Source organism: Extibacter sp. GGCC_0201, from assembly GCF_017566055.1.
In the GTDB taxonomy this organism is placed as follows: Bacteria; Bacillota; Clostridia; order Lachnospirales; family Lachnospiraceae; genus Extibacter.
The window spans coordinates 115,344-167,296 of the sequence record NZ_JABFCH010000007.1 but is presented as its reverse complement, the minus strand read 5'-3'; the positions used below and the strand labels follow the sequence as shown (position 1 = coordinate 167,296).

Annotated in this window: 43 protein-coding genes and 3 pseudogenes (1 of these 46 only partly in view); 41 read left to right on the top strand and 5 right to left on the bottom strand. The window is 45.6% G+C overall.

Going from position 1 to position 51,953, the window contains the following annotated elements; all coding sequences use genetic code 11:
* The 20 genes from HJV72_RS07025 to HJV72_RS06930 form a co-directional block, all read left to right on the top strand.
* The coding region (locus HJV72_RS07025) for a GH25 family lysozyme (RefSeq protein ID WP_305798495.1) at positions 1-1,836 on the top strand (1,836 nt) is incomplete at its 5' end.
* A 220-nt stretch (positions 1,837-2,056) separates the two neighbouring features.
* On the top strand, positions 2,057-4,003 hold the full coding sequence (locus tag HJV72_RS07020) for a polysaccharide biosynthesis protein (protein WP_243765561.1): 1,947 nt from the start codon (positions 2,057-2,059) through the stop codon (positions 4,001-4,003).
* Between the two features lie 70 nt (positions 4,004-4,073).
* Positions 4,074-5,339, top strand: a complete 1,266-nt coding sequence (locus tag HJV72_RS07015) for a glycosyltransferase (RefSeq protein WP_208069795.1) — start codon at positions 4,074-4,076, stop codon at positions 5,337-5,339.
* Positions 5,340-5,341: 2 nt separating this feature from the next.
* Positions 5,342-6,514 carry an aminotransferase class I/II-fold pyridoxal phosphate-dependent enzyme gene (locus HJV72_RS07010; protein ID WP_208069793.1) on the top strand — a complete coding sequence of 391 codons (1,173 nt, stop codon included), beginning with the start codon at positions 5,342-5,344 and terminating at the stop codon, positions 6,512-6,514.
* A gap of 26 nt (positions 6,515-6,540) precedes the next feature.
* On the top strand, positions 6,541-7,224 hold the full coding sequence (locus HJV72_RS07005; RefSeq protein WP_208069792.1) for a sugar transferase: 684 nt from the start codon (positions 6,541-6,543) through the stop codon (positions 7,222-7,224).
* 45 nt (positions 7,225-7,269) lie between these two features.
* Entirely contained in the window at positions 7,270-8,466 is a 1,197-nt protein-coding gene (locus HJV72_RS07000) for a DegT/DnrJ/EryC1/StrS family aminotransferase (protein WP_208069821.1), read from the top strand.
* 135 nt (positions 8,467-8,601) lie between these two features.
* Positions 8,602-9,822 (top strand): glycosyltransferase family 4 protein, encoded by a 1,221-nt coding sequence (locus HJV72_RS06995; RefSeq protein ID WP_208069790.1) that lies wholly within the window; start codon positions 8,602-8,604, stop codon positions 9,820-9,822.
* Between the two features lie 7 nt (positions 9,823-9,829).
* Positions 9,830-10,693 (top strand): LicD family protein, encoded by an 864-nt coding sequence (locus HJV72_RS06990; RefSeq protein WP_208069819.1) that lies wholly within the window; start codon positions 9,830-9,832, stop codon positions 10,691-10,693.
* Between the two features lie 168 nt (positions 10,694-10,861).
* Positions 10,862-12,151 carry an LCP family protein gene (locus tag HJV72_RS06985; protein WP_243765560.1) on the top strand — a complete coding sequence of 430 codons (1,290 nt, stop codon included), beginning with the start codon at positions 10,862-10,864 and terminating at the stop codon, positions 12,149-12,151.
* A 169-nt stretch (positions 12,152-12,320) separates the two neighbouring features.
* The gene (gene glmS, locus HJV72_RS06980) at positions 12,321-14,147 is read left to right on the top strand and encodes a glutamine--fructose-6-phosphate transaminase (isomerizing) (protein ID WP_208069785.1); all 1,827 of its coding nucleotides are present in this window, start codon (positions 12,321-12,323) and stop codon (positions 14,145-14,147) included.
* Between the two features lie 96 nt (positions 14,148-14,243).
* Positions 14,244-14,654, top strand: a complete 411-nt coding sequence (locus tag HJV72_RS06975) for a transposase (RefSeq protein ID WP_243765559.1) — start codon at positions 14,244-14,246, stop codon at positions 14,652-14,654.
* A 248-nt stretch (positions 14,655-14,902) separates the two neighbouring features.
* The gene (locus tag HJV72_RS06970; RefSeq protein WP_208069783.1) at positions 14,903-15,919 is read left to right on the top strand and encodes a LacI family DNA-binding transcriptional regulator; all 1,017 of its coding nucleotides are present in this window, start codon (positions 14,903-14,905) and stop codon (positions 15,917-15,919) included.
* Between the two features lie 49 nt (positions 15,920-15,968).
* On the top strand, positions 15,969-16,985 hold the full coding sequence (iolG, locus tag HJV72_RS06965; protein ID WP_208069781.1) for an inositol 2-dehydrogenase: 1,017 nt from the start codon (positions 15,969-15,971) through the stop codon (positions 16,983-16,985).
* Positions 16,986-17,614: 629 nt separating this feature from the next.
* Entirely contained in the window at positions 17,615-19,546 is a 1,932-nt protein-coding gene (iolD, locus tag HJV72_RS06960; protein ID WP_208069778.1) for a 3D-(3,5/4)-trihydroxycyclohexane-1,2-dione acylhydrolase (decyclizing), read from the top strand.
* An 18-nt stretch (positions 19,547-19,564) separates the two neighbouring features.
* Positions 19,565-20,350, top strand: a complete 786-nt coding sequence (locus tag HJV72_RS06955) for a 5-deoxy-glucuronate isomerase (protein WP_208069776.1) — start codon at positions 19,565-19,567, stop codon at positions 20,348-20,350.
* Positions 20,351-20,487: 137 nt separating this feature from the next.
* Positions 20,488-21,930, top strand: coding sequence for an IS110 family transposase (locus HJV72_RS06950; protein ID WP_208069775.1), 1,443 nt, complete (start codon positions 20,488-20,490; stop codon positions 21,928-21,930).
* 544 nt (positions 21,931-22,474) lie between these two features.
* A complete protein-coding gene (locus HJV72_RS06945; protein ID WP_208069774.1) occupies positions 22,475-23,503 on the top strand; it encodes a type II glyceraldehyde-3-phosphate dehydrogenase in 1,029 nt (342 codons plus the stop codon).
* Positions 23,504-23,535: 32 nt separating this feature from the next.
* Positions 23,536-24,780 (top strand): phosphoglycerate kinase, encoded by a 1,245-nt coding sequence (locus HJV72_RS06940; RefSeq protein WP_208069773.1) that lies wholly within the window; start codon positions 23,536-23,538, stop codon positions 24,778-24,780.
* Positions 24,781-24,795: 15 nt separating this feature from the next.
* On the top strand, positions 24,796-26,046 hold the full coding sequence (gene larA, locus HJV72_RS06935; RefSeq protein WP_208069772.1) for a nickel-dependent lactate racemase: 1,251 nt from the start codon (positions 24,796-24,798) through the stop codon (positions 26,044-26,046).
* A 16-nt stretch (positions 26,047-26,062) separates the two neighbouring features.
* Positions 26,063-27,238 (top strand): NAD(P)-dependent malic enzyme, encoded by a 1,176-nt coding sequence (locus HJV72_RS06930; RefSeq protein WP_208069771.1) that lies wholly within the window; start codon positions 26,063-26,065, stop codon positions 27,236-27,238.
* Between the two features lie 114 nt (positions 27,239-27,352).
* Here the strand turns inward: HJV72_RS06930 and HJV72_RS06925 are convergent, their stop codons facing one another.
* Positions 27,353-28,639: an IS110 family transposase gene (locus HJV72_RS06925; RefSeq protein WP_208069770.1), complete on the bottom strand. Its 1,287-nt coding sequence runs from the start codon at positions 28,637-28,639 to the stop codon at positions 27,353-27,355.
* 418 nt (positions 28,640-29,057) lie between these two features.
* On the opposite strand from HJV72_RS06925, the gene HJV72_RS06920 reads away from it, so the two are divergent.
* From HJV72_RS06920 to HJV72_RS06875, 11 genes are all read left to right on the top strand, one after another.
* A complete protein-coding gene (locus HJV72_RS06920) occupies positions 29,058-29,897 on the top strand; it encodes a transketolase (RefSeq protein WP_208069769.1) in 840 nt (279 codons plus the stop codon).
* Between the two features lie 17 nt (positions 29,898-29,914).
* Positions 29,915-30,880, top strand: a complete 966-nt coding sequence (locus HJV72_RS06915; RefSeq protein ID WP_208069767.1) for a transketolase family protein — start codon at positions 29,915-29,917, stop codon at positions 30,878-30,880.
* A gap of 25 nt (positions 30,881-30,905) precedes the next feature.
* Positions 30,906-31,802 carry a myo-inosose-2 dehydratase gene (gene iolE, locus HJV72_RS06910; RefSeq protein WP_208069765.1) on the top strand — a complete coding sequence of 299 codons (897 nt, stop codon included), beginning with the start codon at positions 30,906-30,908 and terminating at the stop codon, positions 31,800-31,802.
* A gap of 93 nt (positions 31,803-31,895) precedes the next feature.
* On the top strand, positions 31,896-32,921 hold the full coding sequence (locus HJV72_RS06905) for a sugar ABC transporter substrate-binding protein (RefSeq protein ID WP_208069763.1): 1,026 nt from the start codon (positions 31,896-31,898) through the stop codon (positions 32,919-32,921).
* A 578-nt stretch (positions 32,922-33,499) separates the two neighbouring features.
* The gene (locus HJV72_RS06900; RefSeq protein ID WP_208069757.1) at positions 33,500-33,907 is read left to right on the top strand and encodes an IS110 family transposase; all 408 of its coding nucleotides are present in this window, start codon (positions 33,500-33,502) and stop codon (positions 33,905-33,907) included.
* A 336-nt stretch (positions 33,908-34,243) separates the two neighbouring features.
* Positions 34,244-35,140, top strand: coding sequence for a reverse transcriptase domain-containing protein (locus HJV72_RS06895; RefSeq protein WP_330618862.1), 897 nt, complete (start codon positions 34,244-34,246; stop codon positions 35,138-35,140).
* 158 nt (positions 35,141-35,298) lie between these two features.
* Positions 35,299-36,792 (top strand): sugar ABC transporter ATP-binding protein, encoded by a 1,494-nt coding sequence (locus HJV72_RS06890; protein ID WP_208069756.1) that lies wholly within the window; start codon positions 35,299-35,301, stop codon positions 36,790-36,792.
* Between the two features lie 12 nt (positions 36,793-36,804).
* A complete protein-coding gene (locus HJV72_RS06885; RefSeq protein ID WP_208069755.1) occupies positions 36,805-37,785 on the top strand; it encodes an ABC transporter permease in 981 nt (326 codons plus the stop codon).
* Positions 37,786-37,824: 39 nt separating this feature from the next.
* Positions 37,825-38,838 carry a Gfo/Idh/MocA family protein gene (locus HJV72_RS06880; protein ID WP_208069754.1) on the top strand — a complete coding sequence of 338 codons (1,014 nt, stop codon included), beginning with the start codon at positions 37,825-37,827 and terminating at the stop codon, positions 38,836-38,838.
* A 127-nt stretch (positions 38,839-38,965) separates the two neighbouring features.
* Positions 38,966-39,154, top strand: coding sequence for an HD domain-containing protein (locus tag HJV72_RS19750; protein ID WP_243765558.1), 189 nt, complete (start codon positions 38,966-38,968; stop codon positions 39,152-39,154).
* Between the two features lie 6 nt (positions 39,155-39,160).
* Complete coding sequence (locus HJV72_RS06875; RefSeq protein WP_243765557.1) at positions 39,161-39,532, top strand: hypothetical protein; 372 nt, start codon at positions 39,161-39,163, stop codon at positions 39,530-39,532.
* 112 nt (positions 39,533-39,644) lie between these two features.
* Here HJV72_RS06875 and HJV72_RS06870 read toward each other — a convergent pair.
* A pseudogene (locus tag HJV72_RS06870) lies at positions 39,645-40,529 on the bottom strand (IS3 family transposase); the annotation flags it as partial.
* Positions 40,530-41,106: 577 nt separating this feature from the next.
* On the opposite strand from HJV72_RS06870, the gene HJV72_RS19970 reads away from it, so the two are divergent.
* Both HJV72_RS19970 and HJV72_RS06860 read left to right on the top strand, forming a co-directional pair.
* Positions 41,107-41,229, top strand: coding sequence for a hypothetical protein (locus tag HJV72_RS19970; protein WP_256435915.1), 123 nt, complete (start codon positions 41,107-41,109; stop codon positions 41,227-41,229).
* Positions 41,230-41,436: 207 nt separating this feature from the next.
* Positions 41,437-42,345, top strand: a pseudogene (locus tag HJV72_RS06860) (IS3 family transposase).
* Between the two features lie 26 nt (positions 42,346-42,371).
* Here the strand turns inward: HJV72_RS06860 and HJV72_RS06855 are convergent.
* From HJV72_RS06855 to HJV72_RS20485, 3 genes and pseudogenes are all read right to left on the bottom strand, one after another.
* A complete protein-coding gene (locus HJV72_RS06855) occupies positions 42,372-43,088 on the bottom strand; it encodes an IS3 family transposase (protein ID WP_330618860.1) in 717 nt (238 codons plus the stop codon).
* A complete protein-coding gene (locus HJV72_RS19740; protein ID WP_243765554.1) occupies positions 43,088-43,417 on the bottom strand; it encodes a helix-turn-helix domain-containing protein in 330 nt (109 codons plus the stop codon). The genes HJV72_RS06855 and HJV72_RS19740 overlap by 1 nt, the downstream gene beginning before the upstream one ends.
* Positions 43,418-43,453: 36 nt before the next feature.
* Positions 43,454-43,774, bottom strand: a pseudogene (locus tag HJV72_RS20485) (helix-turn-helix domain-containing protein); the annotation flags it as partial.
* A gap of 197 nt (positions 43,775-43,971) precedes the next feature.
* Between HJV72_RS20485 and HJV72_RS06845 the strand changes: the two are divergent.
* From HJV72_RS06845 to HJV72_RS06810, 8 genes are all read left to right on the top strand, one after another.
* Complete coding sequence (locus HJV72_RS06845; RefSeq protein ID WP_208069752.1) at positions 43,972-44,688, top strand: IspD/TarI family cytidylyltransferase; 717 nt, start codon at positions 43,972-43,974, stop codon at positions 44,686-44,688.
* Entirely contained in the window at positions 44,681-45,694 is a 1,014-nt protein-coding gene (locus tag HJV72_RS06840; RefSeq protein ID WP_208069750.1) for an alcohol dehydrogenase catalytic domain-containing protein, read from the top strand. Before HJV72_RS06845 ends, HJV72_RS06840 begins: the two co-directional genes overlap by 8 nt.
* A gap of 15 nt (positions 45,695-45,709) precedes the next feature.
* Positions 45,710-46,690: a glycosyltransferase family 2 protein gene (locus HJV72_RS06835; RefSeq protein ID WP_208069748.1), complete on the top strand. Its 981-nt coding sequence runs from the start codon at positions 45,710-45,712 to the stop codon at positions 46,688-46,690.
* A 9-nt stretch (positions 46,691-46,699) separates the two neighbouring features.
* A complete protein-coding gene (locus HJV72_RS06830; protein WP_208069746.1) occupies positions 46,700-47,776 on the top strand; it encodes a glycosyltransferase in 1,077 nt (358 codons plus the stop codon).
* A 2-nt stretch (positions 47,777-47,778) separates the two neighbouring features.
* Complete coding sequence (locus HJV72_RS06825; protein WP_208069744.1) at positions 47,779-49,299, top strand: lipopolysaccharide biosynthesis protein; 1,521 nt, start codon at positions 47,779-47,781, stop codon at positions 49,297-49,299.
* 7 nt (positions 49,300-49,306) lie between these two features.
* The gene (gene glf, locus HJV72_RS06820) at positions 49,307-50,401 is read left to right on the top strand and encodes a UDP-galactopyranose mutase (RefSeq protein ID WP_208069742.1); all 1,095 of its coding nucleotides are present in this window, start codon (positions 49,307-49,309) and stop codon (positions 50,399-50,401) included.
* Between the two features lie 104 nt (positions 50,402-50,505).
* On the top strand, positions 50,506-51,738 hold the full coding sequence (locus HJV72_RS06815; RefSeq protein WP_243765553.1) for an LCP family protein: 1,233 nt from the start codon (positions 50,506-50,508) through the stop codon (positions 51,736-51,738).
* Positions 51,739-51,823: 85 nt separating this feature from the next.
* On the top strand, positions 51,824-51,953 hold the 5' portion of the coding sequence (locus HJV72_RS06810) for a cohesin domain-containing protein (protein ID WP_208069740.1). It continues 1,337 nt past the right edge of the window; 130 of the gene's 1,467 nt are visible here — the first part of the coding sequence; the start codon lies at positions 51,824-51,826; its stop codon lies off the right edge, out of view.

Below are 51,953 nucleotides of genomic sequence, written 5' to 3'. Positions count from 1 at the left end.
ACGTATACATTCACGGCATCCGGGAACGGGCTGCACCGATTCACGGTAGCGGTGAGAGATAAAAGCGGGAACGTAACCTCCGGGATCCGTGATGTGACGGTAAAGGAGGAAGCGCTGAAGCTGTCCGTGAGCAGTGACAAAAACAATGCAAATTCCGGAGAGAAGGTGACGCTGACGGCAAAGGGAAGCGGCGGCTCAGGAGGCTATGAGTACCGTTTTACGGAGACGTACAACGGAACGGTGACGACGGTGCAGGCATACAGTTCGACACCGACGTATACATTCACGGCATCCGGGAACGGGCTGCACCGATTCACGGTAGCGGTGAACGACAGTAGTGGCAATGTAGCTTCAAGCAACTGTGACGTTATCATAAAAGAGACGCCCATATCATTAACAGTTACAAGCAATAAAAGCACTACAGAAACAGAAGGAACAGATATAGTATTGACTGCCAAAGGAAACGGTGGAAGCGGTGATTATGAATATCGGTTTACCGAAACTTATGGGGAAGATGTCACTACAGTACAGGCATACAGCAATAAGGCAGCATATTCGTTTAAAGCGGCTAAAGCGGGCGTACATAGATATACAGTTGCAGTGAGAGACAGTGCGGGAAATACAACTTCCATTATATATACGTTGACAGTGACACCAAAGCCTCTTTCGATATCTGTTACCAGCAACAACTCTGCAAGCGAGGTATTAGGTACAGAGATAACTCTGGCAGCCAAAGCTGATGATGGCATTGAGCCATATGAATACCGCTTTACAGATACATACGCGGGGATTTCGACGACGGTACAGTCATACAGTACCAAGTCTACATATACCACTGTACTTCAGGGAGTAGGCGAGCATAAATATACGGTTGCAGTAAGAGATGCGGATGGAAGGATAGGTTCAACTGTATATTCGGTGACAGTTAGGCCGGAGGCGGGATATGAGATTTCTGTCTCAATGAAAAGCAGTCAGCCACAGAGGGTCAAGACTGGTACGGGGGTGACTTTAACTGCAACGGCAACGGGCGGATACGGGGAGACGCAGTATCGATTTACTGAGACATATCAGGGGGCTGCCATTACAAGGCAGTCATACAGCGCCAAAAACACGTATACATTTACAGCTACAGGAATAGGGGAGCATACCTATACGATAGCTGTAAAAGATAAAGAAGGCCAGACAACATCTGTAGCATATACAATGATGGTGTATGACGATACGTTAAGAGGCATTGATGTATCAGCATATCAAGGAAATATCGACTGGAAGAGCGTGAAAAACAGTGGAATCAATTTTGCGATGCTGAGAGTTCTGTCGGGAACAATGTCAAACCTGACAGTTGATTCAAAATTCAATGCTAACATTTCAGGTGCTTCTAAAAATGGCGTCGCAGTAGGTGCATATAGGTACGGCTATGCTATGACAGTAGCTGAGGCGCAGCGTGAAGCGAAAGAGACGATAAATGCTATTAAAGCCAGCGGATATAACATCACTTATCCAATAGCGTATGATGTGGAAGATGCAAATACTCAAGGAAAGCTGAGTAAATCACAACTGACGGCTATAATAAAAGCTTATAAGGGAGTTATTGAAAATAATGGTTATAAGTTTATGATATATGCAAATACAGATTGGCTTAGAAATAAAATTGACATGAGCAGCTTTGCAGATGTTGATGTATGGGTAGCAAGCTGGTTTTTAGATGGAACCCCGAATCACGATCATGGATATAACGGACCGGGAACGGTTACGATATGGCAGTATTCTAGTCAGGGAAGAGTCCCTGGAATCAGCGGTGATGTCGATATGAATATAGGATATAAATCATATTAATAAAATACGGCAGTATCACTCAATGATACTGCCGTATTTTATTTGCTGACAGCTGAATTACTTTAAATAAAGTGAAAATACTAAAGCTAACGTTAATGTACAGCATATTTCAATCGTTAGCGTCACTAAGTAATATATAAACATTGTAATTTGTACCAAAATTTGATATCATAATTAAGTGTAAAAAATTTGTAACATTTTGAAATAAAGAGGTCATATTATGAAAAATATCATAAATTTAAAAAGTTCTAAAACGAGGATGTTCTTACTTTGTATAGTAGATATTGGCACCATACTGCTAAATTCATATCTTTCTCTTTTGATTCGCTATGAAGGCCACCATGAGTGGATATTGCCGGAATATCTTGACAGTATCAAAAAGTACGCTCTGATTAATGTTGTCATCACTATAATTGTCTTTTTACTATTAAATCTATATAAAAGTATCTGGACATATGCAGGCGTACATGAAGTCGCATCCATCATAGCAGCATGTATTTTATCTACAGCTTTCCAGGCTTTGGGATTTTTAATTTTTAATCTGATTGTACCGAGAAGCTATTACATCATCTATTTCTTTTTACTGACTATGACGACAACGTCCACCAGATTCTCCTATCGACTGCTGAGGACGTTGCAAAGTAAGGTTAAGCGTTCAGGTGGCAGGCTAATAAATACTATGGTCATTGGGGCAGGGGAAGCGGGAAGCGTCATTATACACGAGCTGAAAACGAGCCGCCACCTTAACCGTAATGTAGTCTGTATTATTGATGACAACCCTTCAAAAAGGGGAAAGTATCTGCAAGGAATCAGAATTGCCGGAGGCCGGGATGATATTATCGCCGCGGTTAAGAGATACAGTATTGAAGAGATAATTCTGGCCATACCTTCAGCAGGTCCTAAGACTACGAAAGAGATATTACGTATCTGCAACGAGACGAACTGTAAGTTGAAAGTACTGCCAGGAATGTATCAGCTCATTAACGAAGAGGTGAGTGTCTCCAAGCTTAGAGAAGTATCGATTGAGGACTTGCTTGGGAGGGACAGTATTAACATTGACTTGGACAGTGTGGCAGGGTATGTTAATAACAAAACAGTATTAATAACAGGCGGCGGCGGATCGATTGGCAGTGAACTGTGCCGTCAGATTGCCAATTATTGCCCTAAATGCCTGATTATATTTGATATTTATGAGAATAATGCTTACGATATACAGCAGGAATTGAAAAAGAAGTATCCACATCTTCGTCTGGAAGTGCTGATTGGCTCTGTCCGTAATACAAAAAGGATAGAATGGGTGATGGAACGTTATCGGCCCGATGTGGTATATCATGCTGCAGCACATAAACATGTCCCCCTGATGGAGGATAGCCCAAACGAGGCGATTAAAAATAATGTATTTGGTACCTATAAGACTGCAAGAGCTGCCGATAAATTTGGTGTAAAAAGGTTTGTCCTAATTTCAACGGATAAAGCGGTGAATCCTACTAATATCATGGGAGCATCTAAACGTTTGTGTGAAATGGTCATTCAGACATTTAATAAATATTCGGCAACCGAATATGTCGCGGTCCGGTTTGGCAACGTCCTGGGCAGTAATGGCAGTGTAATTCCATTATTTAGAAAGCAGATGGAAGAGGGCGGACCTGTTACGGTTACCCATCCGGACATTATCCGGTATTTTATGACGATACCAGAAGCTGTATCCCTTGTCCTGCAGGCTGGTGCTTATGCAAAAGGCGGAGAGATATTTGTTCTGGACATGGGGGAACCTGTAAAGATTGCAGATTTAGCAAAAAATCTGATTCGTTTGTCCGGATATACTTTAGGGGTGGATATGGAAATTGAATATACCGGGCTCAGACCAGGAGAGAAGCTATATGAGGAACTTCTCATAGCAGACGAAGGTCTGCAGAAAACACAAAATGATCTGATATATATTGGGGAGCCATTAGAGTTTGATGAAGTTCATTTTCTAAGTGAGTTAAAAAAATTAGAAGAGGCTGCCATTAATGAGGATATAGAAGTAAAAAATATAGTTGCCGGTATTGTGACGACTTACCATATCAAACCGGAAGATAAAGCCAGGGATGAGAAAAACTACAGAGTCCTCAACAGCCTTGGAGCTATCAGCCACGAAGGAGCTGTAGTGGAGGAGCGGAAATAACCCGAGCCAGCTAATATACTGATGTTTAACGAGAAACAGGTATAAGAATCTAAGAAGAAAGAGGAATGTAATGAGCATAAACAATCGGCCGATTTTGATTCATGAGGTACATGATTTATGGCCAAAAACATTAACTGATATTGGCGGGATGAAAAAAAGCAGCCCCTTTGTATGTCTAATGCAGCGAGGAGAAAATGAGTCATACAAATCTGCTGACTATGTCGCAAGCACATTGGAATTTGCCGAACCGCACATGGCAAAGCATGGATTAGAGCGTGGGAAATTTGTGTATATCCCTAACGGCATTTCTAAAGCGGACTGGGAATTAACCGAATGTATTCCAGAAAATCATAAAGAGGTCTTAGACAAAATTAAGGGGGAAAATAAATTTATTGTAGGCTATTTTGGCGGCTTTGCGATATCGAATGCTTTGGACAGACTATTAGATGCAGCCGAGCTTATTAAGAATAAAGACATTGTTTTTATCCTGGTAGGCAAGGGGGCAGAAAAAAAACGCCTGTGCGGGCGAGTAAAAGAAGAAGGCATTCAAAATGTGATTTTTTTAGAGCCTATACCAAAAAAAAGCATACCGGACTTACTAAAGTATTTTGACTGTGTATATATGGGAATAGAAAAAGAGTTAGAAATATATAAGTATGGCATCAGCTTTACTAAAATGTATGATTCCATGATGGGATGCTGCCCGATTATTATCAGCATGTCAGATGTGGCAACACCTGTAGAGACTTTTCAGTGTGGCATAAAGACATCGGTGGATAAGTATAAGCTGAAAGACTGTATCGAAAAGATGTATGCCATGCCTGAAGAAGATAGGGCGATAATGGGCAAGAACGGGAAAGAGGCAGTCTTGGAGAATTATGAATATGGCAAGCTGGCTGAAAAATATGAGGCGTTATTTCCCAAGAATAAGGCAACAATATTACTGATAAACCATTATGCAGGAAGCAGCAGCATGGGGATGGACTTCAGACCTTACTACTTAGCGAAAGAATGGGTTCGCAAAGGCCATAAAGTAAAGATTATAGCAGCAGATTATTCACATCTGCGGAGGGAAAATCCATGCGTTGCCAAGGATTTTCAAAGGCAGATGATAGATGGAGTTGAATATTACTGGATAAAAACAAGAAAATATGAAGGAAACGGAGTCAAGAGAGCATTGACAATGTTTCAATTTGTCAGCAAACTATGTATTGGGGCAAAAAGAATAGCACAGGTTATGAATCCAGATGTCGTTATAACAGCTTCTACATATCCTCTGGATATATATGCGGCTAAATTGATTAGAAAGCATGTTTTTAAGAAGAGAAAGGGTTAAAAATGAGTAAGAGCAGGATTGAAAAATTCGAAAACAGAGTCTTTATGTCCAGTCCAACTATGCATGGAGATGAACAAATATATATAAAGGAAGCATTTGACACTAATTGGATTGCACCTCTGGGAACAAATGTAGACGCATTTGAGAAGGATATGGCAGAATTTATCGGGTGTGTTGGTGCAACCGCTTTATCATCCGGAACTGCTGCAATACATCTGGCGGTAAAACTTGCAGGAATTGAAGCAGATGATACGGTGTTTTGCTCAGACCTCACTTTTGCCGCGACGGTAAATCCTATATCTTATGAAGGAGGAAATGCTGTTTTTATTGATGCAGAAAGGGATACCTGGAATATGGATCCCGTGGCATTAAGAAAAGCGTTTCAAAAATATGATGATAAAGTACATGAAGATGGTAAATTGTACAAGAAACCAAAAGCGGTGATTGTGGCAAATCTCTATGGTACTCCGGCCAAGCTGGATGAAATCAGGGATATCTGTAATGAATATGAGACATTGCTGATTGAGGATGCGGCAGAGTCATTAGGGGCCACATATAAAGGAATGCAGACAGGACGCTTTGGAGTGTATAATGCGATAAGCTTCAACGGAAACAAGATTATTACGACATCGGGCGGAGGCATGCTGCTGTCAGATGATACAGATGCATTAAAAAAAGCTAAGTTCTGGGCAACACAGGCCCGGGAGGATCTGCCTTATTATTACCACAAGGAAATAGGATATAACTATAGAATGAGCAATATCATCGCAGGAATAGGAAGAGGTCAGCTCCTTCATTTGGACCAGCATTGCAAGAAAAAAAGAGAAATATATGAAAATTATAAAGAAGGCTTTAGCGATCTGCCTTTATCAATGAATCCTTATGAGACATGCAGCATGCCTAATTTTTGGCTAAGCTGTATCCTTCTGGACAGAGGGTGTAAGACGACACCTGATGAAATAAGGAGAAAGCTGGAAAGCTATAATGTAGAGTCGAGATTGATATGGAGGCCGATGCATATGCAGCCTGTTTATGAAAGTAATGATTTTATTGCATCAGGTGATGAATATGTGGGTAAAGACATTTTTGAACGTGGATTATGTCTTCCGAGTGACCTTAAGATGACTGAAGATATACAAAATTCAGTAATAGAAATTATAAAAACAATGTTTTAATTAAAAAAAGGATAATTATTTGAAATATGAATTTATATGCACACTTTATAAAAAGGGTACAAGATTTTGCTATAGCGCTGGCAGTAAGTATAATTTTAAGCCCTGTATTGATTATAGTATCGCTGCTGGTAAAAATAAAACTAGGAAGTCCGGTAATTTTTAAGCAGAAACGTCCCGGATTGAATAATAAAATATTTACGTTATATAAATTTAGGACGATGACCGATAAGAAAGATAAACATGGAGAATTGCTGCCGGATAAAGACAGGATGACCAGTTTTGGAGAGTGGCTGAGAGGAACAAGCCTCGATGAGCTTCCTGAATTGTTTAATATACTGAATGGAAGCCTGGCCATTGTCGGTCCACGTCCGCAGCTAGTTAAAGATTTGGTATTCATGGACAAGGAACAAAGGAAACGGCACAGGGTCAGACCAGGTTTGACAGGCCTTGCACAAGTAAATGGCAGAAATAATATTAATTGGGACGAAAAATTCAAATTTGATTTAAAATATATAAGAAATATAACTTTCTATAATGATTGGAAGATTATGTTTCAGACTGTGCAAAAGGTTTTCTGTAAAGAAGGAATCAATACGGAGGGATTGGCTACTTCGGAGGATTTGGGAGATTATCTGCTGCGGCTAGGCAGAATAACGGAAGAAGAATATAGAGCGGGATTGGAAAAAAGTAAATTACTGATAAACAGTTAAAATAAGTATCGGAATCGGAGGAAAGAAATGAAAAGAAATCAGGAAATGCAGATTCCCTTTTTAGTGCCGGATATTACAGAAGCTGAAATTGATGAGGTGGTTGATACATTAAAAAGTGGTTGGCTTACCACGGGTCCGAAAACCAAAAAGCTGGAAAGAGAGCTGGCAGATTTTTGTAATACGAAAAGATTAATTTGCCTTAATTCTTCTACAGCATGTACAGAAATGGCATTACGCATACTGGGTATCGGCCCTGGGGATGAAGTTATAACTACTGCGTATACTTATACAGCATCAGCCAGCGTCATCTGCCATGTAGGCGCAACGCCGGTACTGGTTGATACCGCTAAAGATTCATTTGAAATGGATTATAATCAGATGGAAAAAGCGATAACGGAAAAAACCAAGGCCATCATACCTGTAGATTTGGGTGGAGTAATGTGTGACTATGACCGTATATTTAGTATAGTGACGGGAAAGAAGCATTTATATACGGCCGGAAATAAGATACAGTCTGCTATAGGACGTATTGTCGTGTTAGCTGATGCGGCACACGCTTTGGGAGCTACCCGAAAGGGGAAGAAATGTGGAGAAGTAGCAGATTTTACAAGCTTTTCCTTCCATGCAGTTAAAAATTTCACTACTTCAGAGGGAGGAGGTCTTACATGGAAGCCAATTCAAGGGATAGATGATGAAGAAATTTATAAACGACTGAACCTGCTGTCTCTTCACGGACAGTCAAAAGATGCATTAGAAAAAACAAAGCTGGGTGAGTGGGAATATGATGTGGTTGGTACCTACTATAAATGTAATATGACAGATGTCTTGGCAGCTTTGGGTATAGCTCAGCTAAAGCGGTATCCAGATATGCTTGACAGGAGAAAAGAAATTATAATGACTTATGACAATACATTTAAAGAACTTCCAGTGCAAGTTTTAAAACATTACGGGAGAGACTTTTCCTCAAGTGGACATTTATATTGTGTACGAATATTAGGAAAAAACAGAAAAGAATGTAACGTTATAATGAATCAAATGGCAGAACGTGGTATAGCTACAAACGTACACTATAAACCGCTACCGATGCTGACAGCATATAAAAATATTGGTTTTAATATTGAAGAGTTTCCAAATGCATTCGATATTTTTTCTAACGAAATTACCTTACCGCTGTATTCTAAACTGACAGATGAGGATGTAACATATATCGTAGAAAACTTAAAGGCATGTATCGGCAGTTAATAATCGTATGTCTCTTGGAAAAGATGTAATAAGAGAGCATTATAGCCAGATTGACAAATGCCTGGGTAACATGTATACTAATAGCGATAAATTTGGAAATCCTTGTCATATGTCTTGGATTGTAAAGGAAATGTTATGAAAAGAATAGCTGTTATAACAATGGGTGTAAAGTTAGACGATGAGAACGGATATACAAGATTTCGTTTTCTTCCTGAGTTTTTAGTAGAAAAAGGATACGAGGTGGATCTTATCACCTCGTCATTTCAGCACTGGGCAAAAGAGCAGCGTAATATTAAAGATATTAATAAAGGAAATTATCCATTCAGGCTTAGATTTATAGAGGAGCCAGGTTATAAAAAGAATATAGATCTTCGAAGAATACGCAGTCACAGGATTGCTGCAAAAAACCTTAGAAAAATGCTGGAGCTGGATGGGAACTATGATTTGATTTACTGTGAGATACCTCCAAACGACGTGGCGTTGTCGGCCGCAGAATATGCACATGAACGTGGCATTCCTTTTGTGGTTGACGTAAATGATTTGTGGCCGGAAGCGATGCAGATGGTTATTGATATACCAGTAATAAGCAATTTATTATTCTATCCATTGTTGAGAGATGCTGAAAAGGTTTATAAGCTTTGCTCGGGCGTAATAGGAACCTCAGACGAATATGCGGGCAGGCCATTCCAGAGAAATTCGAGAGATATACCCAAAGAAACAGTTTATGTAGGAAATGAAATCAGTGCATTTGATGATGGTGCGAAAGCGAATATGCAGGAAGTTAATAAAGGCTCTGATGAATTTTGGGTGACTTATGCGGGGACAATAGGGACTAGCTATGATATAAGGACAATGGTACAGGCAGCTGATGAATTGAAAAAGAGAGGCTATTCAGATATTTATTTTAAAATTCTAGGAGGAGGCCCGCTTAAAGATGAGCTTGAAGACTATGCAAAGTCGCTGACTGGAAATGTAGAATTTGCAGGGTATGTACCGTATGAGAAGATGGCCGCTTATTTGAAAAAATCTGATATACTTGTTAATTCTTTTGTAAAGAAAGCTCCTCAAAGCATTGTGAATAAGATTGGGGATTATCTTGCGGCGGGAAAGCCTATGATTAATACTTGCAGCAGTGACGAGTTTAAGAATAAAGTTTTAAGTGATGGTTTTGGCATTAATATTGAGGCAGAGGATAAGAAAGCTCTAGCTGATGCAATTTTGGGACTCTATAATAATCAAGAAGAACGGGAATTGATGGGACGAAAGGCCAGGGAAGTTGCAGAAGAACAGTTTGACAGGCCTAATTCTTACAATAAAATAATAAAATTAATTAGTGAGCTGATAAAGAAGGACTAGTTTGGGAATGGAGTACAGTAAAGAAGAGATACGCGAAATACAAGAAAAAAGTCTGGAGATGGCGCTTTATTTCAAGAAGATATGTGATGAAAATAATCTTTTGTTTTATTTTTGCGGAGGGTGCTGTATTGGCACAGTACGCCATAAAGGTTTTATTCCATGGGATGATGATGTCGACGTATTTATGCCAAGAAGAGATTATGAATTATTAAAAAGAATATGGAAAATGAAAGCCGACACTTCCAGATATACATTAGAGAATTCTGATGAATTTCATATAGATTATAATTTGTTTTTAAATATAAGAGACAATTCAACTACTTTTATCAGACCATATCAACAAGAGTTAGATATAAGCCATGGTTTGATACTTGATGTACTTCCTTTAGATGGATGTCCATCAAATAAATTCAAACGTAAAATACAGCTGATGTGGGCTATGGTATATTCACTGTACCGTTCACAAATGGTGCCCTCAAACCACGGCAGATTTATGGAAATGGCTGGAAAATCAGCCCTTGCCCTGATACCTTCTAAAAAGATGCGGTATAAAATATGGCGCTTTGCAGAGAAAAAGATGACGAAATATAACATAGAAGACTGCAGATTTGTGACAGAGTTATGTGCAGGTCCCCATTATATGAAGAATGAGTACCCCAAAGAAGCGTTTGACGCAGCAGTATATAAAGAGTTCGAAGGTCACATGATGCCGATACCGCAAGGATATGATGATTATCTTAGAATTGCCTTTGGTGATTATATGAAGCTGCCACCTAAAGAGAAGCAGGTAGCGCATCATGACGTGATAAAATGTGATTTGAAGACAGGTTATAAACAATATAAAGGCAAGCTATATTGTGTTAACAGATAATCCTGTTCAATTACTGTAGTAATTCTATATTATATGTAGAAAATAGAACAAAAGAGGTGTTATATGGCAAGAAGAAGGAGAAGGGGCAGAAGAACCAGGAAGTCTGGCAATTGGTTTACAAGGTTGAGCACGACTAAAAAGGCAGGAGTCTGTCTGGGAGGAGTTTTTATGGCCCTAGCGGCATCTGGCGTAATATATGTAGCTGCCAAGCTGGGTAAAATAGATACTCAGGATATACCTCAGGAAGATATCGTAATCAATGCAGAGGCGGAAGAAGCCGGCGAAGGTTTTACGAATGTTGCATTATTCGGTGTGGATTCCAGAGAGGGCGACCTGGCAGAAGGAACTCGTACAGACTGTATAATTGTGGGCAGTTTAAATAACAAGACGAAAGAGATAAAGATGGTTTCAGTCTACAGGGATACTTTGCTGGATATAAAAGACGGAGAACTGCAGAAATGTAATGCGGCATATAGCTTTGGAGGCCCTGAACAGGCCATAAACATGCTGAATAAGAATCTGGATTTGGATATCCAGAAGTATGTGACTGTGGATTTCAGCGTTGTAGCTGAAGCAATCGATTTGCTCGGGGGCATTGATATCGATGTCAAGGAAGAGGAAATACAGTATCTGAACGAGTTTGTGTATGAGACAGGGCAGGTCGCGGGAAAAGAAGCGTACTTTGTCCACGAAGCTGGTGTACAGACGCTTGATGGTGTACAGGCCACAACATACGCACGTATCCGGTCGACGGCAGGCGGCGACTTTACTAGAACGGAAAGACAGCGGATCGTAATTGAAAAGATGGTTGAGAAGATAAAGAAGAGCGACCTGGGCACGATTAATAAGATTATTGATAAAGTACTGCCAAGCATATCTACTAATTTTACATCTGCAGAAATAATAAGCTATGCCAAGGACTTTGCAAAGTACACCTTAGGAGATAGTACAGGGTTCCCAATCGATAAGACTACAGATACGTTATCAGGGCTCGGCAGCATCGTAATTCCGGTAACGCTGGCAGATAACGTACAGAAGCTGCATGAGTTCTTATATGGTACAACAGGTTATACAGTTTCCACTACAGTTCAGAATATAAGCGGTAGTATTGTCAGCAGAATAGGTCAGCGTGAGGCTACCGACGATGAAACGCTGAACAGCCAGACATATACTACGGCGCCTGAGGACGCAGCTCAGGAAAGCGGAAATAATTATGGTGGAGGCGGGACTGGTAATTATACACCGCCAAGCACTACGGGCGGACAGGAAACTGAAAATGAAGGAAATGGCACGACAGGCGGAGGTTCAGGCGGTTCCGGAAACGGAAATGGTGGCGGAAGCGGTGATGGTAATTCTGGAAATTCGGGAAATACAGAACAGCCGGATCCAGGAGGAGACTCCGGGGGAACGACACCTCCGACGCCAGATACACCTCCAGAAGGCGGGGCAACAGAATAGACATCATAATTTATCAATCGGGATACTCTGCGTATCCCGATTGATTTCGTTATATAGAATATATGGTTTACAAATTGTTAAGAATTTGTTACAATACTTCCTGATAGTGCAAAAAAAATGGCGTTTTGTACAAAGATAAAAGCAGATTATGTAAAACGGAGGTACAAATATGTGTGGAATAGTAGGTTATATCGGCAATCAGCAGGCGGCCCCGATTCTTCTCGACGGTCTTTCCAAGCTGGAATACAGGGGCTATGACTCTGCCGGTATCGCAGTTTACAACGGTGAAAAGATTGATATGATAAAGTCCAAAGGGAGACTCAAGGTTTTAAGTGAACTGACCCACGATGGAGAGACGCTGCCCGGGACGTCGGGTATCGGACATACGCGATGGGCCACGCATGGTTCGCCTTCTGATATCAATGCACATCCTCATTTTAACAAGGATGAGAGCATCGTAGTCGTACATAACGGTATTATTGAGAATTACCTGAAATTGAAGAAGAAGCTTGAGAAACACGGATATGAGTTCGTGTCCGAGACGGACACGGAGGTCATCGCTCATCTGTTAGACTACTATTATAATGGGAACCCGCTTCAGGCAGTAACGAAGATCATGCACCGTATGGAAGGTTCTTATGCCCTTGGAATCGTATTCCAGGATCATCCTGATGAGCTGTATGCAGTCAGGAAGGACAGCCCGCTCATCGTAGGACATACCAATGGCGGTAATATCATCGCATCCGATGTACCGGCTGTGCTGAAGTATACGAGAGACGTGTTCTTCATCGAAAATGAAGAGATTGTCCGTATGACGGACGCTACGATGGAGTTCTTTAATGTAGATGAGGAGCCGATTGAGAAAGAGTCCGTACGGATTGAATGGGATGTAAACGCAGCCGAAAAAGGCGGTTATGAACATTTTATGCTGAAGGAGATGTATGAGCAGCCAAAAGCGATTACAGACACGTTTTCCCCAAGAATCAAGGATGGCAGAATCGTTATCGATGAACTGAACATGACGGATGAGGAGATAAAAGCAATCAATAAGATCATGATTGTCGCCTGTGGCTCTGCCTACCATGCGGGCGTTACTAGCAAATATGTGTTTGAAGGGCTGTCGCGTATCCCGGTAGAAGTAGACGTGGCTTCTGAATTCAGGTACCGCAATCCGATTCTGGAAGAAGGAACGCTCGTCGTTGTCATAAGCCAGTCCGGAGAGACGGCAGATACGCTTGCAGCTTTGAGAGAATCTAAGGCAAGGGGAGCTAAAGTGCTCGGCATTGTCAACGTGGTCGGCAGTTCGATAGCCAGAGAGGCAGATAATGTCATGTACACGTGGGCCGGACCAGAGATAGCCGTAGCGACGACCAAGGCCTACTCGGCACAGCTCATATCGCTGTATCTTCTGGCCATGAAGTTCGCTTACGTAAAAGGCGAGATGGATGACACGGTACTGTCCGATATGCTGGAGGATTTGAAAAGCCTGCCGGCACAGGTGGAGATGCTGCTCAACAATAAGCAGAAGATACAGCGCTTTGCAAACCGTTATCTGGCAGCCAGAGATATATTCTTCATCGGACGCGGTATAGATTATGCGATATCGATGGAAGGCTCTCTTAAGCTGAAGGAAATCTCCTATATCCATTCGGAGGCATATGCCGCGGGTGAGCTCAAGCATGGGACGATATCGCTTGTGGAAGAGGGAACGCTTGTGGCTTCTGTCCTGACCCAGAAAGAACTGTATAAGAAAATGATTAGCAATATGGTCGAAGTGAGGACGAGGGGCGCGTTTGTAATGGCCGTGACGATGGAGGGGAACACGGAAGTAGAACGGGCGGCAGATTATGTAATCTATATTCCGGAGACGAATAAATACTTCACCAACTCTCTGGCAATCATACCGCTTCAGCTCTTTGGCTATTATGTATCTGTCGGACGGGGCTGTGATGTCGACAAGCCACGTAACCTAGCGAAGTCGGTTACAGTTGAATAAAGTCAGTTTAAGGCATGGGTATCCCATGCCTCAGACTGTCAAAAAAGGTCAGCAAAAGCTGGTTTTTTTTGGTATAATAAAGCCAGAGGTGATGTTATGCTGGCAAAAGAAAAATCAGAAAGAAATATACTGGAAATGGTGAGTGTGGAAGGACTTGTTCCTCGGAATCATTTACTCCGCAAGATTGATTCTGCGGTGGATTTTACCCGTATTTATGATTTTGTGGAAGACCTGTACTCCCCTGATAACGGACGTCCAAGTGTTGATCCGGTTGTCCTGTTTAAGATGGTACTCATCCAGCATCTTTATGGAATTCCTTCCCTGCGCAGAATGGTAGAGGAGATTCATGTAAATGTTGCTTACCGCTGGTTTCTTGGGTATATGCTGAATGAACCGGTCCCGCATTTTGCCACCGTCAGTTATAACTTCAGGCACCGCTTTTCAGAGGATACCGTTGAGAAGATATTTACATGGATCCTTTTTATACCACACCAGTATTTGATGTAAAATTAGTCATAAGGAATCCCTTTCTTTTTTGTTTAGTGAGATTATGTTGTGGTGATTTAATTTTACATCAAAAGGAAAGAAGAATCCTTATTTTTGGGCAATTTTGCAAAGTTGTTCATAAGAAGCAGCTGAAATTAAAGTTTTGTGGATAGAACTACGGAAACTCAAGAAGACGCATTTTTATTGCGTGCTTTTTTCTTTTGTGATATGATGCTTGTATGAGATAGACGACATGGAGGAGACGGACGGTGGCAGTGACAATACAGCAGATTGCCGAGCAGGCAGGTGTGTCCAGGGGGACTGTGGATCGGGCGCTGAACCACAGAGGACGCATTAATCCCGAAGTTGAAAAGCAGATTTGCAGCATAGCGGAAGAAATGGGGTATGTGAAGAAGGAGAGGAAGAAAAAGCAAAAAAAAATGAAGTTAGGAGTTGTTACACAGCTGGCAAAATCTTCTTTCATGCTGGAGGTAAACCGCGGGATACAGCAGGCAAAGTCTGAGCTTGTGGGTCGTGGAATTGAAGTGATTGTCAAGGAAGGGGTCTCAGTCAATGAGGAGGAGCAGATATGTGCAATTGACGCGATTGTCAAAGAAGGCATCCAGGGACTTGCGGTCATGCCTACGGACAGTGGGCGCCTGCGCGGAAAGCTCAACGAGCTGATTGAAGCAAAGCACATTCCGGTCGTGACGTTTAATTCAGATATCGTGGGGACGAAGCGAAGCTGCTTTGTGGGTATGGATAACCAGAAAAGCGGACGGACTGCCGCAGGCCTCATGGGGATGCTGACAGGCGGGATTGGGAAGGTCCTGATTATCACTGGTTTTTTTTGCAATACGGTAAACAGTTACCGGGTGGAAGGGTTTGTGGAGGAGATGAAAAGGTCTTTTCCTGAATTGGAGATGGTAGGTGTCTATGGCAGTTTTGATGACGCCGGGGAAGTAGAGAAAATTATTGTAAATGCTTTGACGGGCATTCAGGGAATTACAGGAATCTTTGTGGCGTCGTCAGGCCAGAAGGGAATTCTGAAAGCTTTTGAGCAATTGCAGCTTAAGAGAAGGCCCTATATAATTATCTATGATAATACGCCCATTAACCGAAAACTTCTTTCGGATGGTGTGGTCGATTTTCTGCTTGACCAGGAGGCGTATATACAGGGTTATGAGCCGCCCTTTATTCTGGCGAATATACTGCGGGAGGACAGATACCCTGACAAGGAATACCGGTATACGGATGTCAATATAAAGACAAAATATAACATCTGAGATAAGCCCTTCTTACCCAATATTTGATGGAGTAAAGGAGACGAAATTTATGATAACAGTAGGGATTATCGGAGCAGGAAGAATTGGAAAAGTGCATGCGGAGAGCATTAGCACAAAAGTTAAAAATGCAAGGGTCAAGATTCTTGCGGACCCGTACCTGAGTGAGGAGACAAAGAAGTGGGCCAAGGAAATGAGCGTGGAGAAAACCACCAAAGAATACAGGGAAGTGATTGACGATCCGCAGATTGACGCAGTGCTGATCTGCTCGTCTACCAACACCCATTCTCCGATTTCTATCGAGGCGATTCAGGCAGGGAAGCATGTTTTCTGCGAGAAGCCAATTGACCTGGACATAGGAAAAATTCAGGAGGTCATGGATGCATTGAAGAAAAATCCGGTAAAATACCAGGTGGGGTTTAACCGGCGGTTTGACCACAATTTTGCTGCTGTGCAGGCGGCTGTGAAAGCGGGCAAAGTCGGGGACGTTCATGTGGTGAAAATAACATCCAGGGACCCGGAGCCGCCAAGTATGGATTATGTGAAGATATCCGGCGGGATCTTCCTGGATATGGCGATTCATGATTTTGACATGGCCCGTTTTCTGGCCGGGTGCAATGCGACAGAGGTATATGCGCAGGGCAGTGTGCTGGTGGATCCCGGCTTTTCTGAGGCAGAGGATGTAGATACTGCGGTGATCACCCTGAAGATGGAAAACGGTGCGATTGTAGTCATTGATAACTCAAGAAAGGCTGTATACGGATATGACCAGAGGGCGGAAGTGTTTGGCTCTGAGGGCATGGTGGCGTCTGCCAATGACAGCGCCTCTACAGCGGTAATCAGCAATGCACAGGGTGTGACAGGAGAGAAGCCGTTGTTCTTCTTTCTTGAGCGTTATATGGATGCATATGCAACTGAAATCAAATGCTTCATTGACGCGATTGAGAACAATACGGATACCCCCCTGGGAATCGAAGATGGGCTGGAACCAGTATTGATGGGTCTCGCTGCTAAAAAATCACTGAAAGAACACCGCCCGGTGAAGATTTCGGAGATTTTGGAAAAATAAATTTGTAAAAGAGTAAAGGCTGCGCCATACGGTTTTGCCGGGGTGCAAAAGTGGGCGGGTCTCCTCGTATGCGAAGGAGCCTGCCCACTTTGTATATCTATGCCCTTTGGGTATGTTGAATGTAACAGCGTGTAAGTGCGTGCAAAATTTAACAATGTTTGCGTGCAAATATGAAAAACCATAGTACATAATATATAAAATATGTGATAAATAATTGTGCGAATTGTGCAAAATGCAAAAAAAGATTGTGATTTGTGTGAAATGATGATATTATAAAAAAATAATAGAACATTATGATTGAAAAGCACGCAATTAACATAAGAAGCACGCAGAGAATCGAGGGTATATATATCTACAGGGTATACCGCATTACATGCCCCTATCGGGGCAGGCGGACTTCGTCCGACAAGGTATATCTTATGGTCTCCAAAATGCCGCGTAGAAAAGGTATACCCCCTAAATGCCTTGAAATCGCGCAGCCTATCTCGTGGCCGACGGTTTTCTGACGGTTTGGCTTTATTCCCGCGGGCAACGAACCAGGCGGACGTGCTTGCATGTCCATTTGGCGAGCACCGCGAGGTTTTTGATTCTATACCCACAGGGTATTTGTGAAAGGAGATTAAAAAGTTGTGACAAAAACAATGAGAATGACCGTGGCACAGGCAATCGTGAAATTTTTCGACAATCAGTATGTCTCTATGGATGGAGTGGAAACGAAGTTTGTAGAAGGTTTTTTTACCATTTTTGGGCACGGGATTGCCGTGGGGCTGGGGGAGGCGCTGGATACCAATCCCGGCAGTCTGCGGGTGATGCAGGGCAGAAATGAACAGGGGATGTGCCATGCCGCGATTGCATTTGCAAAGCAGAGTGGACGTAAGAAAATTATCCCCTGTGCGTCTTCGGTGGGTCCGGGGGCTGCGAATATGGTGACAGCATGTGCCACAGCGACGGTCAATAATATTCCACTTTTGGTATTCCCGGCAGATACGTTCGCATCCAGGCAGCCGGATCCGGTACTTCAGCAGTTGGAGCAAAGCAGCAGTTTGGCTGTGACTACCAACGACGCCTTTAAGCCGGTCTGCAAATACTGGGATCGAATTACCCGGCCGGAGATGATTATGACTGCGCTTATTCATGCCATGCGGGTTCTTACGGATCCGGCAGAGACAGGGGCCTGCTGTATCGCTCTGTGTCAGGATGTGGAGGGCGAGTCCTACGATTATCCGGAATACTTTTTTGAGAGGCGGGTACACCGGATTACCAGACCGACTGCTGTGGATGAGGAGCTTGAGGATGTCGCAGAGATTATAGCAGGGGCAAAAAAGCCGCTGCTGATTGTGGGCGGAGGGGTGCATTATTCAGAGGCGGGAGAAGTTGTTGAGGAATTCTGTGAGGAATTTAACATCCCCTTTGGAGAAAGCCAGGCAGGCAAGAGCGCATGCAAATCCAGCCATCCCTATTGCCTGGGCGGCATCGGTGTTACAGGTACATACGCTTCCAACATCATCGCAAAGGATGCGGATGTGGTGATTGCAGTTGGCTCCCGCATGTCTGATTTTACCACAGGGTCCAAGAGGCTCTTTCAAAACGAGGATGTCCGGTTTGTATCCATCAATAATTGCAGGTTCCATGCCTATAAGATGGATGCGGTAAAAGCAGTGGGAGACGCCAAGGCAACCCTGAAGGCTTTAGCCGGGAAACTGAGGGCAAGAGGCTATCAGTCCGCCTACACGGACGAGATTGAGACAGCGAAAGATGCGTGGGAGAAGGAGATGGCGCGCTTGGCGGATATTGCGTATACGGGAGAGGATTTTGAGCCCTTAATCAAAGCCAGAGACCCGCGGACGATTCCTGAGTTTGTCAGGATGACAAAAGGAGAGATTACGCAGACTGCGGCGCTTGCGGCTATCCGCAGAGTGATTGACGAAGACGCTGTTGTCATTACCGCAGGCGGTTCCCTTCCCAGCTGCATGCAGAGAATGTGGACGACGGATAAGCGGGGCGGCTATCATGCAGAATATGGTTATTCCTGCATGGGCTATGAGATAGGGGCAACCCTGGGCGTAAAGTTTGCGGAACCGGACAGTGAAGTGTACACCGTGGTTGGGGATTCCAGTTTCCAGATGTTAAACAGCGAGCTTGGGACCATCATGCAGGAGCGAAAGAAGGTCAATATCCTGGTGTTTGATAACTGTGGTTTTGGGTGTATTAATAATCTGGAGATGAACCACGGCATTGGCAGTCTTGCCACGGAGTTCCGCTATACGGACGGCAAAAAACCATGCCAGGACCTGATTTCTATGGACTATGCAAAGATAGCCGAAGGGTACGGCATGAAGTCTTACACGTGCAGAACAATCGCTGAGTTGGAAGATGCGTTAAAGGATGCAAAAAAGCAGGAGATTGCCTGTCTCTTTGATTTAAAGGTGATTCCCAAGACCATGACGGACGGGTATGAATCCTGGTGGAACGTAGGCATTGCCACAACCTCGGTGAAAGAATCGGTCATGGCTGCATGCGAGTCGGTGATGCAGGGGAGAAAAGAGGCAAGAGACTATTGATATTTAGGGAGGATTTTCATGGGTAAGGCTTTTGGTTATCCCCAGTTTGACGACAGCGGGGAGATGATTCTTACGACTTACGAGAACGAATACAGTGCTATGATGATGGACATCCGTCTGTATCGTATGAAAGCGGGAGAGATTAGAAAATTCGCCAGAGCAGGCGAGGAGACGGCCGTTTTGCTGCTGTCCGGGAAAATCACCTATATTTGGGATGGAGGCGAGAAGACAGCCAGCAGGAAAAGTGTGTTTACAGAAGGGCCTTGGTGTCTGCATGTGTGTAAAGGGCATGAGGTGATTGTGGAGGCGGTGGAAGACTCCGAGATACTGATGCAATGCACGCACAATGAAAAGGAATTTGCAAGCCGCCTATATGCCCCAAAGGATGCGCCTTTTCAATATTCCAGCAAAGGGAAGTTTGGCAATGTGGCGAATCGGCGGGTCAATGCCATTTTCGACCATGCTATTTCGCCGGCGTCCAATATGGTGCTGGGGGAGGTACTCAATGACAGGGGCAATTGGTCTGGATACCTGCCTCACAGGCATCCGCAGCCAGAGACATATCTGTTCAAATTTGACCGGCCGGAAGGCTTTGGCGCAAGCTTCGTAGGCGACCAGGTTTTCAAAAGTGTTGACAACAGTTTCTCGGCAATACCGGGAGGGGAGCTTCATCCTCAGGCAGTCGCGCCTGGATTTGAGATGTATACCTGCTGGATGATTCGCCACCTTAAGGGAAATCCGTGGCTTCAGACGGACCGCTGTGAGGATGAGCGGTATACTTGGCTGCATGACGCACAGTTTTAAAGGTTTATAATAGATAAAGGAGCTTCCTGTATACTTTAAAAAGTAAAAGGAATTGACCAAAAAGAATACCTCAAGTAAATTTAGATTATTACTGACTGGGCAGTTGGTAAAAATCTAAAACACAAGAGGTATCTACAATGAATATTAAAGCAAAAAGGGAAAAAGTACAATCATTATCAAAGAAATCCGTTATAAATGTTTTATCACAGGATGAATTCAGTAAGAAAGTGCAGGTGATTGAACAGGAACTGAAGGCTTCTACATGGCGTGGGCTGGAAACGAATGGCAAATTTGAGAAAAACGACAAACTCTCCTTCATCTCGGATGAGATGCTTATTGTTGGATGCGATATAGGCAGTGAAACTCATTATATCAGAGCAATTGATACCAGAGGAAGGGAACTTAGCAGAGGAGCTTTTGAATTCAGCAATTCATCAGAAGGTTTTGCCAGTGCAAAGGCGTGGGTGCTGAACCTTGCAGCAGAGAATGATAAAAAACAGATTGTGCTGGGTCTTGAACCAACAGGTCACTACTGGTTTGCAATCGCTGCATGGATGGTTTCGAATGGAATCAGCGTTGTTCAGGTAAATCCATATGCTGTTAAGCAGAGCAAAGAGATTGAAGATAACAGCCAACTTAAGGATGACAGAAAAGATCCTAAAATAATTGTGAACCTTGTAAAAGATGGAAACTATGGAATGCCGTATCTTCCGGAGGCTATTTATGCAGATATGAGAAGACTCTCTATGTTCCGGGATCAGCTTACTGAGGACAGAATCAGAAATATCAACCGTCTCCACCGTGAAATGAAGATATACTTTCCAGAATATATGGACGCTTTTGGGAAGATTGATGGTGCATTTGCGCTGGAGGTACTGAAGGTGGCTCCGATTCCTTCCGATATCGTTGCACTGGAAGCAGAGGGAGTGAAAAGTCTCTGGCATGAAGCAAAACTTCGTGGACGTGGTTACAGCAGAGCCGGAGCAATCGTGGACTATGCAAAAAGAAGTGTAGGACTGACCGATGGAACAGATGCCGGAAGGGAAGCAATCAGGTGGTTTGCAGAGCAGATCATAAAACTGGATGAACAACTGGCTGAGGTAGAAAATGTGCTGCATCAGAAATGCATGGAAATACCGCATGCAGAGAACATCCTTGAAATCAATGGAGTTGGGGAAAACATCCTTGCAGGAATTCTTGCGGAGATGGGAGACATCAGCAGATTCGATGATGTAAAGGAAATCCAGAAGCTAAGTGGAATGGGACTGGTAGCCTGCAGTTCCGGCAAGCATAAAGGGCAGACAAAAATCAGTCACAGAGGACGCAAACGACTGAGATACTGGCTGTTTCAGGCTGCCAAATCAGCAGTGTCACATGCCCCTGAATTTAAAGAGCTGCATGTGTACTATACAACAAGAAGCGTCAATCCGCTTAAAAAGATGCAGTCACTCATTGTGATAGCCTGCAAAATACTGAGAATTATTTATACGATTCTGAATACCGGAACCAGGTATGATCCGGAGAAGATGCTGAAAGATATCCGACATCCACAGAGAGTCACAGTAGAGGCAGCTGCATAGAAAAGAAAGTATTACATTTCCAGAGCCTTGCCGAGTTTCCGGCATGACGGGAGCTGGGCAGGGTTCTGGATAAGGAACCTGTAAATGATGGAGTTTGAGACAGAACTGCATCTGCATCAAGGCCAACAGAGGTATGCAACGGTATCGCGTCCACTGAGTTAATCAGTACTGCTGTAAACGAAGTTAGGTCAGTAACTAATCAAACAAAAACAAGAGCTGTAGCTGGTAACGGTTTTTTCCGTGGGGCAAGACCCCGTCTAGGAGCTTGGCTGGCACTCGGTGTATGAATAGATGGGACGAAGGAAGTTGGGAGACGATCCCCATAGACACGGAAGGTTCATCATCATAGTTTAACAGAGGGAAAATAGTCTTTATAAAGCAAACAGAATGGATGCTTTAAAAGCTATACCCAATTTTAAGCTATTCGGTACTTGATACTACGACATTCATCACCATCGGCTCTGTTTTAGAGGTAAATAAAATACGTCAAAGCCAGTAAAATCAATAGATTTAGGCTTGACAGAATAGGAAGGAAGATGTTCACATGGGAAAAATCAAAGTAGGAGTAGCAGGTTACGGCACCATCGGACAGCGCCTGGCAGACGGCGTTTATCTTCAGGAGGATATGGAGCTGGTCGGCGTTGCTGATTTCGCCCCCACGCTGGCAGTGCGTGCACTGAAAGAGAAGGGGATGCCCTATGATTTGTATCTGGTTGACGGAGCTGACAAATCCGCATTTGACAAGTATGACATTCCGGTGAGCGGAGCGTTTCATGACCTGGTAGACAAAGTAGATATTATGCTTGACTCCGCGCCGGCGGGTGTGGGAGCCAAGAACAAAGAGATTTATCTTGAGAAAGGGAAAAAGGCCATCTTTCAGGGCGGGGAGAAGAACAGTGTGGCGGACGTATTCTTTCACGGGTATGCGAATTATGAACAGGGCGTAAATAAGGACTATTTAAAGCTTACATCCTGTAATACCACGGGTCTGATTCGTTCTGTTGACTGCCTGGACCGAGCATATGGAATCGAGAAAGTGGCAATTACGATTGTCCGCCGTGTGGCTGATCCGGGAGATTATCACCGTGGGCTTACAAATGCCCTGCAGGTGGACAAAGCGCCGACCCACCAGGCGGTTGATCTGATGACGATTATGCCGCATATCCATGCCACGGGGATTCTGGTACATACGCCGGTAACGCATGGACATTTCATAACGGTTCTGGCTACCGGAAAACAGAAGATTACGAAGGAAATGGCGCTGGAAGTATTTCGGAAACATCCGCGTATCCGTGTGGTGACGCTGGATGAGGGATTTCTGGGCAATGCTTCGCTTTTCAAGTATGCCCGTGATCTTGGCAATGTAAGGGGCGACATGTATGAAATTGGACTCTGGGAAGACAGCATTGTGGAAAGCGGCAATGACATCATGTATGGCATCCATATTCCCCAGGAGTCAGTCACCATTCCGGAGACCATCGACGCTATCCGCGCGGCCTGCGGCATGCAGTTAACTTCAAAGGAAGGCACTGCAGTGACGAACCAGTACCTGAACATTGGCAGATTTCAGTGATTTTAGATAAAAGCTGATTTTATGGGGGAAATATGCGTTTTGGAATAAAGACATTGGATGAGTTTGAGTTGGAGGGCAAGACGGTACTCTGCCGCGTGGATATCAATCAGCCGGTAGATAAGGCCATGAATACCTTAAAGAGTATCAACCGAATCAAAGGGTGCGTACCTACCGTCAGAGAGATGGCGGACAGAGGCGCGAAGGTTGTGCTGATGGCTCATCAGGGAAGTGATATTGAGTACAAGAATTTTTATACCACACAGCCTCACGCAAAGGTTTTGGCCGAGCTTTTAGGACGTCCGGTCCGATTTATAGATGATGTGTGCGGTCCGGCTGCCCGGGAAGCCATCAGGGATTTGAAGGCAGGGGAGATTCTGCTTCTGGATAATGTCCGGTTTGTGGCAGAGGAGCAGACGCTTTTTGAGATGAAGTTAAATCTGTCCCATGAGGAGCAGGCAGAGACGCTCCTGGTGCGCAAGCTGGCCCCGCTGGGTGATTTCTATGTGTGTGACGCTTTCGCGGCGGCCCACCGCGACCAACCTTCTCTGTGCGGGTTCGAGCAGGTGATGCCCTCGGCTATGGGCAGGTTGTTTGAAAAAGAATATTGTGCAGTCTCGCGGGTTATGGAAAGTCCTGAGAGGCCTTGTGTTTTCGTGCTGGGGGGCGCAAAGATTTCCGACGCGTTCCTGATGATGGAGACAGCCCTAAGCCGGGGGATTTCCGATAAAATTCTGACAGGGGGACTGGTGGCCAACATCCTGCTGGCCTCCGCAGGGAAGGAAATCGGCAAAGGCAGTATGGACTTTATCCAAAAGTCCAATTATGGAGAGTGGATTGACAGGGCAAAAACCATCTATGAAAAATACCAGGATAAAATCGCGCTTCCCTGTGACCTGGCCTATGTGGAGTACAAAGAGCGCAAAGAGGCGGATGTGGGGCGTATCCCCTCCCATGCGACGCTTGTGGATATCGGCCAGAAAACCTGCGAAGAATACCAGAAGATTATCCTGGAGGCAAAGACGGTGTGTGTGAACGGTCCCATGGGGATCTTTGAGGAGGAACTTACGCAGTACGGGACGAAGACCGTGTGGAAGGCTCTCGCCAAATCAGAGGCCTATACGCTGATCGGCGGCGGTGACAGTGTCACGGCCACGGAGAAATATGAATTGATGGACCAGATGTCTTATATCTGCACAGCGGGCGGAGCGTTGATTCGTTTTCTGTCCGGGGAGGAGCTTCCGGTTGTGAGAGCGCTGCGCCACGGAGCCGGGATATAGGAATAGGAGAGACGTATGAAATTAGAATTTGGTTTTGGCGCGGGAATCCAGACTGTTGAAGTTCCGGATGAAAATGTGATGGAAGTGCTCCATGCAAACCAGGTGGAGCATGGGCTGACAGGAGAGGATGAGGTGCGCCGGGCGCTTCTTGCCCCCATCGGGGCGCCTCTTTTGAAGGATGTGGTAAAGCCAAAAGAGAAGATTGCAATCGTTACCAGCGATATTACCAGACCCATGCCTACATATGTGGTGATGCCTCCTCTTTTGGATGCCCTTTTCGAGGCAGGCGTAAGGCGGGAGGATATTACTTTGGTATTTGCTCTGGGGAGCCACAGAAAGCACACGCCTGCGGAGATGAAAAAACTGGCGGGGGCCAGAGCGTACGAAGAAATCCTCTGTATAGACGGGGATTCTTCCGACTGCGTACATATGGGAGTGACTTCCCGCGGCACGCCGGTGGATATCGTGCGGGTGGTTGCCGAGGCGGACAGAAGAATCTGCCTGGGGAATATCGAATATCACTATTTTGCAGGTTACAGCGGAGGGGCTAAGGCAATTATGCCCGGTGTGTCTACCCGTGAAGCCATTCAGTCAAATCACAGCCAGATGGTGAAGCCGCAGGCGTGTGCGGGGAGGCTTTCGGGGAATCCGGTGCGGGAAGACATTGAAGAGGCAGGGGCGATTTGTGGAATCGACTATATTGTGAACGTGGTGCTGGATGAAAACAAAAAGGTGATTATGGCGGCTGCCGGGGACGCAGTAAAAGCCCACCGGGAAGCCTGCAGGTTTCTGGATGGAATCTACCGAAAGGAGATTCCCAGGAAGGCGGACATTGTCCTGGTATCCCAGGGGGGAGCGCCGAAAGACCTGAATCTGTATCAGACGCAGAAAGCATTGGATAACGCCAAGCATGCTGTCCGAAAAGGGGGAATCATCATTCTGATAGGCTCCTGTAAGGAAGGGCTGGGCGAGAGTGTGTTTGAGGAGTGGATGACCCAATCGCCGGACGCGCCTTCCATGATAACCAGAATTCAGGAGAATTTTCAGCTTGGCGGCCACAAGGCGGCAGCCATTGCTATGATGCTGGAAAATGCAGATGTTTTTTTGGTATCGGAATTGCCGGATGATTTGGTGCGAAAGATTTTTCTTGAGCCAAAAACATCTGCCCAGGAAGCACTTAACTGTGCTTTTGAAAGGCTGGGGAAGGACGCCAAGGTTCTGGCAATGCCCTATGGCGGCTCCACGCTTCCTTGCGTCGCAGATTAAGAAGGAGTGATAAACAATGGACTATGCAAAAGAATCTTTAAAACTTCATGAGGATTGGAAGGGAAAAATAGAAGTCGTATCAAGAGTTCCTGTGGCAACGAAGGATGATCTGTCTCTGGCCTATACACCCGGGGTTGCGCAGCCATGTGTGGAGATTCAAAAAGATGCGGACAAGAGTTATGTGTACACGAGACGCCACAATATGTGTCTTGTTGTCACGGACGGAACAGCAGTTTTGGGCCTGGGGGATATCGGGCCGGAAGCCGGGATACCGGTTATGGAAGGAAAATGTGTACTGTTTAAGGCTTTTGGCGATGTAGATGCCTTTCCACTGTGTATTAAGAGTAAGGATGTAGACGAGATTGTCGACACAATCTATCGCATATCCGGCAGTTTCGGAGGCGTGAACCTGGAAGATATCTCGGCTCCAAGGTGCTTTGAGATTGAGAGGAAGCTGAAGGAAAAGTGTGACATCCCTATTTTCCATGACGACCAGCATGGAACGGCAGTCATCACCCTGGCGGGTATCACTAATGCCCTGAAGCTGACGGGTAAGAAGTTAGAGGAAGTCAGGTTTGTCATAAACGGCGCGGGCGCGGCGGCCATCTCCATTACGCGGCTGCTTCTTAGCGCAGGCGGAAGGCACATGGTTCTCTGTGACAGAAGAGGTGCCATCTATGAAGGGCGCACGGAGGGCATGAATCCTGTCAAGGAAGAGATTGCAAAACAGACCAATTTAGAGAAAAAGGCCGGGACTCTGGCGGATATGCTGGCCGGGGCCGACGTTTTTATCGGTGTGAGCGTTCCAGGCGTTGTGACAACAGAGATGGTAAAGACCATGAACAAAGACGCTATTATCTTTGCATGTGCCAACCCTACGCCGGAGATTTTTCCGGATGACGCGAAGGCAGGAGGCGCAAGGGTCATAGCGACGGGAAGGAGTGATTATCCTAATCAGTGCAACAACGTGCTGGCCTTCCCAGGCATTTTTCGGGGAACCTTCGATGTGCGCGCCAGTGATATCAATGATGAGATGAAGATTGCTGCCGCGAGAGCCATCGCGGGCCTAATCAGCGACGAGGAGCTAAGGGAGGAATACATCCTTCCGGCAGCTTTTGACCCCCGTGTGGGGAAGGCTGTTGCCTCGGCAGTGGCAGAGGCAGCCAGAAAATCTGGTGTGGCCAGAATATAAATCATGGAAAGCAATCTGGTGATATGTCAAGATGATTTTTGAAAAGATTTTGATATGTTTTTCGGAAAAAGGGTAACTTTAATAGACCTATGAGAAAACACAGGTTAAAAACAGTTATTCATTTGATGTATCCAGCGATACACCGGAGTACAGTTGGTTTCTGGCCAGCAATCCATAAACCAAGCGAACGAATTTACGTGAAGTCAGCGCGAGTGCTCTTTTGTGTTGATGCTTCGGAACTTCGTTGTACTTTTTTCGATAGTACGCTCCATACGCAACATTATGTTTTCTCATACTGTTGGAGGCTTCGCCAAGATAGTATCTGAGATAACGATTACCAGCTTTGCTCATAGGAGTGTCTTCACCATCGAAGTTACCTGATTGGTTTGACTTCCACGCGAGCCCGGCATACTTAGCAAGAGCATCCGATGAATGGAAAGCAGAAATGTCGCCTATTTCAGCTACAATGCCACCTGCAAAGACAGGACCAATGCCATCTATGGATTGAAGAATAATAAAAGCATTCGGATTTAATCCTTTGATTTCTCTTTCGATGGCGGTATCTATAAGCTTGATTTCTTTCTTAAAAGTTTCAATACAGTTGAAAGAACTAGCGATAGATACATTTAATGGTTCATAAAGAGCCTTATCTAAGCGATAAGAATCTCTGGCTGCTTTCCTGAGTAATTCTGCAGTCCTGCTAATGTCTTTGATACGATTGCGACTTTTCTCTGCGAGAAAACTTATAAGATCTTCTTCAGATGAATCCATAATCTCCTCAGGAGATAAGTATTCAGTCAATACACTGGAAGAGGTTGCTCCGTAAATGTCGCAGAAAGGCTGGTCATCACCTTCTAACATCTGCAGTTCACTGAACTTGAGATACAGGTTAGAAACCAGGTAGGTTTTCTCTCTGGTCATGCATTCAACAAGATGCAAACGATGCCTTGTGAGGCGTTTAAGAGCCAAAAACTGGCTTCCACGCCAAGGCTCAGTTTCGATATTCCCTGCACGTGCATAATCAGCAATAACAAAGGCATCAATGAGATCAGACTTACCTAATCCGATATAAGACTTTTTGTAATTAGCTGTGCACTTGGGATTGAGCACAAAAACATAAGGCTTGAAATGCATCAGTTCCTCGCAGGAAGAGAGAAAGTTTGCGATGTGAATGCTGTAAACAGAGGTAGATTCCAGAGCAGCAACAATCGTATTAAGATCAGGGTGTTCTTTTAAGCACGCAAGAATCTTCTGCGCTAATTCTTCAGCCCCCGGCTGATTGTTAGCAAAAGAAGAGTTAATGTATTTATTTTTATAAAAATCCAAAGAGCAAACGTAATTGGATTTTGAACTGACGTCAATACCGACGTAAAGCGTAGATAATGGGTTAATCTTTAACATGATATCACCCGCCTTTCCGATTAAGTATTCTTGGAATCTAAAGCCAAAGGTTTATCCTGGGAATCATATGCTGACCGAAACCTCGCGTAATAAGCATGCACCCTGGCAGCTCTTTTGCTGGTGCTGTACGCCAGGGGATGAAACATCTGTGTAAGCGGAATGTGACATATGAATCAGGCTGCAGGCTTTCGCAGGCAGACACCGGAGACCGGGCTGAAAGGAGGCAAAGCAGAGCCTCTAGACATCAGACTCTGCTGATATCATACCACAGAATAACCTATGTAACTAATAACCAATGTAGATGAGATGGAAAGGTATTATCCCAGGTGTCTCAGCTCATCTATAAATCTATAGAAAAGATAAGTGCATAACCATCAATTTCTACTGGCTATACACTTATTATACGAGGAGATATGAAATGGACGCCGAAATGCAGAAAAGTTTACAGAAGTTTGCAACACAAATCCGGATTGGCACTGTTGAGGCCATTAAATCCCGTGGATTCGGACATATTGGCGGAGCACTCAGCATATGCGACGCGCTGGCTGTGCTCTATGGTTCCCAGATGAGAGTGGATCCTGGGAATCCAAAGATGCCACAGAGAGATAAACTGGTGTGCTCAAAAGGCCATGCCGGTCCGTCCATATACGCGACGCTGGCGCTAAAGGGTTTCTATCCCTATGAGGAGATTCAGACACTGAACCAGCCTGGCACCAGATTTCCCAGCCATTGTGATTTCCGCAAAACACCCGGCGTGGACATGACAACCGGGTCCCTGGGGCAGGGTACGTCTCTAGCTGTGGGTATTGCGCTGGCAGACAAACTTAAGAAACACGATTGCCGCACCTTTTTAATCGTGGGAGACGGAGAGCTCAATGAAGGGCAGTGTTGGGAGGCGTTTATGTTTGCTGCTGCGAAGAAATTGTCCAACCTGGTTGTCCTGATTGACTGGAACAAGAAGCAGCTGGACGGCTATACAGAGAATGTTCTTCGCAATGAGGATTTAGATAGCAAGATGGCAGCGTTTGGATTTGAGACTGCGAAAGTTGACGGCAATCATGTGGGGGCTGTGTACGAAGCGCTGGAAAGGACGAGAGAGGGCAAAGATAAGCCTTTTGCCATTGTGCTGGACACCACAAAAGGATATGGGGTGACAGAAATAGAGGAGACAATGAACAATCACAGCATGGCAGTGGACGAAGGAAAGTTTGACGGATGGATTAGCGGGCTGCGTGCCAAGTTGGCTGAAATGGAATAGGCAAGGGAGGTGAAAAGATGAAGATCGTATATAATGGTGAGATGGAAGAGCGGCCTCCCAAGGAAGTCCTGGGAAAAGAGATACCGGCGCTGGCAGCAAAGGATGCGGATGTCATCTATCTGGACGCTGACTTGATGAGTTGTATCGGAACAGCAAAATGGGCTGAGGAAAACCCGGACAGAGCCGTCAACTGCGGAATTGCAGAGGGCAATATGATTGGGATTGCGGCGGGGCTGGCGTCCCAGGGATTCAAGCCTATCTGCCATACATTCGGACCGTTTGCTTCAAGGCGCTGTTATGACCAGGTATTTCTGTCCGCTGGATATGCGGGGAATGATATTACGGTAATCGGTACAGACCCTGGCATCTGCGCTGCTTTTAACGGGGGGACACATATGCCCTTTGAGGATATGGCGTTGTACCGTGCGCTCCCCACAGCAACGGTGATTGACATTGCGGACGGGAATCAGCTTGTGAGCGTTCTGAACCAAGTTTCGGACAGGAAGGGTGTGAAATATATCCGGTGTGGGCGTAAGGCCTATGCAAAAATATATGCTGACGGGGAAGAAACTCCTATTGGGGAGGGGATTACCTTAAGAGAGGGAAAGGACGTTGTCGTGTTTGCAACCGGCATTATGCTCCATGAGGCATTGACGGCAGCCGGGGAGCTGGCGAAGGAAGGCATTGAAACCGCGGTTGTGGATATGTTTACCGTAAAGCCTCTTGACCGGGCGTGTGTCGTGAAATATGCGGAGCAGACGGGGGCTGTGGTGACCGCGGAGAACCACAACAAAATCGGAGGGCTTTACAGCGCTGTAACGGAAGCGCTTGCGGCAGAGGAGCCTGTGCCTGTCGAGTATGTGGCGGTGGAGGACGTATACGGAGAGGTTGGTCCCCAGGACTATCTGCGGACCAGATTTGACCTTACGTCAGACCATATTATAAGGAAGGTTAAGAAAGTCCTTTTACGCAAAACAAAATAAAGAATATTTCCAAAGGAGCAAAAAGATGTTAGATAAAAATAGAGTATCATTGGGGATTGCGCCTATTGGTTGGACAAATGACGATATGCCTGATCTTGGAAAAGAAAATACATTTGAACAGACAGTCAGCGAGATGGCGCTGGCAGGTTTTCAGGGGACAGAGGTGGGGAGCCATTACCCTGCGGACCCGGCGGTATTGAAGAAAGCACTGGATTTAAGAGGGCTTACCGTATGTAATCAATGGTTTTCCTCTTTTTTGATAAGCAGACCCTATGAGGAGACTGAGCAGGCATTTATCCGGCAGTGTGACTTTCTGAAAAAGGTTGGGGCGAACTGTATCGGCGTGTCGGAACAGAGCTACAGCACACAGGGGATGCTGGATTATCCCATCTGGGAAGGAAAGTATGTCATGGACGACCAGGAATGGGAGAGGCTTTCGTGCGGTTTAAACAGACTGGGGAAGATTGCAAAAGAAAAGGAAATGGTTCTTACATTCCACCACCATATGGGAACCGTCGTGCAGACAGAGGAGGAGATTGACCGCTTCATGGATGCGGTGGACCCTGCTTTGGTGTACCTGCTTTTTGACAGCGGGCACCTTTCTTTCGCCGGTATTGACCCGGAGAGGATACTGCGTAGGTACGTAGACCGTGTGCGCCATGTACACTTAAAGGACTTGCGCAAATCGCTGGTAGAGCAGTCAAAAAGAGAGAGATGGAGCTTTTTAAAAGGGGTGCGCGCCGGAACCTTTACGGTGCCTGGCGACGGAGATGTGGATTTTGGACCTATATTTCAGATTTTAGAGGAGGCGGCCTATGAAGGGTGGGTCGTGGTGGAAGCAGAGCAGGACCCTGGGAAAGCAAATCCTTTGGAGTATGCGATAAAGGCCAGAGAATATATTGCAGAGCATACGGGTCTGTAGCTGAAATAACGAATTAAAATGGCATAAGTCATTTTAAAATATTTAATTATCATAGCCAAAACCATAGGATGCTATGATAGGAAAGGAGAAATTATGAAAAAGAAACTGATGGCAATTCTGGTTATCGGCGCAATGATGTTATCGCTGGTAGCATGTGGGGGTTCCGACGGTGAGAAGACAGACGGAGGAGACGGAGGAGATACGCAGGCATCTGATTCCGGCGGAGGCGACGGAAAGTACAATATTTCTGTTATTCTGAAAACGACTTCATCTGAGTATTGGGGCTATGTTGTGGCAGGCGCTGAGGCGTACATGGCGGAAAATCCGGATGTCACGGTGGAGGTAAAGGGTGCAACTTCAGAGACTGCTTACGATGAGCAGCTCAATATGATTGAGACGGATCTGAGTTTGGACACGATTGACGGATATGTGATTGCTCCATTGCAGGCGGACACGGTTACAACACTGATTGCCGGATGTGAGAAACCAATCGTAGCTGTGGATACGGACATTGACGCTCCGGAAGTTCTGTCTTTTGTTGGAACAGGTAATGAAAATGCAGGCGCGCTTGGCGGCAAGGCTGCTGTAGAGGCCGCAAAGGCAGCCGGATGGAATGAGATTAAGGCGATTGAAATCGCAGGCGTTCAGGGCGATTCCACCAATGAGTCGCGTATGAGCGGATATAAGAAAGGGATTGAGGAAGCCGGAGGAGAATTCCTCGCCGACGAAATTCAGTATGCGAACGCAGTGGCCGACCAGGCAGTGAACTGTATGGAGGCAATTATGCAGAGTCATCCCGAAGGCATTGCCATCATCTGTGCAAACAATGACGACATGGCTATGGCCGCTGCCCGTACCGCTGCAGGCAATGAGGCGTACAAGGATACCATCTTCCTCGGATTTGACGGGATTCAGTCTGCCTGCAATTCTATCCTGGAGGGTGAGCTGACCATGTCCGTTTGCCAGCAGGGTTATAACATGGGTTATGAGGCGGTTGACGCAGTTGTGCGCGCTTTAAACGGCGAGACTCTGGACGAATTTATTGACGCCGGAGCTACGGTTGTGGATGAGTCTAGCGCTCAGGAAAGATTGGATGAGTTGAAAGGTTATCTTGAATAGTCTGTCTCAGGTCAGATACGGATGAAATCCTGAACACCTCGCCCGGCGTAGACGGGCGGGGTGCATTATTATAGTGCGCCCGGCGGGTGCACGTTCTAACGAGTGCAAGTCTCGAATCCGCCCGGCAGTGGGAAGGATATAGCTGAACACCAAGGTTCTTGCCGCGAGGTTTAAGAGGGCTGAAGGAAGGTGTCGGCAAACCTCTGCCCCAACGAACAGAAACCATTTATAGGCTAAAGCAGGAGGATAAGGCTGCTATACAAGTCGAAGTCCGATAACTGCACGGAATCCTGCATAGTAGAGATGGTGGGGACATGGAGGGAAAGAACGTGTGAGTACCCGGGGAGATTTCACGGATGTGTTAGAACAATATAACATTTGTAGATACGGAGTAAAGCTTGCTGTGAGAGGTCAGCAGAGGTCATAGTACCGGAGAGCTATAGATGTTCCGGGAAGGACTGAACAATAGGACAATATGAAGTGACCCCACATTTGTAGCAACGTGGATTTACCTGTATACTAAGTTTTGGAAAAAACAATGGTAACAGGGATTACCGCATACAAAAGGAGGTCACCTTATGAAAAGAATACTACGAATTGGAATGGATGTCCATAGCACAAATTACACTTTATGCGCCATTGAGCCGAGATTTGACGGGAATGACATCATCTATGCAAATGTGAAAGTAACGCCGGATCCGGACAATATCGTACAGTTTATCGAAAAAATAAAATCAAAGATAAAAGATGAATGCGATATTCTGTGCGGCTATGAGGCGGGATGCTTGGGATTTTCCCTGTATCATGAACTGGTAAAAAAAGGAATCCGATGCGTGATCCTTGCGCCGACCACAATGCTGACACAGCAGGGGAAGAGGATTAAAACAGACAAGAGGGATGCGCTTATGATAGCCCAGTGCCTGGCATATGGAGGATATCATGCAGTGCACATCCCGACGGATAAAGATGATGATGTACGCCCATGAATGGATTACCGGGAGCCCTGACACCAACACGGACTTTTGGACGGACAACCTGTTTGATACCATCTTACGCAGCGATAATCTAAACGCTGCTTACAAGAAGGTGAAAGCCAACAAAGGGTCTGGTGGAATTGACGGAATGCAGGTAGATGAACTTCTACCCTACTTGAGAAACCATCAGGGCGAGTTGGTAGAGCAGCTGCGGAAAGGGAAATACAAACCAAATCCAGTCCGGCGGGTAGAGATACCTAAAGAGGAGAAAGGAAAAGTAAGAAAACTGGGAGTGCCCAAGGTGGTGGACAGGGTGATACAACAGGCAATCGCTCAGGAACTGCGCCTATCTTTGAAAAACAGTTTTCGGACAACAGTTTTGGCTTCCGGCCGGGAAGGGGAGCGCACGAAGCCCTCGGAAGATGTAAGGAATATGTGGACGTGGGATACGTGTATGTGGTCAGCATGGATTTACAGGCGTACTTTGACACGGTCAGTCACAGCAAGCTAATAGAGGTGCTGTCGAGGACGGTCAAAGACGGCAGAGTTATATCGCTGATACACAAATACCTGAACTCCGGAGTTATGGAGGACGGTAGCTTCCAAGCTACCAAGGAAGGGGTTCCCCAGGGAGGTCCATTGAGTCCACTATGTGGGAATATCATGCCGAATGAACTGGACAAGGAGCTGGAACGAAGAGGACATAAATTCGTGAGATACGCCGATAATTGTAATATTTTCTGCAAGAGTAAGAAGAGTGCGGAAAGAACCTTGAAGCATATCGTGCCGAACATCACAGAGAAACTATTCCTGAAAGGTAATCTCCAGAAAACAGTAGTTAGCCACGTAGGCAAAATCAAATACCTCGGCTATGGATTTTACAGAAATAAAGGGAAATGCAGGCTGAGGGTACACCCGAAATCAGTGGAAAAGATGAAAAACCGTCTAAGGGAACTCACAACCAGAGGGAACAAGTGGAGCAACTCGGAAAGAGAAGAGAAACTAAGGAAATACACAAATGGGTGGATTAACTATTTTCGCTATGCGGACATGAAGAGCCTGATGGAGCAAACGGACGAATGGTTACGCCACAGAATCCGGGCGGTGAACTGGAAACAATGGAAAAAGGTACGCACGAGGTACAGGATATTTAGAGCGCTACACTTACCAGAATGGAAGGCACATGAATTGGCTAACTGCCGAAAGGGAACATGGAGAGCGCGGGAATGCTTAACTCTGTATTAACCAAAACAATCATAGTAGACTGACTTGGATATCTGTCCGTGTCAGCCTACTATCAAAAGTTACGTGTAAACTATTGAACCGCCTTGGTACTGAACAGTATGCCAGGTGGTGTGGAAGGGGGACTAATCACCCCCCTATCCGATTGAGGAGGTGTTTCGATGAGTGAATATGTTGTGGAGCTTAAAAACTGTAGGAAGGTATTTCCAGGCGTTGTGGCTCTTGACAATATGCAGCTTGCAGTAAAGCCGGGGGAGATTCTTGGGCTGATTGGCGAAAACGGGGCGGGAAAATCCACGCTGATTAAGGTTCTGACCGGCGTGTATAAACCGGATGCAGGAGAAATCTATGTGGACGGAGAGAAAAAAACTTTTGCAAACCCAAATGAATCTGCCGGGGCAGGCATTGCCTGTGTGTACCAGGAGTTGAATATCGAGAAGCTGCTGAGTATTACGGATAATATTTTCATCAATAAATGGATAAAAGGTCCGGGCGGTCTGCTGGACTATAAGACAATGCATCAAAAAGCAAAGGAAATCATGGCCTCACTGGGCCAAGAGGTAGAACCGGAAAAGCCCGCCGGCACTTTTGGGATGGGAATCCAGCAGATGATGGAGATTGCGAAGGCGGTGATGATTGACACGAAGATGATTATCATGGACGAACCCACCTCATCCCTTGGGGAGCAGGAAGTGAAGCAGCTTATGAAAACCTGCCGGAACTTAAGGGATAGGGGAATCGGTATTGTTTTCGTATCCCACAAGCTGGAGGAACTGTTTGAACTGTGCGATCGTGTGACCGTGATTCGCGACGGCCAGTATATTGACACCCGTGATATCAATGACTGGGACCGTGACTCTCTCATCGGAGCTATGGTGGGGCGTACGCTTGATAATCTCTTCCCCAAGGAATTCGGAACAAAAGGGGAGGTAGCCCTTAAGGTGGAAGGTCTGGAGTCAAGCGGCGTGCTGCACAATGTCAGTTTTGAAGCTTACAACGGTCAAATTCTGGGATTTGCCGGGCTGGTAGGGGCCGGGCGGACGGAGACGATGCGGGCCATATTCGGAGCGGATCCAATTAACGGCGGCAGGATATACGTGCACGGCAGGGAAGTGAAAATTAAAAATCCCGCCCATGCAATCAAGGCGGGCATTGCTTTTCTTACTGAGGACAGGAAAGGTCAGGGACTGGTATTGCAAGAGGCGGTAAAACACAACCTGATTCTTGCCCATCTGAAGGGATTCGTATCCAGTTTACTGCTGAATAAGAAGAAGATTGATAAGGTGAGTGAGAGCAATATCGAAGCTCTGCGCATTAAGACGCCTACGATAGATGAGAGGGTTGGCCAGCTCTCCGGCGGAAACCAGCAGAAAGTGGTAATTGGCAAATGGATTAACACAAAGGCGGATATTTATATCTTTGACGAGCCGACCCGCGGTATTGATGTGGGCGCTAAGATTGAAGTATATAATGTGATGAATCAGTTGGTAAAGGAAGGAAAATGTGTCGTCATGGTTTCCTCTGAACTTCCTGAGATTCTGGGTATGAGCGACAGGGTCATCGTCATGCGCAGGGGAAGAATCACAGGGGAGATGGAGGCCGGAAGCGATGAGTTTAATCAGGAAAGTATCATGAAAGCGGCATGGGGAAGGTAGGTAAAGAATACGATGAAGAAAAAATTCAGTGGTTTTGTATCAATAGCTGGCACTTTGGGTGCACTGATTATTCTGTGCATTATATGGACCATTACCAGCGACAAGTTTTTAAGTTATAGTAATTTTATGTCCATTCTAAAACAGGCTTCTTTCAATGCTCTTTTATCCACAGGAATGCTTTTCTGTCTGATTACGGCAGGAATTGACCTTTCCGTGGGAGCGAACGCCACATTCTGTGCATGCCTCATGGGTATGATGGTGAAGATGCAGGTGAACAATGCGGTCTTTATGATTGTTGTCGCTCTGTTGGCAGGTACGTTAATCGGCTTTATCAACGGGTCGCTGCTGACGCGTCTGCACCTGCCGCATCCCTTCGTGTCAACCCTTGGTATGAAGAACTTGCTGTGGGGCGCTGCTCTTGTAGTCACAAGCTCTCAGATGGTGAATGGCTTCCCGCAGGGCGTCATGGCGCTGGGCACGAAAACGGTGGGCGGTTTTCCGGTCAGCTTTATCATGGTTATCATTATTTACATTATTCTCCATGTTCTTCTGACACGGACTGCTCTTGGGCGTTCGATATACTGTGCCGGGGGAAATATGGAGGCGACGCGCCTGTCAGGGATCAATTCGGCGAACGTTCTGACTTTCTGCTATACGCTGTCAGGATTTATGGCAGCCCTTGCAGGGATCGTATCCGTTGGGCGGTCCGGTATCTGTAACGGTGTAAACGCGACACAGCCCTATGATACGGACGCCATCGCTGCCTGTGTTATCGGCGGCGCTTCTTTCATGGGCGGCAAGGGTACGATGCTGGGGGCCATGCTTGGCGCGCTGATTATAGCGACTCTGCGGAATGGATTCACTCTTCTGGCCTTTGATTCTGCGGTGCAGAATATGGTGCTAGGCCTGGTGATTATTGTGGCTGTCCTTCTGGATATCACCCGTGAGCGGATGGAGGCAAAAAGTAGACAGATGGCGGCAGCTAAAAATTAAGCCATAATATAGGAATACATTTTAGATTGGAGGATGAAGATGGAAAAACTTCGTATCGGCATTGCGGGGCTGGGACGTCTGGGCAAGGTCCACGCAAATAATATTGCGAATAAGATACCGAATGCTAAGTTGGTAGCTGCCTGCTCAATTGCCCTGCCGGAGCTTACGTACGCCGAAAAAGAGCTGGGAGTTACCCGGACGTATTCTGATTACCGAAAGATGCTTCAGGATGAAGATGTTGACGCTGTTGTGGTTGTCACCACTTCGTCGGAGCACTGCTGGCAGATTGCCGCTGCATTGGACGCCGGAAAACACGTATTTTCGGATAAACCGCTGGGGGTTACGCTGGAAGAATGCAAGATGGCACAGGAAGCGGTAGAGAGGAATCCTCATTTGACATTTATGCTGGGGTTTATGCGCCGGTCTGATCCCTCCTATGCTTATGCAAAGGAAAAGATTGACGCAGGTGCCATCGGCACGCCTTACATGGTAAAGGCCACGGGCATAGACCCGGAGTCGGCAGTGGAGGGGTCAATCCGTTTTGCGAAGACTTCCGGCGGTATTTTTCTGGATATGGCGATTCATGATATTGATCTGATGCGCTGGTTTCTAGGCGCGGAAGCAACGTCGGTGTACGCTCTGGGAACTACGTTTAAGCATCTGGAATTCAAGGACGCCGGGGATGATGAGACTGGCGTGGCGATCTATCAGTTTGAGAATGGAGCTGTCGGTTCGATCCATGTGGGGCGCACCGCACCTCATGGCTATCATGTTGAGACAGAGATTATTGGAACGGAGGGCTCCATCCGTGTCAGCCCTGTTCCTGCGAAAAACCTGTCCGTACTCTATAATGGACAGGGAGTCCTGACGGAGTGTGTAGAGAATTTTGGGACGCGGTTTGACGACGCCTATCGCCTGGAGATGGAAGAATTTGTAGACTGTGTGCTGTCAGGACGTAAACCTGGCGTCACGGTGTACGACGGTACTATGTCTACACGGATTGGATTTGCCACTACAAAAGCCTGGAAAACCGGGCAGATCGTCAGAATATGATATACCCTTGTTCATCGAGGGTAAGGAAGTAAGAGAATACCCTGCGGGCTTAGGAGCATTTGACAGGGTATTCTTTTCTATTCTATAATAGTGTCAATGGATAACGTTTTAGTAAAAGGGAGGAAGTATGAAGAATCGAGAGAAGGCGCATGAGATATTGATGAAATATATGAAGGGTGAGAATTACATTACGCATTCTTATTCGGTGGAGGCGATTATGAAAGGGCTTGCGAAACGCCTGGCCCCAAATGACGTAGAGTACTGGGGAATCGTAGGGCTTCTTCATGACCTGGATGAGGAGCAGTGTGACTGGTAGCATGACATGAGCGTGCATGGGCCTACTTCCGTAGAGATTCTGAAGAAAGAAGGAATTGATGATAAGGTGTTGTTTGACGCTATCTGCGCCCACAACCCCAAAAGCGGTGTGAAGGCCAGGACGAACATTCAATATGCCATTCTTTCAGCAGACCCTATGAGCGGATTTGTGAAGGCGGTAGCCCAGATTTACCCGGATAAGAGGATTGCCAGTGTAAAGCATAAGTCTGTGATGAAGCGTTTCAATGAACTTCGGTTTGCGTCGGGCGCGAACAGAGATTATATGGAAGCAATTGAATTTACCGGATTAAGCCTGGATGACCTGCTTGATGTTGCGCTGGAAGAGATGGGTGCCATTTCGGGCGTGCTGGGATTATAATGGCTGCGTTTGGTTTGTGAAACTTTAGGAAAACGGAGATAAAAGGCCAAAAAACAGGTGGAATTGTCAAGAAAAGTGTAGTCGTATAAACTCACTAAATTTTCTCTGACAGCTATGCTGCAAGAAGAACTTCCTCCTGCAGCTTTCTGTATATAGCAGGAGGATACCCTCCCGGATTTGAGGTATATATTCTCTTCTGATTATAGTAAGTGAATACATATCGAAAGATAATACTTTTTACATCTTCACGTTTCATTTTATACGTTGGCATCCGATAGAGAAGTTCTTTCTTTAATGTTGCGAAGAAACTTTCCATCCGGGAATTATCATAACAATGCGCTACACCGCTAAGACTTTGTCTAACACCAGCCTGAGTTAATGCCTCTCTGAAAGCATCGCTGGTATACTGACTACCCCTGTCAGAATGCAGGATTACACCTTCAAGATCATATCTTTTTGAGACAACTGCAACTGTATCGATACATAGTTCCTTTTTCATGTTGTCTCTCATGATGAGAGAAAGTATTTCTCCATTATAGCAATCCAGTATCGGTGAGATGTAGAGTCTCCCGTTTGGACACTGAATCTGAGAAACATCTGTCAGAAGTTTCTTCAGGGGCTGGTTTGCAGAAAAATCCTGCTTGATCAGATTTTCTTTTTCCTGAACCTCTGTTGTAGCATGGGTAAGACCTTGCGGTTTCCGATGCGGTCTGTGAAGCCAGCCATGTTCCCACATGATGCGGGTAATCCTTCGGATTCCAGCTTTTAATCCCTTCATGGCTAATGCCAACTGCATGCGAGGTACACCATAATTATCATTATATGGAGATTCCTTCGGAATGGCTTCTATGGCTGCCAAAAGAATCGTATCCTTGCCAGGTTTTCCGATATTTTTCTTATATTTGTAATAACCGGATACACTGACGCTGAGGATCTTACACACAAGTTTTATTGTCCATCGTTTATCATGACGTTCATAGATAAAACGGTAGCGCTGATGTGCTCTTACTTCTTTCGGCGTTGTGCGAAAAAACCAAGAGCTTCCTGTAGGATTTCATTTGCATGTTTTAACTCAGTGTTTTCTTTTTCAAGTTCGAGAATACGCTGTTCTTTAGAGTCAGCTGCCATCCTCTTATGCCCGCTGCCTACATAAGTATCAGAGCCGTATTTTTTCGATTGTTTCTCCAACCGGAAAGAGTGTAGTACGGGATCCCGAGTTGAGCCGCTGCGGCTTTTACTCCAATTTCATCAGAAAGCTTAACCGCTTCTTCTTTGAATTTTTTCTCACCTTCCTATGTTTTGATAATAACATATATTTGGTGCGTTTTACGACTCTACTTAAAAGTTACCACTCCAATCCGGCTATTGCCGAATAGAGGTTCTTTTCTATTATGAATATGTACCATTTAAAAAAACTGTTCAAGAGGCGCTCTTTCCACCTCCACATTGCCAGCTTTTTCAGATTCATGGCAACATATTTCAGCCTTACCCACATATTGGTGTGGTATAAAAAAGTTGACAGCTTATTCTCAAGGATTTCATAATAAAATCATGAGAATAAGGAGGTACTCAAAGTGGCACGTAAATATGACCATGAATACAAAGTACAGGCAGTAAAGCTGGCGAAAGAAATCGGTGGCGCTAAGGCTGCTAAAGAATTAGGGATCCCCCGAAGGGACTATCCACACATGGCTTAAAGCAGTTAGAGCCGGCAGGCTGGATATCGGGGAAGGCTCCCATACTCCTGCCAGCGCCATGAGCCTGTCAGAAGAAATTACAATGCTGCGTAAGCGTCTCAAAGAGCAGGATAAGAAAATCCGCCGCTTAAAGGAAGAAAACGAGTTCCTGGAGGAAGCCAGTGCTTTTTTCGCCGCCAGCCATCGGAAGTCAGCAAAAACCAGAGAATGATCTTTCTGGCTCTCAAGACAGAGGATGGCAGATTCAAAAGGAAAATTGCATTTTATTGCCGTATGCTTGGGGTCAGCAGGCAAGGCTTCTATAAATATCTTGCCAATAAGGATCGCCCGTGGAAGTATCAGGATCTGGCTGAGGCCATGAAAGAAATCGTCAGCGAGGACGAATGCAACGATACTTACGGACGGGTCCGGATGTACCAGGCACTGCTGCTGAAGCAGCCGGAGGGAGTTCCTATTCCCAGTGAGCGTACCGTGTAGCGGGTCATGGAGCAGATTGGCCTGAGCCATCGCCCCAAGAGGGAACCGAACGGGATTACAAAAGCCGACCGGGAAGCCATGAAATCCGATGACCTGCTGAAACGGGAGTTCCATTGGGAGGCTCCATTGGAAAAGTGTGTCACCGATATCACGGAGATTAAGGCGTCCGATGGGAAACTGTATGTATCCGCGATTTTCGACTGCTTTGATCTTGGCGTTCTCGGCCTGGCAATGGAAACGAACATGAAGGCGGAGCTGTGTGTCCATACTTTGGAGAACGCTCTCACCGCTTATCCGGCCCTGGAAGGCGCTATTATCTATAGTGACCGCGGAACGCAGTATACCAGCGAAGCCTACCGCAAATCAATCCGGGAACACCATATCCGCCAAAGCATGAACAGTACCGGTGGACGCTACCACGATAACGCACGCTGTGAAAGTATGTGGGCCAGGATGAAGACCGAACTTCTCTATGACCGCTATAATACAGAGCAGATGACGGTAGAAGAATTAAAGGTACTCATCTGGAGATATTTCCTTAGCTACTGGAACAATCGGAGAATCTGCTCTGCCAATGGCGGCCTTCCTCCTATGATAAAACGCAAACAGTATTATGAGGCTTTGGAACTGGCAGCATAGTCCGTGATATCTTTGAGAAAAATTTGTCAACTAATATTGACAATATCACAGTGTGCCACTCTGGACATACTTTGTTTCATATGGTGCTTTTTCAGACGGTTGTAAAACGCCTGACTTGTATATTGAAAGCCTCTGTCTGAATGAAAAAGCGGATGTGCATCCGGTTCTGTGGCTACCGCCTGGTCAAATGTATCCATTACAAGAGCAATATCATTATGATCGCCGGTTTTAAATGCAACGATCCTGCGGTCACACAGATCAAGGATCGCACTCAGATAAATTTTGTGAACTTCTACCCCAGTATAATATTTGAATTCAGTTATATCCGTCAGCCATTTCTCATTGGGACTGTCTGCATGGAATTCCCGATGAAGATAATTCTTTGCAATATGGGTAGGATTCCTGTCTGTTTTTGTACAGCTCTTCGGCTTCCATTTGATAGATGACTGGACTCCGATCTTACGACAGATCCGCAGGATTCGTTTATCATTAACAAGCGTCCCATAATTTACAGCCAGTTCATCACGGATACGCCGATATCCCATATCTGGATGAGACTGATGTATTTCCCTGATAAGATCCGCAATCTGTTCATTTTTGCGCTCACTTTCACTCTTTGGATGCTTCAGCCAACGGTAATAGGCAGAACGGCTAATTCCGAGGTATCGGCACATTTGTCTGACCGGATATCCGTTCGTTTCAGCTAATTCACTGACTGCCTGGTATTCGCATAATGTATGTATTAGAGAAAGCGACTCCCCCTTTCCAATTCCCTTACTTTTTTTAACAGGTCATTCTCCATCTGTAAATCTCTATTTTTACGCTCCAGCTCTGCAATGCGGTCCCGCAGTTCTTCTTCTGGTGTACGGCTTGACTGGGAGGCGGCACGTCTTCCGCGTCTGTCTTCCAATCCTGCATTCCCCATCTTTTCATATCGCTCTACCCAGTTTCGTACCTGTTGATAAGAACAGCTATATTTCAGAGCCATTGCGCCATAATTCCGGTCATGGAAAAGACAGTCTTTCACTATGCAGAGCCTTTCTTCCAGTGTCATTTTTCTGGCTTTCTTCATGATGCTACCTCCGGTAAGTTCTTTTAATTCCTTACCCTCATTATACACCCTGATCCAATTCATGAGTTGAGAATGCTGCCGGATTCTAAATCTTACACATATTTCATCCAAAGATCCCTCTCCAGAAAGGTAAGCGTGTACCGCCTGCAATTTTAACTCTTTGGAATACCGCCTGTTTGTTTGCGGTGCCAATAATCCTTCGGGACCTTCTGTCTTATAGATTCTGATCCAATCCTGAACACTCCGTTTGTTTACATCGCATACTTTGGCAGCGCCTTTTTGACTGATCTCTCCATTCAGATACTGTTCTACAATCTTTACTTTCTTTAGTGCATCAATTTTACTTTTTTTGGACATAAAATACCCACAAGTAGGTTTTTATATTTTAGTGTCCTACTTGAGGGTATCATATCAGTTGACGGGTGGTCGTGATTATTCATGAAGAATTAATGGAATATTAAGCTGTTCCGGTTGAGGTCACTGGTGAAATTTGTTATAATATGTTACGCGAGTGTTAAAAATAGATTAAGAAATGATTATTATGGAGGATAGATATGGTATTTGGAGGGATTCTGGCTGGTGGTATCGGTTCGAGGATGAATATGGCAGATATGCCGAAACAGTTTTTAAATCTCGGTGACAAGCCTATGGTAATCCATACGTTGGAAAAGTTTTTGCTATGCCCAAAGATTGAACAGATATATATAGGAGTACATCCGAATTGGGTGGTACACATGGAGGATCTGGTAGATAAATACATCCATATCCGGAAAGAATGTGTCCATATCGTATCTGGCGGGGGCGACCGCAATGCCACCATTATGAATATCGTGGATGCTGTTGAGAGGGATTACGGTGAGAGCGAAGAGCACTATATCATCACGCATGATTCTGTCCGTCCGTTTGTCACATCGCGGATAATCAACGATAATATAGAAGCGGTACTGAGCCATAATATATGTGATACCGTGATTGCGGCCACGGATACTATCGTCGTGTCAGAGGATGGAAATATGATTGCAGATATCCCCGTCAGGAGCAAGATGTACCAGGGACAGACGCCGCAGAGCTTTCAGGTGAATCTTCTGAAAAGACTATATGAGGCATTGGGGGAAGAGGAGAAAGCAGTTTTGACAGATGCATGTAAGATTGCGGTTGTGCAGAATGAACCGGTATATCTCGTCAAGGGAGAGCCTTCTAACCTGAAGATTACGACAGTGAGTGATTATAAAGTGGCGCAGGCTATGGTCGGAGGAAAAGTCGTTGATTAATTATGTATATCAGTTAGTAGCGCCTGGTACATTATCCGTCAAATACGAAGAGGCACAGTTCGGGAGCCAGGTCATCATCAAGCCGCGGTATATGTCGATCTGCCATGCGGACCAGAGATATTATACAGGGCAGCGTGAGCGCAGTATCCTTGACAGAAAGCTTCCGATGGCACTTATTCACGAGTGCTGCGGCGAAGTGCTGTTCGACCCGGCAGGAAAGCTTAAATCAGGAGAAGAAGTTGTGCTTATCCCGAACGTGCCGGGAGAACACAGCGATATCATATTAGAGAATTATGCAAAAGGTTCTGGCTTCCTGTCCAGCGGAAGGGATGGATTCCTGAGAGAATTTATCAGCCTGCCGGAAGACCGGCTCGTCCGTCATGACGGCATACCGCAGAAGCTGGCTTCAATCACAGAGTTTGTAAGCGTTGCCGCACACAGTATCCGGAGATTTGAATGCATTTCCCATGGAATCCGGAACAGGATAGGAGTCTGGGGAGACGGAAGCCTGTCGTTCATAGTGGCAAATCTGCTGAAACAGGCGTATCCGGGCAGTGAGATTATTGTCATAGGCAAGAATCCGGGAAAACTGTCTTACTTTACGTTTACGGACGAGACGATGCTGAGAGAGGAATTGCCTGCGTCGTTTGAGATAGACCACGCATTTGAATGCTGTGGCGGAGATGGGAGCTACTATGCGATAGAAGATATTATCAACCACATCAACCCACAGGGTACGGTGATGCTGATGGGAGTCAGTGAGAACCGCGTGGCAGTGAACACAAGAGACGTACTGGAGAAGGGGCTTGCGGTAATTGGAAGCAGCAGGTCGGGCAGAGCAGATTTTGAGCAGGCTGTGAGCTGGATGAAAAATGAGCGTTTTCAAAGGCGTCTGGATATGATAATATTTGAAGATGAGAAAGTCAGCTCTGTGGAAGATATCCACAGAGTATTCAGAATGGACAGAAATACACCGTTTAAGACCGTATTTGAATGGGGATTATAAGGAGACAGATAGCTTATGGCAGCAGTTAGCATTATTGTTCCGGTCTATAATGTAGAAAAATATCTGAACAAATGCGTGGATTCGATATTGGGACAGACGTTTGAAGCGTTCGAGCTTATACTCGTCAACGATGGTTCGACTGATGGCAGCCCGTCTATCTGCATGGACTACGCCGGCAGGGATGAACGGGTGCGTTATCTGACACAGGAAAACATGGGGCCTGGAAGGGCCAGGAATGTAGGTATTGCAGCAGCGGAGGGTAAGTATATCTTATTTGTCGACAGCGATGATTATATCGCCGTAAATATGGTAGAAATACTCTATAGAAACATTACATCCAGTGATGCTGACATGGCAACGTGCGGATTATATAACGTATACCAGAACAGATGTATTCCCCAGTATGAAGGTACCGAACAGTTTGTATGCGACACCGCTGAGGCATTCGGACTGCTCCTGATTGGGGAAAAAATACCGGGAAGCTCATGCAATAAGCTGATCAAAGCAGAGATTCTTAAGGACATAGGGTATCCGGAAGGTATCGTATATGAGGATGTCGGATTTCATACCGAACTGATGCAGACGGTACGGAGCGTTCACGTGGATACGACCCCCCTGTATTATTATGTGCATCGTGAAAACAGCATTACTACCAGGAAGTTTGACTCGGATGCGATGATGTTCATCTACGCCTATGAAGATACGCTTCGTGTCGTAGAGCAAAAATATCCGGCAATACTGCCGGAGGCCAGATTCAAGCTGATCTGGGCATATTTTGCGATACTGGACCGGATGCTACAGGAAGAACGGTACTGGAAGATACGGGAATACAGGCAGGTGAAACAGTATCTGAAAAGAAATACGATTCGCATAATGAGGAATCCATATTTCCATAAAGCCAGAAAAACAGGGGCAATTGCCCTTCTGCTGAATGTCCGGCTGTACCGCACATTGACGAGGATTAATGAAAAAAGGAGCAAAGGGCTGTTCTCATAGGTGATAAGAATGAAGAAGATTTGTTTTGTGGATTTTGATATGTCAGTAACCGGTGGGGTGGAACAGGTAACAGCTTCCTTAGCCAATGAGCTGAGCAGCATATATGAAACCTTTGTATATACTATTAATAAAGGCGGAGAGTCCGCCTATGAATTAGATGGAAGAGTGGTGTTCATAGAAGGGCTGACCGGTGAAAAGCGTCTACGTGGGATGATTCAGGGAACGTTCCGGCCTTTTATCCGTTTTGTAAAAGAGAATAAGATTGATGTTGTCATATTGATGGGCAATTATCCGGCCCTGGTTGCTTCTTTTACCCGCTTTTTTACAAAGGCGAGATATATCTACTGCGACCATGGGGGGCTGATGAACCAGTGGAAGCAGAAAGATATAACGGCCATCCGCTTCTGGGATGCGCTGACGTCCCATAAAGTCATCGTCCTGACGGAAAAGACAAGGCGGGATTATATATCCAGATTCCATCTTAAGCCCGGAAAAGTAAGATGCATCTATAATTGGATCGAGGATAAAGTAGTCCATGCAAAAAAGAGATACGATACCGAGTCGAAGAAGATATTATCTGTCGGCCGGTTCGGAAAAGAAAAAGGGTATGATATGCTCGTAGAAGTGGCGAAGGCCGTGCTGCCTGCCCACCCTGACTGGCAGTGGCACGTGTTTGGCACCGGCGAGACATTTGAGGAGACGGCAGCCAAAGTATCGGAATACGCTCTGGGAGACCAGCTCATCCTGAAAGGAAATGTCAAAGATGCCTACAGGCTCTATTTGGATTATGCATTTCTTGTCCTGCCTTCATACCGTGAAGGGCTTCCGCTCGTATTGCTGGAAGCGGCGGCTGTCGGCCTTCCGATGGTGAGTTTTGATATCGAGACGGGTCCGAATGAGATTATCGAGGAAGGAAGGAACGGATTTCTGATACCGCCTTATGATCTGGCTAAGATGGAAAAAAAAATCGAAGAGCTGATGGCAGACAAGGATATACGCAGGGAGATGGCGGAATATGACGGTATGAAGGACAAGTTCAGTAAAGAAAATATCCTGAAAGAATGGATAGATGTGATTGAGGAGTAGTGATGAGAAGCAGACAAGCGATGAAGAACATGATTGCCAATATATTTCTGCAGGTAATCGTGTTTCTGTCAGGTATAGTTCTTCCGCGATTTTTTCTGGAAGCATATGGTTCCAGCATAAATGGCATGGTGACCTCGGTCAACCAGTTCCTCATATATCTTGGCCTTGCCGAGGCCGGTGTCGGGACGGCATCTGTCGTCGCGCTGTACGGACCGCTGGCAGAGGAAAATCAGAATGAGATCAATGGTATCCTGTCAGCGACGAGGAGGTTCTATAACAGGTCAGGCTATCTGTTCGGAGCTCTCGTGGCAGGATTCGTGTTCATATATCCGTACCTTATCACCCAACAGCTGAGTGCCTCTCTCGTGAGAACGATGATATTGATTCTGGCGAGCAGTACGTTGGTTGATTATTTTTGTCTTGGCAAATACAAAGTGCTGCTTACAGCAAACCAAAAGGGATATGTGATTGCTTATATACAGGCGCTCGGCACGACATTAAACATGGCAGTCACGATCCTGCTTATCTATAATCATGCTAATGTGCTTTTGGTAAAGGGAATCGCGACACTCGTGTATATACTGCGGTTCTTTCTGGTAAAAGCATATGTCAGACGCTGGTATAAAGAAGTGGACTTTCAGGCGGAGCCGAAGATGGACGGCCTGAAGCAGCGGGGGGCAGCGCTGCTGCACCAGATTGTTGGCGTTATCGTGAACAATACGGACGTGGTGCTGCTGACGATATGCCTCGGGAGCCGGTCGCTCATAGAAGTGAGCGTATATGGAATCTATAATATGGTCATATATGCTATGAACCTGCTGCTCACTTCATTTTCGAATGGATTGACGGCGGGGTTTGGAGAAGTGATATCCAAAGGGGAAAAGGATGTGTTAAAGGACAGTTTCTCCAATTATGAATATATGTATATGATTATACTGATGTGTGTGTGTACCTGTATGGGCGTTCTGCTTCTGCCGTTTGTTTCCATCTATACACTGCATGTGACGGATGCCAACTATATAAGGCCAGTCTCGGCTATGTTGTTTACCCTCATCATATTTCTGCAGAATGTCAGGATACCGGGACTCACAATCATATGTGCCGCAGGGCATTTCAAAGAGACGAGAGGGCAGGCTGTCTTAGAAGCTGTCATTAATATCGTAGTGTCCCTTTCGCTCGTATGGAAGTTCGGGATGAACGGTGTGCTGTTCGGCACCGTATGTTCTTATGCATACCGTTCGGTGGAGATTGTATTGTACAACAGAAAGTATCTCGTAGAAGGGACGGGAATCATCTCGTTGAAGAGAATTGCGCGCAATGTGCTTGCAGTCGTCATCATCGTGTGTCTGCTGATGAACATCGTGCCACAGCAGATGACTTCGTTTTTGACCTGGGGCATCTATGCGGTCATCACAGGAGGCATATCTTTGGCAGTGCTGCTCGGGCTGAACTATGTATGTGAGCCGGCAGAATTTAAAAAAGTAGTACAGAGAATGAAAAGTATAGGAAGACAGAGAGGATAATGACGATATGTTTGATTATTTGATAGTAGGTTCAGGATTATTTGGCTCGATATTTGCCAGTGAAGCCAGGAAAAAAGGATATAGCTGCCTGGTTGTTGAAAAGAGAAGCCATGTAGGTGGCAACATCTATACAAAAGAGGTGGAAGGAATCCAGGTACATGAATATGGGGCGCATATCTTCCATACGAGCAATAAAGAAGTGTGGGAGTATATCCGTCAGTTTGCCGAATTCAACAGGTATACGAACAGCCCGATTGCATATTATAAAGGTGAGATATATAACATGCCGTTTAATATGAATACATTTAACAAAATGTGGGGTGTCGTCACACCGGAACAGGCACGGAAGAAGATAGCAGAGCAGATTGAGAAGTATGGAGTGGCCGAACCGAAGAATCTGGAAGAACAGGCTATCAACCTTGTCGGAAAAGATATATATGAGAAGCTGGTGAAGGGGTATACAGAGAAGCAGTGGGGCCGCAGGGCAACAGAGCTTCCGCCTGAGATAATCAGAAGGCTTCCGGTACGGATGACTTATGACAACAATTACTTTAATGACTGCTACCAGGGCATTCCAATCGGAGGATATACACAGATAATAGAGAAGATGCTGGATGGAATTGAGGTACGGCTGGATACGGATTATCTGGAAGAGAAAGAAGAGCTGGACAGCATATGCGGCAAAATCATATATACAGGTCCTATCGATGCCTATTACAATTATAAATACGGGGAGCTCGAGTACCGTTCTGTACGGTTCGAGACGGAAGTGCTTGATGAGGAGAACCATCAGGGGAACGCGGTTGTGAATTATACGGAATATGAGGTTCCTTATACGAGAATCATCGAGCATAAGCATTTTGAGTTTGGCACACAACCGAAGACGGTCGTATCAAAAGAGTATTCAGCTCCATGGAAACGGGGGGATGAGCCATACTACCCGGTCAATAACGAGCGCAACAATCAACTGTATGAGAAGTATGCATCGGAAGCAGCGCGGGAGGAGAAGGTCACCTTTGGCGGCAGGCTTGGAAAATATAAATATTATGATATGCACCATATCGTTGCCGAAGCGCTTGCCTGTGCAAGGGAAAACCTGTAAAATTTTTGAACATCAGTAGTCTGGCAGGCAGAAGTTGCGGATTGTTCCATAATATAGTAATATAATGTAGGATTAATGAGCAAAATGTAAAAAGGGAACGGATTATGGCGAAAAATAAAAAGTCTCTGAAGGCCGAGAAAGCAATCAAGGCAAAGAGAAAGAAGAAACAGAGAAGAAGACGCAGGGCTGTCGTGCTGGTAGTGGAAGTCATCATTCTGCTTCTGCTATCAGGCGTGGCATACGCAATGATGAAGTTTGATAAGCTGCAGGCGGTTAATATCGACAAGAAGGACCTTGAGCTTAATGAGGGCGTGGAAGAGAAAGAAGGATACACGACGATAGCGCTCTTCGGCGGCGACTCCAGAGATGGACAGCTGGAAGAGGGAACACACGCAGATACGATTATCGTAGCCTCGATCAACAACAAGACGAAAGAGATAAGGCTTGCCTCTATCTACCGGGATACACTTCTGCAGCAGAAGAACATGGGCTATAACAAGGCAAATCATGCGTATTTTGCGGGGGGGCCGGCAGAATCTATCAGTATGTTGAATAAAAACCTGGATCTCGATATACAAGATTACGTGACGGTTGATTTTAAAGCGCTTGTTGACACGATAGACCTGCTGGACGGCCTTGATATTGATATCAAGCAGGAAGAAGTCCAGTATATGAATGAATACCTTCAGGAGACGGCAGATGTTGCAGGAACGGACGCTGAATTCATAAATGAGCCGGGAGAGCAGCATCTGGATGGGACGCAGGCAGTTACATATGCGCGTATCCGTTCCACGGCCGGTGGTGACTATACCCGTACAGAGCGGCAGAGGCTGGTGATTGAGAAGATATTTGAAAAAGTGATGCATACAGATCTGTCCACTATCAATAAGATTATCGATACGGTATTTGAACAGGTATCTACAAGCTTTTCGCTGAAGGAACTGATTGGCCTTGCATCGGATGTCACAAAATACAAGCTTGGAGAAAATACAGGATTTCCTTTTGATGTAGAAGACGGTCTCACATACCAGAATGCGGGAAGCGTAGTCATCGCCCTCGGCCTTGCTGAAAATGTGAAGCAGCTGCATGAGTTCCTGTATCCGGATGAGGAAGCCCAGGACGTATCAGAGACGGTCCGTAATATATCGGACGAGATATCTTACTTAACCGGCGTCGTAAGGCCGGCGTCGCTGGATCAGGGCAACGGCAGTGGAGACGGCGTAGATGGAGACGGCAGCACCGGAACCGGCGGCAATGCGAATGGCGGATATGACTCCGGAACGGACGGCGCAGGAGGGATGTACGGCAACACAGACGGTTCCGGTACGTATGAGTAGAAACATTTTTTGTAAAATCCGGTCGGATGTGATAGAATATTTCTAGTATTGATGATTTGAATCGAAGGAGAAAGAGGATAAAAACATGAAGATATTAAAGAAGATCAGCATAATATTATTAAGTCTGTGCTTATGTGTCCCTTGTTTTTCAATGGTTGCCCAGGCGGCGGACGGGCGTATCTCATTTAGCGACCCGGAGACGGCGGTCGGGGATA

Excerpts from the sequence above, each read along its gene's own strand:
- HJV72_RS19740 (WP_243765554.1), bottom strand. The coding sequence starts at position 43,417 with ATGAAGAAAGCCAGAAAAATGACACTGGAAGAAAGGCTCTGCATAGTG.
- HJV72_RS06880 (WP_208069754.1), top strand. The coding sequence starts at position 37,825 with ATGGAAAAACTTCGTATCGGCATTGCGGGGCTGGGACGTCTGGGCAAG.
- HJV72_RS06940 (WP_208069773.1), top strand. The coding sequence starts at position 23,536 with ATGCGTTTTGGAATAAAGACATTGGATGAGTTTGAGTTGGAGGGCAAG.
- HJV72_RS07015 (WP_208069795.1), top strand. The coding sequence starts at position 4,074 with ATGAGCATAAACAATCGGCCGATTTTGATTCATGAGGTACATGATTTA.
- HJV72_RS06975 (WP_243765559.1), top strand. The coding sequence starts at position 14,244 with ATGCTGGCAAAAGAAAAATCAGAAAGAAATATACTGGAAATGGTGAGT.
- HJV72_RS06925 (WP_208069770.1), bottom strand. The coding sequence starts at position 28,639 with ATGTTAAAGATTAACCCATTATCTACGCTTTACGTCGGTATTGACGTC.
- HJV72_RS06815 (WP_243765553.1), top strand. The coding sequence starts at position 50,506 with ATGGCGAAAAATAAAAAGTCTCTGAAGGCCGAGAAAGCAATCAAGGCA.
- HJV72_RS06950 (WP_208069775.1), top strand. The coding sequence starts at position 20,488 with ATGAATATTAAAGCAAAAAGGGAAAAAGTACAATCATTATCAAAGAAA.
- HJV72_RS06995 (WP_208069790.1), top strand. The coding sequence starts at position 8,602 with ATGAAAAGAATAGCTGTTATAACAATGGGTGTAAAGTTAGACGATGAG.
- HJV72_RS06990 (WP_208069819.1), top strand. The coding sequence starts at position 9,830 with ATGGAGTACAGTAAAGAAGAGATACGCGAAATACAAGAAAAAAGTCTG.
- HJV72_RS06845 (WP_208069752.1), top strand. The coding sequence starts at position 43,972 with ATGGTATTTGGAGGGATTCTGGCTGGTGGTATCGGTTCGAGGATGAAT.
- HJV72_RS06915 (WP_208069767.1), top strand. The coding sequence starts at position 29,915 with ATGAAGATCGTATATAATGGTGAGATGGAAGAGCGGCCTCCCAAGGAA.
- HJV72_RS19750 (WP_243765558.1), top strand. The coding sequence starts at position 38,966 with ATGAAGAATCGAGAGAAGGCGCATGAGATATTGATGAAATATATGAAG.
- HJV72_RS06835 (WP_208069748.1), top strand. The coding sequence starts at position 45,710 with ATGGCAGCAGTTAGCATTATTGTTCCGGTCTATAATGTAGAAAAATAT.
- glmS (WP_208069785.1), top strand. The coding sequence starts at position 12,321 with ATGTGTGGAATAGTAGGTTATATCGGCAATCAGCAGGCGGCCCCGATT.
- iolE (WP_208069765.1), top strand. The coding sequence starts at position 30,906 with ATGTTAGATAAAAATAGAGTATCATTGGGGATTGCGCCTATTGGTTGG.
- HJV72_RS06890 (WP_208069756.1), top strand. The coding sequence starts at position 35,299 with ATGAGTGAATATGTTGTGGAGCTTAAAAACTGTAGGAAGGTATTTCCA.
- glf (WP_208069742.1), top strand. The coding sequence starts at position 49,307 with ATGTTTGATTATTTGATAGTAGGTTCAGGATTATTTGGCTCGATATTT.
- HJV72_RS06920 (WP_208069769.1), top strand. The coding sequence starts at position 29,058 with ATGGACGCCGAAATGCAGAAAAGTTTACAGAAGTTTGCAACACAAATC.
- HJV72_RS06930 (WP_208069771.1), top strand. The coding sequence starts at position 26,063 with ATGGACTATGCAAAAGAATCTTTAAAACTTCATGAGGATTGGAAGGGA.
- larA (WP_208069772.1), top strand. The coding sequence starts at position 24,796 with ATGAAATTAGAATTTGGTTTTGGCGCGGGAATCCAGACTGTTGAAGTT.
- HJV72_RS06985 (WP_243765560.1), top strand. The coding sequence starts at position 10,862 with ATGGCCCTAGCGGCATCTGGCGTAATATATGTAGCTGCCAAGCTGGGT.
- HJV72_RS06875 (WP_243765557.1), top strand. The coding sequence starts at position 39,161 with ATGAGCGTGCATGGGCCTACTTCCGTAGAGATTCTGAAGAAAGAAGGA.
- HJV72_RS06830 (WP_208069746.1), top strand. The coding sequence starts at position 46,700 with ATGAAGAAGATTTGTTTTGTGGATTTTGATATGTCAGTAACCGGTGGG.
- HJV72_RS06885 (WP_208069755.1), top strand. The coding sequence starts at position 36,805 with ATGAAGAAAAAATTCAGTGGTTTTGTATCAATAGCTGGCACTTTGGGT.
- HJV72_RS07020 (WP_243765561.1), top strand. The coding sequence starts at position 2,057 with ATGAAAAATATCATAAATTTAAAAAGTTCTAAAACGAGGATGTTCTTA.
- HJV72_RS07005 (WP_208069792.1), top strand. The coding sequence starts at position 6,541 with ATGAATTTATATGCACACTTTATAAAAAGGGTACAAGATTTTGCTATA.
- HJV72_RS07010 (WP_208069793.1), top strand. The coding sequence starts at position 5,342 with ATGAGTAAGAGCAGGATTGAAAAATTCGAAAACAGAGTCTTTATGTCC.
- HJV72_RS07000 (WP_208069821.1), top strand. The coding sequence starts at position 7,270 with ATGCAGATTCCCTTTTTAGTGCCGGATATTACAGAAGCTGAAATTGAT.
- HJV72_RS06955 (WP_208069776.1), top strand. The coding sequence starts at position 19,565 with ATGGGTAAGGCTTTTGGTTATCCCCAGTTTGACGACAGCGGGGAGATG.
- iolG (WP_208069781.1), top strand. The coding sequence starts at position 15,969 with ATGATAACAGTAGGGATTATCGGAGCAGGAAGAATTGGAAAAGTGCAT.
- HJV72_RS06900 (WP_208069757.1), top strand. The coding sequence starts at position 33,500 with ATGAAAAGAATACTACGAATTGGAATGGATGTCCATAGCACAAATTAC.
- HJV72_RS06945 (WP_208069774.1), top strand. The coding sequence starts at position 22,475 with ATGGGAAAAATCAAAGTAGGAGTAGCAGGTTACGGCACCATCGGACAG.
- HJV72_RS06825 (WP_208069744.1), top strand. The coding sequence starts at position 47,779 with ATGAGAAGCAGACAAGCGATGAAGAACATGATTGCCAATATATTTCTG.
- HJV72_RS06905 (WP_208069763.1), top strand. The coding sequence starts at position 31,896 with ATGAAAAAGAAACTGATGGCAATTCTGGTTATCGGCGCAATGATGTTA.